Raw genomic sequence first — 57671 nt, 5'->3', positions numbered from 1 at the left:
CGGCGGCGTCCTGTCCTTCGACCTCGCTGGCGGCCGCGAGGCGGCCCGGGCCTTCACCGAGTCCGTGCGCCTGGCCTCGCTCGCACCCTCCTTGGGCGGGGTGCACAGCCTGGTCCTGCACCCGGCGAGCACTTCGCACCGGCAGCTGTCGGACGAGGAGTTGGCGGTGGCCGGGATCGGTGCGGGGCTGGTGCGGATGTCGGTGGGCATCGAGCACCCGGAGGACCTGTGGGCGGACGTGGAGCAGGCGTTGGCTCAGATCTGAACGCCCGGGGGCGGGTGACTGCAACGGCTCGATCCGGGCGGCCGTCGTCAGCGGGGCTTGGCCCGGGCGGCGAGGATGGCGATGTCGTCCTCGGCGGTGGGCGCCGGGGGCGGGGCGAGGGCGTGCAGGACGGCGTCCAGCAGGTCGTCGAGGTCGCCGGTGGCGGGCAGGCGCAGCGCGGCCAGCCGTTCCAGGGAGGTGTCGATGTCCTCGTCGCGGCGCTCCACCAGGCCGTCCGTGTAGAGCAGCAGGGTCTGGCCGGGGGTGAGCGGATGGGCGGTCTGCTCGTAGCCGCCGAGCCCGGTGCCGAGCGGCGGGCCGGTGGGGACACGGAGCAGCTCGGTGGGACGGTCGGGCGCGATCAGGGCGGGCGGCAGGTGGCCCGCGCTGGAGAGCGTCCAGCGGCCGCGGCCCGGGTCGGCGAGGGCCAGCAGGCAGGTCGCCGGGCGGGCGGAGTCGTCGGCGGAGATGACGTTGTCCAGCTGGCGCAGGATCCGGTGCGGGGGCAGGTCCATCCCGGCGATGTCGCGCAGCGCGGAGCGGTAGTGGCTCATGTCGACGGCCGCCTCGACGCCGTGCCCCATGACGTCGCCCATGGCGAGCAGGGTGCGGCCGAACGGCAGCCGGACCGTCTCGTACCAGTCGCCGCCGACCACCGTGCTGCTGCCGGAGGGCAGGTAGCGGGAAGCGAGGGCAAGGTTCTGGTGCGGGCTGCCCGGCTCGCTGAGCAGCGCCCGCTGGAGCTCCAGGGCGATGCCCTGGGAGCGGCTGTAGCGGCGGGCGTTGTCGATGCCGACGGCGGCGCGGGCGGCGAGGTCGCCGAACAGGGCGGCCTCGTCGGCGTCGAAGGGGACGCCGGCGGCGGTACGGCCGAGGGTGAGCAGCCCGACCAGGCGGCCGCGGGCGGCGAGCGGCAGCACGAGCAGCGAGGAGGTGTCGGCGGGGCAGGAGTCCGCGGGGCCGGTCTCGGCGAGTACGGCGATGCCGTCGGCGAGGCTCCGGGCGGCGGCCGAGCCCTCACGGTGGCGGACCGATTCGCCGGGCCGGGGGAGTTCGGCGAGGGCGGCGGCCAGCGCGGGGACGGACCGTGCCGCGGTGCGGTGCAGCCGCACGGGCGTGCCCTGGCCGGGCCGCGGGGCTTCGGCCTCGGGCGGCAGCACGTCGACGGTCGCGAGGTCGGCGAGGTCGGGTACGGCGAAGGCGGCGAGTTCGGCGCAGGTGGTGGCGATGTCGAGGGTGGTGCCGATCCGCTCGGCGGCGGCGTCGAGCAGCGCGAGCCGGGCGCGGGCCTGGTCGAGCTCGCGGAGCTGCGCGCGGGCCGGGTCGGGGCCGTCCAGGACGACGACGATCACGCCGGTGGTCCGGTCGGCGTGCCGCAGCGGCCGGTAGCGCACCCGCAGGCCGGGCGGGACGGGGTGGCCAGGACCCTCGGGCCCGCCGGTGGCGTGCTCGCGGTCGCGCCCGTCGGCGAGCACCCGGCGCAGGGTGGCGGCGGCGCCGGCGAAGGCGGTGGCCTCGGCGGCGCGGCCGAGCAGGTCGGCGCGGCGCAGGCCGGTGGCGGTGAGGAAGGCGGGGTTCAGGTACTGCCAGCGCAGCCGCGCGTCGAGCACGGCGACGCCGACCGGGGCGGCGGCGAGGGCCGCGCGAAGCAGGTCGGGGTCGTCGTCGTCCCCGTCCGTCCCGCCGTTCCCGCCGTCCCGGCGGTTGCTGTCGTCACTGCCGGTGATCGCGCCGAGCCTGGCCGCGAGGGAAGCCGCCGTCGCCGCCAGGGACCGGGTGACCGGTGTGCCGGGCGGTGAGCCCTCTGCTCGGTTGCCGTGCCGGAAGTGCATACGCCCATGATCACGCGCCGGGGCGCGGCACGCCCACAAGTGGGTGAAACCTTGACCGGCCGGAGACGGTGCTGTAGCGGAGCCGGTGCCCGCCGGGCGGGGAGCCGCACGGCGGTCGGTGCGCGGTGGGCGGCGAAGGCCCGTGCGGGGTGCGGCGGGCGTCCGGACGACGCACTGCGAAGCGGTCCGGAACCGGCGGGCGGACGGCGGATGATCACCGGTCATACTTGGGCGGCGGCGCCCGACACCGGACGCCGCAGGCCGTGCCGGCCCCGCGCGGCCCCGTGCCGGACCCACGTCCGCCCCGAGTCCGGCCCGAGCCGGAGACGTCCGTGAGCAGCCAGACCGGAGGAAGACCGATGAGCCCCAACCAGCCGACCAGTCGCCCGGCGGCCGGGGCCCCCGCGGTGCCCTGGAACCGGCAGCGGCTGCGGAGCAACAACGAGTGGCTGCTGCTGGAGCTGCTGCGCACCGGCGGCGGCTCCTCACGCGCCCAGCTGGCCCGGGACACCGGCCTGTCCAAGCCGACCGTCTCGGCCGCGCTGGCCGCCCTGGAACAGGCCGGGCTGGTCCGCGAGGCCGGACGGCTGGCACCCGAGCGCGGCCGTACCGCCGTGCTGTACGAGGTCGACCCGACCGCCGGGCACGTGCTCGGCGTGGACATCGGCCGGGCCAGGCTGCGGGTGGCCGTCGCGGACCTCGCCGGGACGGTCCTCGCCCGCCGGGACGTGGCCAACCGCGGGCGCTCGGCGAACGCCGTCGCGGACGCCGTGGTCGCCGCCGCGCACGAGGCGACGGCCGAAGCGGGCCTGGCCGCCGGCGACGTCGTGCACGCGGTGATCGGCACCCCGGGCGTGTGGGACGAGGAGCGGCGCGGGGTGCGCTACGCCGACAGCCTGCCCGGCTGGGGCCGGCCTGGGCTGTTCGACCGGATCGGGGAGGGGCTGGGGACGGCCGTGTCGGTGGCCAACGACGCCAACCTGGCCGCGCTCGGCGAGTACACCCTGGGGGCCGGGCGGGGCAGCCGGATGTTCGCCTACCTGCTGGTCGGCACCGGCCTCGGGCTGGGGGTGGTGAAGGACGGCGAGCTGCTGCTCGGTGCGCACGGCGCGCTGGGCGAGATCGGCCTGGTGCCGCTGCCCGCCCGCGCCGGTGAGCCGACCGGGACGATCGAGGAGGAGGCCGCCGCGGACGCCGTGGTGCGCTCCGCCCGGGACTTCGGGCTCGGCTCGGAGGGCGCCGCCCGGCAGCTGACGGCGAAACAGGTCTTCGCACGGGCCCGCGCCGGGGAGCCCGCGGCGGTCCGGGCGGTGGAGCGGGAGGCCGGGCAACTCGCCTACGCCGTCGCCGTGCTGTCCGCCGTGCTGGACCCGGACCTGGTGGTGCTGGGCGGCGGGATCGGCGGCAGTGCGGACCTGCTCCTGGAGCCGCTGGAGCAGGCCCTGCACCGGCTCGCCCCGATGCGTCCGACGCTCGCGCCGAGCCTCCTGGGGGAGGACGCCGTACTCCTCGGCGCGGTCTCCACGGCGCTGGAGACCGCCCGCCCCGAGGTGTTCGAGCGCCGGACGGCGGTGCTGCGCTGACGGGTGCCGGGTGCCGGGTGCCGGGTGCCGGACGGGCTCAGGCGTCGAGAGCGCCCAGGGCGTCCCGGATCAGATCCTCGTCGGACTGCCCGGGGACCGGTCGGGCCCCGACCAGCGTCGGCCACCCGATCCGGCGACCCCGGAGTGTCGCTGCCCGGGCGCCGTCGGAGGCCGGGTGACCATCGGCCCGGCGAGCGGCGACGGGCGGCGGCGCCCCGGGGAACAGGAGTGATGCGGATGCGCGGGCTGAGCGTGGCACGGATGGTCCTGGCGGCCGGGCTGGTGGCTTTGAGCACGGTGGTGGCCCTGCCGGGCAGCGCGGCGGCGGCCGGTGACGTCTTCGCGCCGCAGGTGGTCTACCCGGTCGGGCACAGCCCGCGCGACGTCGCGGTGGGCGACTTCACCGGCAGCGGCCGGCTCGGCCTGGCGGTGCCCAACGGCGAGGCGGACACCGTCTCGGTCCTGCTCGGCAACGGCGACGGCACCTTCGCCCCGCAGGCCACCTTCCCGACCGGTCCGGGCCCGACGGCGATCACGGTGGCCGACCTCGACGGCGACGGCCGGGCGGACCTGGTGACCACCAACCAGGGCACCAGCGGCGTCTCCGTGCTCCGCGGCAACGGCGACGGCACCTTCCAGGCCCCGCGCGGCTTCCCCACCGGAACCCATCCGGACGCTGTCGCCGTCGGCGACTTCAACGGCGACGGCCGGCCCGACCTGGCCGTCGGCGTCCTCGGCGAGCAGCGGGTCGACCTGCTGCTCGGCAACGGCGACGGCACCTTCCAGCCCCCGGCCGGCTATCCGACGGGCACCGACTCCAACCCGGCCTCGATCGTCCTGTCCGACTTCGACGGCGACGGGCGGCTCGACCTGGCCGTCGCCGACGACGGCATCAGCTCGGTCTCGGTGTTCCTCGGCAACGGGGACGGCACCCTCGGCCCGCGCACCGACGTCCGAGTCGGCGGCGTGCCGTACGCGCTCGCCGTCGGCGACTTCAACGGCGACGGCCGGCCCGACCTGGTGGCCACCGACGACGAGGACGGGGTCCGGGTCCTGCTCGGCAACGGGGACGGCACCTTCCAGCCGAACGTCTTCTACCCGGCGGGCCGGCTTCCCGGATCGGTCGCCGTCGGCGACTTCACCGGCAGCGGCCGGCTCGACCTGGTCGTGGCCAACGGCGCCAACGCCCTCGCGCTGCTGCGCGGCAACGGCGACGGCACCTTCCAGCCCCCGGACTTCTACCCCACCGGCAACGGCCACTTCTCCAGCCCGGACGCGGTCGCGGTCGGCCGGTTCACCGGCAGCGGCCGGCTCGACGTGGCCGTCAGCCACGGCCTGGACGACACCGTGTCGGTCCTGCTGAACACGCATCGAGCCCTGGTCACCACCACCCTCGCCGCCACGCCGAACCCCTCGGCGTACGGCAGCCCGGTCGCCCTGACCGACACCGTCTGCCCGGCCACCGCCGGGCCGGTGCCCACCGGCACCGTCAGCTTCGCCGACGGCGACCGGGAGCTGGGCACCGCCGCCCTCGCCCCCGGCGGCGGCTCCGGCTGTGCGCAGGCGCGGCTGGGCTGGAACCGGCCGCGGCCCGGCACGCACACCGTCACCGCCCGCTACTCCGGCGACGGCAGCTACCTGCCCGGCCCGCTGGAGACACTGGAGCACCGGGTGACCTGCGAACGGACGATCACCGGCGCCACCGGCCCCGTCCTCGCCGCCGGCCCGAGCACCTGCCTGGTCGGCGCCCGAACCGGAGTGGTCCAGGTAGCACCCGGCGCAGCCCTGTTCGCCGCCGACTCGACGATCGACGGCGGCCTGAACGCGCAGGACGCGTCCGGCGTCGAGCTGTGCGGGAACACGGTCGACGGCGGCCTGCGGATCGCCGGCACCACCGGCCCGGTCCTGGTCGGCGCGCCCGAGCAGGGCTGCACCGCCAACCGGATCGGCGGCCCGACGGTGCTGACCGGCAACCTGGGCGGCACGGAGATCGCGGGCAACACCATCACCGGCGCGCTCCACTGCGTCGGCGACACTCCACCGCCCACCAACGCGGGCACCCCCAACACCGTCACCGGTCCGCGCACCCGCCAGTGCGCGACGCTGTAGCCGCCGAAGGGTCTCCCACCCACCGCCGCAGGGCGGACCGGCCCTGGTGCCCAGTGCGATGCAGGACGGGCGTACCGGTCGGTAGGCGCTGTCACGCCCGCCTCGACGCAGTCGTTCTGCGGTTGTGTCGACGACCCATGTGGAGGTATACGGACTGATGGGGTGCCGTTCGGCGGCCGACCGGATGCCGTGCCGCCGCAGCGGTTGCCCGAGTCGATCGAGGAAGCGCGTCGACGAAGGAGGTGTCGACAGTGATCACGGAACTGGCACTGGAGCGCGTGGAGTTCACCTGCGGCCACTGCTGGCACCAGTGGAGCATGGACTACGACGTCCAGCACTACCGCGATGACGACGGACGGGACTGGGAGTACTTCTCCCGCGACGGCACAGCCGTGGACTCGCCCTACACCCCCCAGGGAGCGCCGCCCTGCCCCGGGTGCGGGCGCCGCTGGGTGGGACGCATTCTCGCCCGCCGGCCGATTCCGACGCCGCCGGGCCCGGTCGGCACACCGCGTCAACCGATTGCCGACGCTACGGGTCACCGGCCGGAGCGGCACGGTGCGCCGCCGCTCGACGCACGGGCCCACACCCAGCCCGCGCAGCTCGAAGCACCCGATGCGGACGGCGACTGGGGGAAGGTCGACGCCGACGCGGGAGAGGGGGTGTGAGGCGATGGCGAGGGTGACGGTCGAAGGTGCGGACCTGGTGGTCCGGCTGCGCTGGTGGGAACGGCTCGTGACGCGGTCGGGGCCGCTGCGGGTGCCGCTGACGGCGGTGGAGAAGGTCACGACCACCAGGCAGCCGTGGAGGGTTGTCCGCGGAGTACGCGAGAGCGGCCTGCTGATCCCCGGCAGGCTGTGCCTGGGGGTGTGGCGGCATCCCGGCGGCCGGGACTTCGTGGCCCTGCACCCGTTCACGGACGTCGTGGTGAGCATCGACCTGCGCCGGCCTTCTCCGTTCGCGCGCATCGCAGTCCACGCGACCGAGGCGCCGCGAACGGTGGCCGACCTGCACACGGCGGTGAGCCGGACCGTCCTCGCGGCAGGAGGGCTCGATGAGGACGTCCCCGGGGCGGTCCCGGAGCCCGAGAATCCGCCGGCCCGGCCCGGCGGCCGATGGGCGGGCGTTCCGGCCCACGCCTGAGTCGCGCGCCTGGACGGCGAGGACCCCTAGGGCCTGTCCGGCGCAGCGCCGCGGCCGCTCCCTGACGGCAGCCTGCCGCAGGCTGGAAAAGCTCCGATCCGGCCGCGCAGCTTCACCTGCACCCGAGCGGGAGGTTGCGGAGGCCGTCGTCCGTCCGGTCGGGGTCGGTCAGGACGCGGGATCGGGGCGGCGGATCGCGTGGATGATCCGGGTTGCCCAGTCGGCGGGGCGTTCGTGGCCGAGGAGGGTGGCGAGGCGGTGCATGCGGGTGCGGCGTTCGGTCGGGGTGAGGGCGAGGGCCTTGGCGAGGACGGCGGTGAGGTCGTCCGGGGAGCGGGGGTCGGTGAGGAGCGCGGCGTCGCCGAGCTCGGCGGCGGCGCCGGCGTGGCGGGAGAGCACCAGCACGCCCGGGCCGGCTGCGTGGCGGGAGGGGAGGGCGGCTTGGGCGGCGACGAACTCCTTGGCCGTCAGGTTCATACCGTCCTGCAGCGAGGTCACCCAGAGCACGTCGGCGGCCAGGTACTCGTCGACGACCTCGGCGAAGGAGAGACTTCGGGGGAGATAGTCCACCGGGCGCCAATCCGGCGTCTGCCACGCGTCGTTGACCTCGTCGATGCGCTGTTCGAGCAGAGCGCGGGTGGTGTCGTAGGCGGTGAGACCGGGCTCGGGCGGCGGGCAGACGAGCCGGAAGGTCAGCCGTTCGCGCAGGTCGGGCCGCTGTGCCAGGAGTCGGGCGATGGCGTCGACCTTCTGCACCGGGGCTTTGGCGTAGTCGAGGCGTTCGACGGACAGCACCAGGCGTCCGGTGCCGGATCGGGGTGGCGGTGTGCGGGTGCGTGCGAGGGCTTCGATGGCGGGGCGGTCGACGCCGAGTGGGCAGACCTCGATCCGTGGCGGGTGGGGCAGGCCGGTGAGGGCGTGGCGGAAGTGGTCGGCGAAGGCGGTGGTGTGGAAGCCGGCCCAGTCCAGACAGGCCAGGGATGCGCGCAGTTCGGCGGCGACCGGCAGGGTGGCGAAGACGTCCGCGGGAGGGAAGGGGGTGTGGTGGAACAGTCCGGTGCGCAGGTCGGGACGGGCCGTGCGCAGGAGGCCGGGGACCAGCCAGAGGTTGTAGTCGTGCAGCCAGACGGTTGCTCCCGGGGCGGCCAAGGTGCCGATGTGGTCGGCGAACCGTGCGTTGACGGTGCGGTACTCGGCCCAGGCGCGGTCGTCGAACACCGAGCGGCCCGGTTCGGACATCAGGACCGGCCAGAGGATTTCCTTGCAAGCGTGGTGGAAGTAGCCGCTCCACTCGGCGGTGGTGAGCGGTACGAGGGACAGCGGCGGGCCAGCGGACTGCTCGCGGGCGGCCTCGGGATGACCGCCGGGCCGGGCGGTGACCCAGATGCCGCCCGGCAGGCCGCCGGTGAAGGCACTGGTCAGGGTGGGCAGGATGCCGTTGGGGCTGGTGGGCGGCTGCCAGCTGTCGCCGGCCCAGCGCAGCGGCGGGCGGTGGTATCCGACCACGAGTGAGGGGCGGGGCTCGGGCTCGGGACGGACCGTGGCGACCCAGCCCAGTGTTCGGAGAGCCGCGAGGATGCCGGCTGCGCCCTGCTGGTGCGGGCGGTGGATCAGGGGATCGTCGGCCACCGCCGCGAGCAGCGCGGGCTCGCCCCCTGCGACGACCACCCCGTGGGTGCCGAGGCGGAACAGTGACAGGTCGTTGAGGGAGTCCCCGGCGACCAGGATCGCCTTGGCCGACCAGTCCAGTTTGTCGGCCAGGGCCCGCAGTGCGCCGCCCTTGGAGGCGGTCGGCGGCAGGACGTCGAAGAAGCGGTCCGCGGAGTAGGTCCAGCCGCAGCCGAGCGCCTCCACCGCCGCGGTGAGCTCACCGGTGAGGTGTTCGGGGGCCAGGTGGAACGAGCAGCGGCCGTCCTGGATGACGCCGTGCTGGTAGGTGAGCCCGGGGAAGCGGCGTAATGCGGCCCGGACGCGCTCCGGACCGGGCCAGCCGGCACGCAACTGTTCCTGCAGCGGCTCGACGGTGGAGAAGTCGGTGCCGTCGAGGACGGTGGCGCCGACGTCCGCGATGATCCACCGGGGCCTCGGGACGAGCGGGTCCCGCAGGACCTTGCGGATCGACGTCAGTCCGCGGCCGGTGGCGAACACCACGGTCACCTCGGGATGACGGTTCAGCGCGTCCCGCAGTCGGCGCCGGTCCTCCGGGGCGCCGCCGAGCAAGGTGCCGTCCAGATCGGTGACCAGAATCCTCGACATCCGACGGACGCTAACACGATCGCTCAGCGTGGTGAAGTGTTCACCTCAGCCGGGAGGTTGTGTGTGTGCGTTGAGGGCGGTGAGGCCGCCGAGCACGGGTGCTGCCCGCGGTCGAGGTTCAGGCGGCTGGATCGGCCGGCCCGGCAGTCCGTGAACACGGCCGGACGGGGGCGGGCACACACCACGGTGTGTGCCCGCCCCCGTCCGGTCCGCCCTGCCTGCACGGCAGGGTCGTTCACCAGCGGTACCAGCGGCCCCGGCTGCCGGAAGCGCCGGTGCTGCGGAGCAGGAATCCGAGCAGCCAGACCACCAGGACCACGACCGCCACCCACCACAGGGCCTTCAGTGCGAAGCCGGCACCGAAGAGAAGCAGAGCCAGCAGAAAAACGAGGAAAAGGGGAACCATCTCGACCTCCGTAGTCAGTGTCAGCACACCGACTGCCCCGTCGCGTCCGACGTATTCAGCGGAATCCTCGACGCCCCGTGCACGCAACTCGCCTGATTGCCGGCGGCGTTCGGGGTTAGACGGCCGCTGTGCTGAGATTCCTGTGGATTGCCGGGCCGGTCGGTGGAGCGGCCGCCGCCACGGCCGCGGCCTTGTTCGGGTCCCCGTGGTGGTGGTGCGCGGCCGTGCCCTTGCTGGTGGTGACGGTGCTGGCGTCGAAGGACCTGCTGCAGACCCGGCATGCGATCCTGCGGAACTACCCGGTCATCGGCCGTCTGCGGTTCGCGCTGGAGGGCATCCGGCCCGAGGTCCAGCAGTACTTCGTCGAACGCAACGTGGACGGGCGCCCCTTCGACCGCGACACCCGCAGCATCGTCTACGAGCGGGCCAAGGGGACGGACGCGGAAGAGCCCTTCGGCACGGAGCTGGACCTGTACGGGAGCGGGCGCGAGTTCCTGGTGCCGTCGATGGCCCCCGTCGCGGTGCCGCACCGCCTGCCCAGGGTGCGGGTGGGCGGTCCCGACTGCTCCCAGCCGTACGCGATGGCGCTGCTCAACGTGTCCGCGATGAGCTTCGGCTCGCTGTCGGCCAACGCGGTGCTGGCTCTGAACACCGGTGCGGCGCTGGGCGGTTTCGCCCACGACACCGGTGAGGGCGGGCTGTCCGAGTACCACCTGCGGCCCGGCGGGGACCTGGTGTGGGAGATCGGCACCGGCTACTTCGGCTGCCGCACCGAGGACGGGGACTTCGACCCCGGCCAGTTCGCCGAGAAGGCGGCGCACCCGCAGGTCAAGTGCGTCTCCCTGAAGCTCAGCCAGGGCGCCAAACCCGGCATCGGCGGCGTGCTGCCCGGTTCCAAGGTCGACGCCCGGATCGCGCGGGTGCGCGGTGTCCCGCAGGGGAGGACCGTGGTCTCCCCGCCCCACCACCGGGTCTTCTCCACCCCGCGCGAACTGGTCCGCTTCATCGGCCGGATGCGAGGGCTGGCGAGCGGCAAGCCGACCGGGTTCAAGCTCTGCGTCGGGTCGCGCCGCCAGTTCCTCGCGGTCTGCAAGGCCATGCTGGAGGAGGGGGTGACACCGGACTTCGTCATCGTCGACGGAGCGGAGGGCGGGACTGGCGCCGCCCCGCTGGAGTTCGCCGACCACGTCGGAATGCCGCTCACCGAGGGGCTGATGACGGTGCACAACGCACTGGTCGGCACCGGTCTGCGGGACCGGATCCGGATCGGCGCCAGCGGCAAGGTGGCCACCGGGAGCGACCTGGTGAAGCGGTTGATCCAGGGAGCCGACTACACCAACGCCGCCCGGGCCATGATGTTCGCCGTCGGCTGCATCCAGGCCCAGCGCTGCCACACCAACACCTGCCCGGTCGGCGTGGCCACCCAGGACCCGCGCCGGGCCCGCGCCCTGCACGTGGGGGACAAGTCCCAGCGGGTGCGGCGCTACCAGGAGGCCACCGTCAGGAGCGCCCTGCAGATCATGGCCGCGATGGGGGTCGACGACCCCTCGCAGCTGCGCCCGCACATGCTCCAGCGCCGCATCGACCCGCAGACCATCCGCTCCTACGCGGACCTCCATCCCTGGCTGGAACCGGGGCAGCTGCTCCATGACCCTCCCGCTCCCTGGGCGCGCGACTGGGAGGCCGCCCACCCCGACCGGTTCACCGTCTGACACTTCGAAGGGAAGCCCCGTGGCACGTACCGTCGCCCGCGTGATCGTCGACGCCCTGCAGGAGCTGGGGGTGCGCCATGTGTTCGGCGTCGTCGGCGACGCCCTGAACCCGCTGACCGAGGCCATCCGCACGACCGAGGACCTGGACTGGATCGGCTGCCGCCACGAGGAGGCCGCGGCCTTCGCGGCCGGCGCCCAGTCCCAGCTGTCCGGCACCCTGGGCGTGTGCATGGGTACCGTCGGCCCCGGATCGGTGCACCTGCTCAACGGACTGTACGACGCGGCCAAGAGCCGGACCCCGCTGCTCGCCATCGCCGGACAGGTCCCTTCCGCGGAGCTGGGCAGCGACTACTTCCAGGAAGTCGACAACGACCTGCTGTTCCGGGACGTCGCGGTCTTCCGGGCGACCGTGACCTCGCCGGACCAACTGCCGAGGATGCTGGAGACCGCCGTCCGCTGCGCGATCAGCGAGCGCGGCGTGGCAGTGCTGACGGTCCCCGGCGACCTCGGCGACCGGGAGCTGACGGAGGACCGCCCTGCCCGCTTCCCGCGGGTCCGCCCGGTCACCCGCGCAGACGACGCCGGCATCCGGGATGCCGCCGACCTCGTCAACGCCGCCGACCGGGTGACCCTCCTGGTCGGCCGGGGCGCCCGGGACGCCCGCGCAGAGGTGCTGGCACTCGCCGAGCGCCTGTCCGCACCGATGGTCCTCACCCTGAAGGCCAAGGAGGGCTTCGAAGCGGACAACCCCTACCAGGTCGGACAGACCGGCCTGATCGGCAACCCCGCCGCCGCCGGAGCGCTGGACGCCTGCGACACCCTGATCATGCTCGGCACGGACTTCCCCTACCGCGACTGGTATCCCACCGGCCGCAAGGTCGTCCAGATCGACCTCCTCGAACGCAACCTGGGCCGCCGGGTACCCGTGGACGTGGGACTGGCAGGCGACACCGCGGCCACCCTCCGGGCGCTCCTGCCGCACCTCAGGCCCAGCACGGACCGCGTCCACCTCGAAGCGGCCCGGGAGCGCTTCGAGGAGTGGACCGCCGGCCAGCGGCGCCTGGCGGACCCCGAGCACGACCACCACCTGCTCGGCCGCCTGCGCAGCGCGCTGGACAACCGGGGCCACGACGTGCGCCCGGAGGCCCTGGCCGCCGCCGTGAATGACCGTGCGAGCGACGACGCCGTCTTCACCTCCGACACCGGCATGGCGACCGTCTGGCTGTCCCGGTTCGTGACCATGCGCGGCCGCCGGCGGCTGCTGGGGTCGTACAACCTCGGCTCGATGGCCAACGCCATGCCCCAAGCCATCGGCGCGCAGCTCTGGGCCCCCGACCGGCAGGTCGTGGCGTTCTGCGGTGACGGCGGCCTGAGCATGCTCCTCGGCGACCTGATGACGATCAGGACCCACCGGCTCCCGGTGAAGCTCGTGGTGTTCGACAACCGCCGCCTCGGCATGGTCAAGCTGGAGCAGGAGCAGGCCGGGCTCCCGGAGTTCGGCACGGAGTTGGACAACCCGGACTTCGCCGCGGTCGCCACCGCGCTCGGCCTGACCGGCATCCGGGTCACCCGCCCCTCCGAAGTGCTCGACGGCGTGCGACGGGCGTTCGAGACGCCGGGCCCGGTGGTGCTCGACGTCCTGACCAACCCCCGGGAACTCGCGGTTCCGGGCAAGCCGACCGTCGAGCAGGGGTGGGGCTTCGCGATCGCCAAGGTCAAGGAGACGCTGCGCAGCCACGACGGCTGACGGTCGGCCCCCGGGGCGGCCCTTCGCCCCGGGGCACGCGGCTGTTCGCCTCCGGGCCAGGGCACGACCGGCCGCCACGGGCGGGGTCAAGACAGCGCGCTGCTCGGCCGGGTCATGATCAGGCGGTCCGCGCCCGAGGCCGGAGGCGCCGACCAGCGCGGACCGCCGTGCAGCGGGCCCGGTCCCTCGTCACCGCGCCACCGGGCTGCGACGTGCAGGAGCCGCCTCCTCCGCTATGCCGCGGTCGCGCGGACGGCTCCGTCGCCGGTGTTCCGCGATGGCCGCGGAGGCGTCGAAGGGCACGATCGTGGCAACGACGTGGGGAAGGCGACTCACGGCGTGGGCGATGGAGTCCCCGCTGCGGGCGTGCAGCAGCCGTCCCACGACGGGACCGTAGGAGCGGCGCGGGATGAGCAGTGTGACCTGGGTGCGCCCGTCGGTGGTGGCCTCGACGGCGTGCCGGGCGATGGCGTGGTGCAGCCGGCGGTCCGGACACTCCACCAGGTCCAGCGGCACGTCCGCGGCCTGGTTGGACGCCCAGGCCCGCCGGAGCTGCTTGGCCCCGGCCGTGTCCAGGGCCACGTGCACGGCGCGCAGTCGCGCGGGACGCAAGGTGTGGGCGTAGCTCAGAGCGGCGAGGACCGCGAGGTCGAGCCGGTCGACCAGGAGCATCACCACGTGGCGTGAGCGGGTCGCGGTGGTCGCGGTGGCGGGTGCCGCTTCCAGAGCGGTTCGCTCGGTGCGGTAGCGCTCGTTGGTGCGGATCAGGCCCCACACGCCGAGGGGGAAGAGAATCACGACGACCCAGGCGCCCTCGGTGAACTTCGTGACGGCGAAGACGACGACCACGGCGGCGGAGGCGGTCGCGGCAGCCGCGTTCACGGCGGTCTTCAGGAGACGGTGCTCCTCCCGGCGCTGCCAGTGGTGCTTGGCCAGACCGGCGGTCGCCATGACGAAACCGGTGAAGACGCCGATCGCGTACAGCGAGACGAGTTCGGTGACGTTGCCGCGGGTCACGAGCAGCAGGGCGAGCGAGACGGCCGTGAGCACCAGGATCCCGTTGGAGAACGCGAGCCTGTGGCCCCTGCGGGTCAGGCTCCGGGGAAGGAAGGAGTCGTCCGCGACGAAACTGGCCAGGAAGGGGAACCCGTTGAAGGAGGTGTTCGCCCCGGTGTAGAGGACGAGCGCGGTGGCCACCTGGACCGCGGCGAACATCGCCTGGCCCAGGACGCTTCGACCGAACACCAGGTGCGCTTCCTGGGCCAGGACGGTCGGGCTCCCGGAGACGTACGGGATCGCGTGCGTCTGCCAGGCGAGTGCCGACACGCCCAGGACGAGCCCACCGAGGATCACGCTCATGATCACCAGCGTTCGGCGGGCGTTGTCTCCCTGCGGCTCGCGGAAGGCGCCGACTCCGTTGGAGATCGCCTCCAGGCCGGTGAGCGACGACCCGCCGTTGGCGAAGGCGCGGAGCAGCACGAACAACGAAGCGCCCATCAGCAGACCGCCGCCCGGTGTGCCCAGGGGTACGGCTCCGTCGGCGTGCAGGTCGCCCTCACCCAGCCTCGGCAGGTCGCCGGCGGCCAGCCGTCCCAGGCCCACCAGGACGGTCAGGCCGGCAGTGAGGACGAACAGATAGGTCGGTACCGAGAAGGCCCTGCCCGCCTCCCGGACGCCCCGCAGGTTCCCGTAGCAGAGCAGGCAGAGGACTCCTACGGTGATCCACAGCTTGTCCGCGCCGATGTCGATGCGGAAGAGCAACCGCAGCATGGAGGAGAGCGCGTCGGTGCCGGCGGCCGTCTGCACGGCCACCGTGACGATGTAGTCGATCAACAGGGCGACCGCGGCGACCTGTGCGGTGCGGGGGCCGAAGTTCTCCCGCGCCACCACGTACGAGCCACCGGCACGGGTGTAGGTCATGACCACGTCGCGGTAGGACAACGTGAGCAGGACCAGCAGCGCGAGGATGACGCCCGTCACCGGCATGACGAGGGTGAACCCCGCCACTCCCACGACCGGAACCAGCTGGGTGAGCATCTGCTCCGTGCCGTACGCGCTGGAGCTGATGCAGTCCGGTGCGAGCACGCCGAGCGCGACCGGTTTGGAGAGCTTCTCGTCCCGTAGGCGCGCCGTGACCAGGGGCGGCCCCAGCAGCAGCCGCTTGATGCGGTAGCCGATGCGTTCCGGTACCTCCGCGGCCGCTGCGGCCTGCCGGTCGCCCGTCCGCGTCCGTCCCTCGACAGTCACCCGATCCTCCTGCGACCGACAGCTGCGACGTCCGGTCGGGCGTCCCCCGGCCGCATGCCCCGGGCAGCGTGGAGCATGCCTGACAGTCGCGGGATCCCGCGCCGACGTGCTTCCGCCGTGGGCCCGGACCTGCGGCGACGGGAGCGCCCCGGGGCCAACAGGCCTGCGGCACCGGTGCGTTCGACGAGCCGGAGCGAAACCTCGGACGAACGAAGCTTCGCCGTGGCCGGCACCTCGGGGCCGGCGCTCCCCCGTACGGGTGGTTGCCGGTCGACGGCCCCGGCGGACGGCGTCACCCGCTCGGGGCGCAGCGTCGTCGTCCTGATCCTGGTCGCCGTCCTGGCGGTGCGCGCATTGAGACGTTGAGGGGTGAGCGGTCCGCGTCTGCGGCCCGTGGAGGGGGAGTTGGCCGGGCCCCGGCCCTACCGGTCGTCGGACCGCGGGCACCGAGCCCCGACGAACAGCGGCCCGCTCACGACGTGGCATGCTCCTCACATGACCGACCACGACCGACCGGCGCCCGGGACGAGCGCTGAGACCAGTTCCACGACGGGCGGCACAGCACGGGAGCCCGCGCTCCAGGACGTTCTGGATGCCTCCTTCGGGTCGATGGTCCTGCTGGAGCCGGTCTTCGACGCGCACGAGGAGGTGGTGGACTTCCGTTTCGCCGCGACGTCGCCGGAGGCGGTCGACATCGCCGGGCGCCGAGGCCGGGAGCTGCTGGGGCGAAGCATCCTGGAGACGTATCCCGGGGTGGCCGGAAGCGATCTCTGGCAGGGATACCGCAGCGCGTACATGACCGGCGTCCGCTACGAAGGTGAGCTGGACTACGAGGAAGTCGCGGCCGGCATCCCGAGGTTGTCCCGCTACACGGTGAGGGCGGTGCCCTGCGGACGCGGGCTGATCGTCTCGTGGTCCCGCCTCGACACCCACGAACGGAGGCAACGCAGGCAGGCACTGATGCAGCGCCTGGCCAGGACCGGCTGGATGGACCACGATCTGCTCCGCGACGAGATCACCTGGTCCCCCGAGGTCTATTCGATCTTCGGCAGGAGCGGGTCACCGGGACCGGTGGCACTGCGGGACCTCGCCGCCCAAGCGGCGGGGACCGACCGCGAGGCCCTGGAGGACGAGGTCCGGCGGTTGATGACGAGCGGCGAGCGGATCGACCGCACCGTCCGCATCCTCCTGTCCGCAGGAGAGGTGCGACACGTCCGGATCGTCGCCGAAGCCGAAACGGACGCGCACGGCGACCCGATCGAGCTCCACGGGTTGTTCCAGGACCTCACGGCCGTCAAGCGCTCCGAGCAGCAGCTGCTGGAGCACCAGCAGGCGGTGCTCGCGCACCAGGGCCTGCTGGCGGCCGAGCGGGACCTCGCCGCCCGGCTCCAGAACACGCTGCTCCCCGTGTCGCAACAGGTGCTCGACCTGGCCGGCCTCGTCGTCGACGTCGCCTACCAACCCGTTCAGGAAGGGCTGAATCTCGGCGGTGACTGGTACAGCGCCGTCGAACTGCCGGACGGCAGCGCCCTGCTGGTGGTCGGAGACGTCGCGGGCCACGGTCTCGACGCGGTGGCCACGATGGCCCTCCTGCGCTTCACGGCGAAGGGCATGGCCATCACCGGCACGCCTCTGCCGGAGATCCTCCACCGCCTCAACACCCTGCTGCTGCACGCCGCGGACCGGCCGTACAGCACCGCCACCATGATCATGGCCTGCTACCAGCCGGAGACCTCCCGGCTCACCTGGGTCCAGGCCGGACACCTCCCGCCGCTGCTCCTGCGCCAGGGTGAGGCCCGCTACCTGCCGACCCCGGCGGGCATCCTGCTCGGAGCCACCGACACTCCTCGCTACGAGGCTTCGACGCTCGACCTGTCGCCCGGCGACGAACTCCTCCTCTACACCGACGGCCTGATCGAGAACCCGGGTGAGCCACTCGACGAAGCCCTGTCACGACTGGCTCGCACGGTAGTGGAGCGCAACGGTGACAAACCGTTCCTGGAGGGGCTCGTCCGGGCACTGGTCAAGCCGGCCGACCGCCGCGATGACATCTGCGCCCTGCACGTTCGCCGCTGACCGCTGGTCGCAGGAGGCCGGACCCGCCGTCTTCCGGGAAGGTTCGTCGCCGCCGGCATCCGATCCCGGATTCGGGGCAGTCGAGGGACAAGCCGACTGACGAGGAGTGAGACAGCATGGGTATCGGTGGCTGCATCGGGTTGTTCGCCCTCGGCGCCGTCATGGCCTTCGCCACGGACTGGCATCTGAAGGGCATCAACGTCCACATGGTCGGCTGGATCCTCATGGCCGCCGGCCTGCTGGGAATGATCACTTACGTCAACGTGTTCCGGCGCCGGCGCATGGGTCGGAGAGTGGACGCCGACGAAGTGGTCGAGGAGCGCCGCTACTACGAATAGGCTGCCGCAGCCGGGCTGACGGTGAGGAGTGGGAAGTCGGCTCGGCCGACTCCCCACTCCTCGTGATGCCAGGGGAGGCTCCCCCGCGGGCGGGCCTGGGCTACGGGACCGCCGCCGGACTCAGCTGTCCGGTCGGCGCACCGCCACGCCGACCAGGCAGGTGTCGTCGTCGGTGTCGGCGCTGCTGTACTGCAGCAGGTGGTCCAGGTGCCCTTCGAGGCCGTTGGCGCCGACGCCCGCGTCGCGGTGGGCCCGTTCGGTGAGCGCCGTCAGGTTGGTCAGTGACGCCTGGAGGGACTCGTCACGGCGTTCGATCAACCCGTCGGTGTACATCACCAGGGTATCGCCGGTCTCCAGGACGAACTCGTCCTCCTCGTAGTCCGCCTGGTCCAGGGCGCCCAGCAGGATGCCGCCCACCTGCGGAAGGGTCCTCGCCCGGCCGTCGCGCAGCAGCACCGGCGGCGGGTGGCCGGCCCGGGCCCAGCGCAGCCGGCGGGTCGCCGGCTCGTACAGCCCGCAGACGGCGGTGGCCGTGACGTTGTCGGTGAGGTGGTGGGTGACGCTGTTCAGCCAGCTGAGCAGCTGGCCCGGCCCGGCGCCGGTGGCGGCCAGGCCGCGCAGGGCGTTGCGCAGGGCGACCATGCCGGTGGCGGCCTCGATGCCGTGCCCGGCGACGTCGCCGACGCACAGCAGGACGTCGCCGGTCGGCAGCGCGAGCGCGTCGTACCAGTCGCCGCCGACGAGGTGGTCCTTCTCGGCGGGGCGGTAGCGGACGGCCACGTGCAGGTCGTGCAGGTCGAGCGGGCCCCGGGCGGGCGGCATGATGGCGTGCTGGAGCTGGAGGGCGAGGCGGCTGCGCTCGGCGGCCTGCTGCTCGCTCTGGGCCAGCTGGTCTCGGGTGGCGGCGAGCGCGACCTCCGTCCAGTGCTGGGCGGAGATGTCCTGGTAGGCGCCGCGTACCAGGCGCAGCCGGCTCTGCGGATCGCGCACCGGCTCCGCCACGACCCGGATGTGCCGGGTGACGCCGTCGGGGCGCTGGAGCCGGAAGGCGGTGGAGGCCGGCCGGCGGTGGTGCAGCAGGGTGCGCAGGAACCGGCCGATGGTGTGCCGGTCGTCCGGGTGGGCGTGCTCGGCCAGTTGGTCGATGGAGATCGGCTGCGCGGTGGGCGGCAGCCCGTGCAGCTCGTACAGGCTGTCGTTCCAGACGATCTGACGCGTGCGCAGGTTCTCCTCGAAGCCGCCGATCCGGCCCAGGCGCTGCGCGTGCTGGAGCAGCCGGGCGACCCGTGGCGTGCCGTCGTCCAGCCGCCAGACGACCACCAGATGGGGGCCGTGCCGGCTGATGCTCACCTGCGCCCGGGTGGTCAGCGGCACCCCGTCGACCAGGGCGGCCAGCCGCATGTCCGGGGTCCGGAACGGCTCTCCGGTGGCGAAGACGTGCTCGACCTTCTCGGCGAGGCCCCCCGGTTCCGCTGCGAGCGGGTACGCCTCCAGCAGCCGGGTGCCCACGATCGCGCTCGTGGGCCGGCCGGCGAAGTCCACGAAGGACGGGTTGACGTGCCGCACCAGGAACCGCGGCGGCACCTCGCCGTCCTCCGGTGCCACCCGGAGGACCAGACAGGGGTCGAAGAGGCCGTCCGTGAGCTGCCGCAACTCGTCGAACCGGGCGTCGGCCAGGTCGGCCGCGGGGAACTCCCGGGGCTCCCAGGACTCCAGCGTGGCGGCCGCCACCTCGGCGAGGGCCTCGAACTGCCGTTGCAGCGGCTGGGACTGCTCGGGCAGGCCCTCGCGCCAGCAGATCTCCAGGACGCCGATCAGCCGGCCGCCGACGCCGGCCGGCACGGCCAGCCGCCCACCGCGGACATCGTGCTGGCCGATGGAGGGCAGCGAGGCGTCGGCGAGCATGTGGTAGCCGATGGCCGTGCGTTCGTCCAGGGCCCGGCGGGCCGGCGTCGGGACGCCGGGCGGGACGTGGCGCCAGCGCCGGGCCTCCTCCGGCTGGAAGCCGGCGCTGCCCGCGAGGGACAGCGAGAGGTCGGGGTGGGCGGCCCAGATCGCCACCGCGGCCACGCCCAGCGGGCGCAGGGCGTGCTCCAGCATGGAGCGGGCCGCCGTCGCGGCGTCGCCGCCCGCGATCGTGTCCGCCTCGGTGCTGCGCAGACGCAACGCGACCGGATCCGCGCTCCTGGCCGCCGCACCGGCGCCCACCCCGGCCCGGACCGGCCGGACCGCGCCGCCGGTCCCGGCCGCCCCGTCCGTTCGGGCGGCCTCGTCCGTTCGGGCCGCCCCGTCGGAGCGGGTCACGGCGCCGGCCACGAACTCGCGGGCGAGCGCCGAGATCTGGTCCGACGCGGCCTGGTTGAGCAGGTCGGCGGCCAGCGCCAGCGTCGTCACCCCTGCCTGCTCGGCGAGGCCCTCCAACTGCCGGGCGGCTTCGGTGGGGCCGCAGTGCAGGCGCTCCACCAGCACGCCGACCGCCATCTCCAGCACGGCCCGCCCCGCCGAGTCGGCCTGCGCCTGGTCCAGCTCCCGGCGCAGGCGCTCCACCGTGCCGGCGAGCCGGCCCACCGCCGTGGCCGTGCGGTCAGGCTCCGGCTCCCGGGTGGCGGGCGCCTCCGGGCCGGTCGAACCGCGCTGGGCCCCGACCCTGGGGGTACCGACGGCCGGTTCCATCGCGGGGCGGCCCTTCGCGAGCTGCTCGTCGGGGTGCTGCACGGTGGTGGCTCCTGGGGTCTGGGCTGCTGCTCCGGTCGGCGGCCGGGGCCTGTCCGGCAAGATCCGCCGGACGGGCCCTACCGCGTGAGGTGGTGCGTGATCCGGCTGATCACCTCGTCGGCGTCGACCGGTTTGGTGATGTAGTCGCTCGCGCCCGCGGCCAGGCTCTTCTCCCGGTCGCCGATCATCGCCTTGGCGGTCACGGCGATGATCGGCAGGCCCTCGTGCTCGGGCATGGCGCGGATCGCCGCAGTGGCCGTGTACCCGTCCATCTCCGGCATCATCACGTCCATCAGGATCACGTCGATGCCGGGGTGGGCGGTGAGCGACTCCAGCGCGGCGCGCCCGTTCTCGGCCTGGAGGACGTGCATGCCGTGCAGCTCCAGGATGCTGGTGATCGCGTAGAGGTTGCGGTCGTCGTCGTCGACCACCAGGGCCGTGCGTCCGGCCAGCGCCGGTTCGGCGCCGGGGCTCCAGGAGGGCATCCGGTCCGTGCCGCGTCCGGGCGGGAGCGCGCCGCCGGGGCGGTCGGCGCTCATGTGGAGGGCGATCCGCTCACGCAACTCGTCGAGGCTGGCGATCAGTTCGAGTGGCTGTCCGCTCGGCCGGGAGACGGAGTCCGCGCGCTCGCCGGTGACGCCGCGGTTGTTGTGCGCCAGCACCGGCACGGTGTGCAGGGCCGGGTCGCCCTCTATGTCGGCCAGCAGCGCGGCGGCCGCGCCGTCCGGCAGGTCGAGTTCCAGGACGACGCAATGGCACGGCGCGGTGGCCAGTGCGGTGGCGGCCTCCTGGGCGCCGACGGCGGTGACGACCTCGACCTGCCGGTGCCCGGCGGAGTAGCGGGCGAGGTCGGCCACGGCGTTCTCCGCGACGAGGGTCAGCAGGCCGCTGGGCCGACCCTCCACGACGAGGAGTCGCCGCGGCCGTTCGGAGGAGGCGTCGTCGGCGGGATCGACGGGCTGGTCCGGGGAGGGCCCCGCGGCGGTGCCACCCGGCGTTCCGGGGGGCGACGCCGGTTCGCCGGCGGTGACCTCGGAGTGCTCGGCGGGGAGGTAGAGGGTGAAGACGGTGCCCTGGCCGAGGGTGCTCTCGACGGTGATGGCGCCGCCGAGCAGGAAGGCGATCTCGCGGCTGATGGACAGTCCGAGGCCAGTGCCGCCGTACTTGCGGCTGGTGGTGCCGTCGGCCTGTTGGAAGGCGCCGAAGACGGTCTCCAGGTGCTGGGGCGCGATCCCGATGCCGGTGTCGGTCACCCGGAAGGCGAGCACCGGGCCGCCGCGCCGGACACCGTCCGGGAGTTCGGCTTCGAGGGCGGGTTCGATGCGCAGCTCGACCTTGCCGTGCTCGGTGAACTTGACGGCGTTGGACAGCAGGTTGCGCAGCACCTGGCGCAGCCGGTAGTCGTCGGTGAGGAGCTCGCCGGGGACGCCGGACGCCGTGTGGACGGCGAAGGCGAGGTTCTTCTGCCCGGTCATCGGGCGGAAGGTGGCCTCGACGTAGTCCAGCAGCGCGCGCAGCGGCACCGCGTCGACGTTCAGATCCATCTTGCCGGCCTCGACCTTGGACAGGTCGAGGATGTCGTTGATGAGCTGGAGCAGATCGGAGCCGGCGGAGTGGATGATGCCGGCGTACTCGACCTGCTTGGCGGTCAGGTTCCTGGTGGGGTTCTGGGCGAGCAACTGGGCCAGGATGAGCAGGCTGTTGAGCGGCGTGCGCAGTTCGTGGCTCATGTTGGCCAGGAACTCCGACTTGTACTTGGAGGCCAGGGAGAGCTGGTGCGCGCGGTCCTCCAGCTCCTGGCGGGCCTGCTCGATCTCCAGGTTCTTCGTCTCGATATCGCGGTTCTGGGCGGCGAGGAGTTCCGCCTTGTCCTCCAACTCGGCGTTGGAGAACTGGAGTTCCTCCTGTCGGGCCTGGAGTTCCTCGGAACGGGCCTGGAGTTCGGCGGTGAGTCGCTGGGATTCGCCGAGCAGCTCGTCGGTACGGGCGTTGGCGATGATGGTGTTGACGTTGACGCCGATGGTCTCCATCAGCTGTTCCAGGAAGTCCCGGTGGACCTGGGTGAACGGCTTGACGGAGGCCAGCTCGATGACGCCGAGGACCTGGTCCTCGACCACGATCGGCAGCACCATCAGGGACAGCAAGTCGGTGCGGCCGAGGCCGGAGGAGGCGGGGAGGTAACCGGCCGGCAGCGCGTCGACGCTGATGGTGCGCCGGCTGCGGGCGGCCTGGCCGACGAAGGACTCGCCGAGGCGGAAGCGGGTGGGGCGCTCGCCGTCGGGGAACGCGTAGGAGCCGACCAGCTGGAGGATCGTCCCGTCCGGGCTGTCCTCGGCGAGGTAGAAGGCACCGCACTGCGCGCCCACCAGCGGGGCGAGTTCGTCCATCACGGACTCGGCGACGACGCCGAGGTCGCGCCGGCCCTGCATCAGGGCGGAGAAGCGGGCGAGGTTGGTCTTCAGCCAGTCCTGTTCCTCGTTGGCGCGGGTGGTCTCGCGCAGGGACTCCACCATGAAGTTGACGTTGTCCTTGAGGTCGGCGACCTCCCCGGAGGCGTCCACGGTGATCGAGCGGGTGAGGTCTCCGGCCGCGACGGCGCTGGTGACCTCGGCGATCGCCCGGACCTGCCGGGTCAGGTTGCCGGCCAGCTCGTTGACGTTCTCGGTCAGCCGCTTCCAGGTGCCGGAGACGCCCTCGACCTTGGCCTGGCCGCCGAGCCGCCCCTCCGTGCCGACCTCGCGGGCGACCCGGGTGACCTCGTCGGCGAACGAGGAGAGCTGGTCGACCATCGTGTTGATGGTCTCCTTCAGCTCCAGGATCTCGCCCCGGGCGGTGACGGTGATCTTCTGCGACAGGTCGCCCTCGGCGACCGCGGTGGCCACCTGGGCGATCGCCCGGACCTGGCCCGTGAGGTTTCCCGCCATGGAGTTCACCGAGTCGGTCAGGTCGCGCCAGGTCCCCGAGACGCCGACGACCCGGGCCTGGCCGCCGAGGATGCCCTCGGTGCCGACCTCCCGGGCGACCCGGGTGACCTCCCCGGCGAACGAGGAGAGCTGGTCGACCATCGTGTTGACGGTGTTCTTGAGCTCCAGGATCTCGCCCCGGGCGTCGACTTCGATCTTCTGGGTGAGGTCGCCGCGCGCCACCGCCGTGGTGACCTGGGCGATTCCGCGCACCTGCCAGGTCAGGTTGCCGGCCATCGCGTTGACCGAGTCGGTGAGGTCCGCCCAGGTGCCGGAAACCCCGGGAACCTGCGCCTGGCCGCCGAGGCGGCCCTCGGTGCCGACCTCCCGCGCGACGCGCGTCACCTCGGAGGTGAAGTGCGACAGCTGGTCGACCATGCCGTTGAACACCGAGGCGATCTCGCCCAGCAGCCCGTGCGCGTCGTCGGGGAGCTTGGTGCTGAAGTCGCCGTCCCGGACGGCCGTCAGGCCGGCCAGCAGTTGCCGCAGTTCGGGCTCGTTGCCCAGCGCGGCCTCCGGCCCGTGCGCCGGGCGGTGCTGCGAGCCGTTGATCGTGGTCGGGCCAGCCATCGAAGGTCGCCTCCGTAGAACGCCGGGCCGTGGCCCGCATCCGGTCGTGGGCATAGCCGAACCCGGGCGGATGGATCCGGTCGTGGGTCGGGTGCGGTGCGTACCGTCACGGAGGCTACCCCAGCGCCGACGCCGCCGGAAACGTCTGCGACCAGGGAGGGAGGTGCTCCGGACGGCGGATCCGGTGCGACGCGGTCTTCATGAAACCTTCACGACGCGCGGCTGCATCGATCTCGCGCTCCGGGGTAGCAGGGCCCCGTCGTACCGTCGCGGGAAAGGACTCGGATGCTCACGCCCACCGGTGAACTGCTCGCCCCCACAACCGTCCCGGCCGGGAGGACACGGGAGCTGCTCCCGGCCGACCTGCCCCAGGGGGAGGACCTGCGCGAGATGGCGCCGGCCGACGCGCGGGAACTCACCCGCGTCCTGCTGCGCCGCCTCGCCACGCTGGAGGAGGGGACGAGGGAGTACTCGTACGTCCGCAACACCCTGGTGGAGATGAACCTCTCCCTGGTGAAGTTCGCGATCCGCCGCTTCACCTCACACCGCGAGCCCAGGGAGGACCTCCTCCAGGTGGGCGCAGTCGGCCTGGTGAAGGCCATCGACCGGTTCGACCCGGACCTCGGTGTGGAGTTCACCACGTTCGCGATGCCGACCGTCCTCGGTGAGCTGCGGCGCCACTTCCGCGACACCACCTGGGCCGTGCACGTGCCCCGGCGGCTCCAGGAACTGCGCATCGTCCTTGCCAGGGCCCAGGAGAAGCTGTCGCAGGAACTCGACCGCGCCCCCACGCCCGCCGAACTCGCCGAGCACCTGTCGCTCCCGGTCGAGGAGGTCGTCGAGGGGCTGACCGCGGCCAACGGCCACACCGCGGGCTCGCTGGACCTCGGCGGCGCGGAGGACGAGGACGGCCCCGGCGCGCTGGGCGAACGCCTCGGCGAGGAGGACCGGCGCCTGTCCCGGGTCGAGGACCTGGTGGCGCTCAAGCCGCTGGTGGCCGCACTGCCGGAGCGGGAGCGGCTCATCCTCTCCATGCGCTTCTGCGAGGACCTGACGCAGACCCAGATCGGGGCCCGCCTCGGGCTCTCCCAGATGCACGTCTCCCGGCTGCTGAGCCGCACCCTGCGGAAGCTGCGGGAAGGGCTGGTCGGCGACTGACGGTCGCCGAGGGCCGTGTTTGGCGCAGTGGCCCGGCCTACGTATGGTCGGAAGGCACGGACATGGAGGGGACGACGATGATGCCATCCGACAACGGCCAGGGCGAAGCGGCCCTGGCGGCCGCACCCAGGCCCGGCCTGGTCCTGCGCAGCCGCACCACGGAGACCGGGGCGGCGGTGTGCGCGCTCGCGGGCGACCTCGATATCGAGACGCTGGCCTCGGCCGCCGAGGAGCTCGCCGAGCTGGTCGCGCGGCGCCCGTCCGCACTGGTCATCGACCTGAGGGAGGTCGCCTTCTGCGACTCCTCCGGGCTGAACCTGCTGCTCCGGACGCGCATCGCGGCCGAGAAGGAGGGGTTGCACCTGCGGCTCGCGGCGGTGGCGCCGACGGTGCTGCGGGTGCTGGAACTGACCGGCGCGCGAACGGTGTTCACGATCCACGAGACGGTCGAGGAGGCCCTGCGTGCCGACCGGGTGAGCGTGTGACCGGGTGAGCGCGTGTGACCGGGTGAGCGCGGGCCTGCCCGAGCGCGGGCCCGCGCGAGCGTCCGGTCGCCTGACCGCCCGAGCGCCGGGCTGTCCGAGCGGCGGGCTGTCCGAGTGCCGGGCCGGCGCGCCCGGCTACCGGGCGGCGCACGGGGAGAGGCATAATCCCGGAGCTGCCGGGAAACCGAGCTGCGAGAGTCGTCGATCCGGAAGGGTGCCCTTAGATGTCGATGAGCCGGGGAACCCTGGACGGTGACCCGCTCGCGGGCGGGCTCGTGCTGCCCTCCGGCGGGCAGCGCAGACGGTTGCCCCTCGCCGGCCTCCCCAAGCCGGTCGCCCGCGCCAGGGCCCACACCGTCCGTGCGCTGAGCGACTGGTTCGCGTCCGTCCCCGGCCCCGGGGCCGGCGGGGAGACCGTCGAGGACGTCGTCCTGGTGGTCGCCGAGCTCGTCGGCAACGCCATGCTGCACGGCGACGGCCCGCTGGAACTGGTCCTCGACCTCACCCCGGACCGGCTGCGGATCGAGATCAGCGACCGCAGCACCGACATGCCCGCCCCCCGGGAACCGCACCACCCCGCACAGCCCGGCGGCCACGGCCTGTTCATCGTGCAGCGGATCGCCGACCGCTGGGGCGCCGAGCCACACGCCCAGGGCAAGACCATCTGGGCCGAGTTCGAGGCGTCCCGCCTCCTGGGTGCGTGACCGGGAGCCCTGCGGCCTCCCGAATCCGAGCAGTACGTCCTGACGGCAGTGGCGCCGGCTCTGCCGGCCCCGCCGCTTCGCCCGTCTACCCCGCCCGGCCGGGCGCATGCACCCGCCGGGCCGCAGCCGGGCACCGGCGGGACGGGTGGTTTCCGTGCCCCCAGCGGGGGAAGCCGCTGGAACAGCCGCTGTCCGGCCGGTCGTCGGCGCCCGTCCCGGACGCCTCGGGGGCTTCCCCTTCGCGTGCGGGCACGGTGGCTTCCACCGAGACCGGAGCACCGGGCGGCGAACCGCCATCACCGTACGGAGGCCGGACGACGGCTCCCCGACCTTGGAAGGAATTCAGCGATGGGCATCGTCATCAGCAGCCCCCTGCCGGACGACGAACGCAAGACGACCGGGGAAGCGCTGCAGGGCGCCCTGGTCGACCTGGTGGACCTCTCCCTGGTGGCCAAGCAGGCGCACTGGAACCTCTACGGGCCCCGGTTCCGTTCCGTCCACCTGCAACTCGACGAAGTGGTCACCACCGCACGCAACTTCGCCGACGAGGTGGCCGAGCGCGCCGCGGCGATCGGGGTCAGCCCCGACGGACGGGCCGTGACGATCGCCGCCTCCAGCGGCCTGCCCGGGTTCCCCGAGGGCTGGATCGCCGACGAGGTGGTGATCGAGCACCTGGTGAAGGCGTTCGGGGCCGTGATCGAGCGGATGCGGACGCGGATCGACGAGACGGAGAAGGCGGACCCCGTCAGCCAGGACCTGCTGATCGGACTCACGGCTGCGTTGGAGAAGCACAGTTGGATGTTCCAGGCGGAAAGCCGGGGCTGACGCGTGCGGGCCCTGCGCGGCTGAGCGACGGGCCGAGGACTGCGACTGCTCCCCGGCGGAACCACTGACTGCCGGGCCACTGTCGCCCTGACCACTTACGCCCTGACCACTGACGCCTGACCACTGACGCCCGCCCGGTGCTTGCCGCCGGGCGGGCGTCGGCGCGTGGCGCCGGGTGCCGGTGGGCGTCAGCCGGCGCCCGCCACGGCTCGTGGCACTCGGGTCAGGCCGGGTGGCCGGCCTCGATGTCCGCCACCTCGCGGAACGAGAGCACGGGCGTGGCCGGTCCCGGCGCGTGGACGTGGCGCGGCTCCAGGAGGAAGCCGGTGTGGTCGCCCCAGTCGGCCCGGTCCAGCACCGCGCCGACGAACCAGGCCGGTGCCCGGTCCAGGACCGGGACACCCTCCGGCCCGCGGTGCCAGGCCGTCTCGGCGAACTTGTCGCAGTCGTCGCCGGTCCGGCCGCCGAACAACTCCGCCAGCCGGTGGTCGGGCGGCAGCAGGTGGACGCCGAGCGCCCGCGCTCCCAGGGCGACGGCGTGGGTGCGGTTCGCTTTCGACAGCCACACCGTGAACCGCGCCGGATCGATCGAGCACTGCCCGGCGAACCCCACCAGGCAGCCGGCCGGCTCCGGCCCGGCCGCCGTCACGACGTACATCGGGTAGTCCAGTAGCCCGGTGAACGCGTCGAAACCGGTCATCTCCCGTACCTCCGCCAACCTCGGGGCGGCCCCGCCACCGGGGCGCTCTTCAACCCGTCCGTGTGCCCGCCGACAGCCCGGGCACACCACCGGGCGCGGCCACCGCCGAGGCCGCAGGCACCCACTGCGGTTCCCCGGCGCTTTCGGCGCAGCCGTCGGCATCATCGGACCCGTCGCGGTGCACGCCCGCGCCAAAACGGCGGGTGCGGAGATCATCGCCGAGCTGCACGAGACCGGCTACGGACGGCACGGCTTCGCCGACCGTGCGCCAGAGGGCAACCCGCCGGCTTTCGGGACCTCCCCGGCCGGCCAGGGCGACCGGCACCCCCGCAGCGAGCCCGGCAGCTCCTGCCGGCAGCGCGTGCGAACGGGAGGGACCGGGAACACGCCGCGCATGGGATGGTTCCGAAGAACACACGGTGAGTACGACGGCGGGCCCGTCCGCGATCCGCAGGAGGCAGCGGAGCGGGGCCCGGACGAGCCGACGCAGGTACCGGGATCGGGTGGTTCGCCGGTGCCTCCGGGGTGCGGTTCGGTCGGTCCGGTGCCGTTCCTATCGTCTGGCGGCGGCGGGGCGGTGGCGACAGGCCGGGCGTCATCCCGGCCCGGTCGGTGCCGGGCCGGGATCGGGTGGATCGGGGGGTGGTCGGGTGTACGGGTGGGGGTTCGGGTCAGGAGTCGGCGCAGGCTGCCGTGAGGCCGCCGGCGGCGCTGGTGATCGCCCCGATGTCGGGCTGTTTGCCGTTGGAGACCTTGTCGATCGCATCGTTCACGGCCTTGGCGAGCTTGTCGGCGGCCGGATCGAGCTTGCTCCCACCTTCCTGGCGGATCTTCTTGGCATCCTCGACGATCTTCTTCAAGGCGTCGACGGTGTGTTTGCGGCGTTCCTTGTCGGTGATCTGACCGACGTTGACTGCGGAGTCGGCGAGGTCCTGGACATCGCCGGTGAGACTGATCGCCTTCTTTCCGCAGTCCAGGGCCTGATCGGCGTTCTTGCACGCGGTGAACAACGGGGCTGCGATGAGCACCGCGAGTGCGGTGGCGGCCAGGCGGTACGGCTTCCTTGTCATGTCACTATCCCTCCCGTCATCGACAACGCCACTTCGGCGTACGACGGTTCCGATCGGACGGATGAACGTCCGGCGAATTCGGTGGTGGTGGCTGAATATGATGTGTCGTCAGTTGTGGCGCGGTCGATCGGTGGCGTCCGGTCCGAGGAGATCGATGCAGGCCTGCCATGCGGTGGGCGGCAGCAGGTCGTCGACCCGGGCGAACAGGCCGTACAGCGCGGGCCCGTGGCGGGTGGCCAGTTCGGCGTTGTGGGCGAGGACGTCGAGCTCGTTGGCGGCGGTGACGGCGAGGAAGGCGCGCAGGTCCTCGTCCGTCGGGGTGTGGTCGTCGCCGGTGAACCGGTCTCGGAACAGCGGCCGTTCGTCCGTGCCCAGGCGGGGGTAGGTGGCGGCCCGGTCGCAGCTCGCGTAGAGGTGGACGAGTGCTTCGGCGGGCAGGCCGACGAGTTCGGCCAGGTCCGACCGCCGGTCGAGCGCCAGCAGGGTGCGGTCGAAGCCGTCGGTCCCGTAGGCGGCATGGCAGAGCCCGGCCGCCTGGACCGCGGGGGCGCAGCCCCAGGTGGCCAACAGGGCTGCCACTCGCCGTAGATGGACCAGGAGCGTGCCGCCCGGGTGCGGGATCCGGTCGGCGCCGTGGGTGTGGAGGAAGTCCTCGATGCGGTCACGGTCGGGAATGCCTCGGTGGTCGGAAGGCGTCACCCCGCGAGTCCTACCCCCGAGGTGACGCCCGACAATCGCCGTCGGATCCCTGGCTGGAACCGTGGCTGGATTCGTGACTGGATCCGTGGCCGGGAACCGTCAGCGGTCGACCGTCAGTGGTCGGCTGAATCCGATGCCGGGTTCGAGAGCTCACTCACCAGACGGGTGAGGGTCGGGACGGCCACCCCGTGCGCGTGGGCGGCCCGCAGGACGGCGCCGCCGATCGCGTCGAGCTCGGTCGGGCGGCCGGCCTCCACGTCGCGCTGCATCGAGGACTTCGTCGTTGCGGGGATGAAGTCGAAGGAGGCGAGCAGGTCCTGCGCGTCGGCCGGTGCGCCGACCGCCCGGGTGACGGCGGTGATCTCCTCCAGGGCGGCCAGGAGTTCGGGCCGGTGCTCGGTGCGCACGGTGCCGATCTCGCTGGCGTGGCGGGTGGTGAGCAGTGCGAACGGCGCGAGGAAGGAGAGCTTGCCCCACAGCATTGCGGTCTCGTCCTCGTTCAGCGCGACGTCCAGTCCGGTGTGCCGTAGCTGTTCGGCGAACTCCTCGACCGGGCCGGCGAGTTCGATGGCCGCGAACGGGCTGCTGTGCTCGATCCGCCCGGGCGCCGTCCGGGTGGCCTCGACCCGGATCGTGCCGGCCGTGACCCGGGCGGCCGGGTAGCGCTCGCGCAGCAGCGCCATGTGGTCCAGGCCGTTGAGCAGCGGCACCACGATCGCGGGGCCGAGGGTCCGGGCGGGCAGCCGGTCGAGCGAGGCGGCCAGCGCGGTCTCCTTGACGGTCACGAACACGGCGTCCACCGGCTCGCGCAGCTCGGTGGCGGCCTCGACCCGGGCGGTGAACTCGCCGAACTGCCCACTCCGGACGTGCAGTCCGTCCCGGGCGATCACGGCGGCGGTCTCCTCGCCGGCCAGACAGATCACGCGGTGGCCGTCGCGGGCGAGCAGCCCGGCGATCAGGCCGCCGACACCGCCCGGCCCGAGAACGGCGACGGTCAGCTGGGCAGTGGTCATGGTGACTCCCTTGGAAATGACGAGGGTTGTGGATGGGTGGGTCATGGGACTGCCGGCCGTGCGGTCGCTGCAGGCTACGGGACTTCCCCGTGGAAACGGACCTCGGAGAGGAGGCGGGGTCGTTCGGCGGCCTCGGAGGGATCCGAAGGTTCGGCGTGCTCGGCCGGTGCGTCGGCCGGTGCGGCCGGTGCGGAGAGGAACGCGGCATCGAAGGTGAACGGCTCCCCGTGGCGCGGCTTCCGCCCCGGGCCCGGCCGCCGGCGCGGGGCCGGGTGGCGGTAGAGGTGGAGCGAGTCGTAGCGGAGGGTGCCGTGGGCAGGATCGGGCACCGACAGGCCCGCGGCGCGCAGGGCCTCGACCAGTTCGTGCGCCGGCCAGCCGAGCACGTCGACCCCGTGGTAGCCCACCGGGCAGGCGGGCCGGTCGTCGCTCGGGTTCCGGCCGACGCCGACGCCCCGGAAGCGGTCGCGGCCGTCCGCGCAGAGGGTGACGCTCACCCCGGGCAGTTGGAAGGCCAGCGCCCAACGGCAGCCGCAGACGAAGGTGTTGCGCACGCCGCCGGGCAGCAGGTCGCCGTGCGGGGCCAGCAGCCCGCGCACCGCGGCCTCGGTCAGACCGAAGCGCAGTTCGGGCAGCGGGGCCGGCAGGCGGACCCCGTGGCCGGGCAACAGGTCGATGGTCACCCGATCATGATTCCTCGTGAGCTCCGCGGACGGGAGGCCGGGGGCGGAAAAACGACGGGCTCGCCCGGGCTGCGCCGGGTTAGGGTGCGCCGGGCCCGGCAGCGTCCGGGCGCAGCCGGGAGACCTGGTCCGCACTGATGGCGCACCACCGGCACCCGGACCCGGCCCACCGCCGCTTCGTCGCCTCCCACCTCTCCATCGCCGACGTCCCCTGGCAGGACGGGTACCCCTGCTACCTGGACGAGGAGGCCGGCCTGCTCGCCGCCTGGGCGCTGGTCGAGCCGGACGGCGAGGTGCCGGCGGAGGTGCTCGTCGGCCTCGGCAATCGCGAACATCCCGCGGGGGAGGCCATAGGGCTGCGCCATGCCGACCATCCGGACCCGCGGGTGCGCCGCGAGGTGCCGCGCTGCCTCGGTGCGGACCACGGCGACCCGCTGTCCGCCGCTGCCACCGCCTGCGTGCGGCGGCCGGCGCTGGACCCGGACGAAAAGGTCCGGGCCGGCGTCGGCTGGGCACTTCAGGGCTGCCCGGTCACCTCCGGCACCAGGGCCGCGCTGCTCACCCTGGCCCGTGACGAGGCGCCCGCCGTGCGGCTCGCCGCCGGATCCGCCCTGGCCGCCTCCGCGGACCGTACGCGCGAGGTCGCCGACGCCCTGGCAGCGCTGCTGGACGAGGACGAGCAGCGGGTGCGCCTGGAGGGCACGTACGGCCTCCTCCTGCGGGACGACCCGCGCACGGCGGCGGGGGTCGAGCGCCTGGGACCGCTGGCCTGGCCCGAGTACCGGTACGACAACCGGGGGGAGCCGGTGCGGCAGTGGCGGCGCCGCAGGGACCGCCGCGGAGAGCGGGAGGAGCACGAGGGGGCGTAGCCCCGGTGCTACCACCACCTGCGGGGTTCGGTTTTCCGAACCTTCGATTCGGGTGCCAGCACAATCGATCCCGCGGCTCCGGATGCCCAGGATGGAGGGCATGAACGGGAAGACGACAGCCGCGGCCCCCGGGGCCCCGGCGACGCAGGACGCGGTGTCGACTACGGCCCTGAGCGGGGATGGGCTGCACCGCGAATACGGGCGCGGCACGGCGGTGGTCCGGGCACTGCGCGGGGTGTCCGTGGCCTTCGCGCCGGGGACGTTCACGGCGGTGATGGGGCCCTCGGGTTCGGGCAAGACCACCCTGCTGCACTGCCTCGCCGGGATGGACCGGCCCACCCGGGGCACCGTCCGGTGGGGCGGCACGGAGGTGTCCGGGCTGCCCGAGCGGCGGCTGGCGGAGCTGCGGCGGACCCGGATGGGGTTCGTGTTCCAGGCCTTCAACCTGATGCCGGCGATGACCGTCGCACAGAACGTCGAGCTGCCGGGCCGGCTGGCCGGGCAGCCACCGGGCCGGGCCCGGGTACGGGAGGCGCTGTCGCGGGTGGGGCTGGCCGGGCGCGAGCGGCACCGGCCCGGGCAGCTCTCGGGCGGCCAGCAGCAGCGGGTGGCGATCGCCCGGGCGCTGGTGGCCCGGCCGGAGGTGCTGTTCGCCGACGAGCCGACCGGCGCGCTCGATCGCGCCACCGGGCACGACATCCTCGGCCTGCTGCGCGAGGGCGTCGACGTCGACGGGCAGACCTGCGTGATGGTCACCCACGACCCGGTGGCCGCCGGCTACGCGGACCGGGTGCTGCTGCTCGCGGACGGTCTGTTGGTGGACGAGCTGGTCAGTCCGACCGCCGATCAGGTCGGTGCCCGGCTGAGTCGGATGGGCGGGTGAGCGCGGTGAGTCCGGCGGGTTCGAGGGGGTCGGTAAGTCCGGTGGGTTCGAGGAGTTCGGTGAGTCCGGTGGGCAGTCCTGTGCTGGCCCTGTCCGTGGGGCAGATCCGGCGCCGCCCGGCGGCCTTCGCTGGACTGGCCGCGGCGCTGCTCCTCGCGATGGCGACGGTGACGCTGTTCGGCTCGCTGGTCGCCGCACAGGTGACGGCACCCGGGGCGGTGGCGCGGGCGCCGGTGGCCGGGCCGGGCGTGCTGGTGATCGCGGCGGCGTTCGGTGAGATCGCCGTCCTGGTCGCACTGTTCGTGGTGGTCAACGCGCTCGGCTTCACCCTCCGTCAGCAGCACCGCGACCTCGCCCTGCTGCGCACCGTCGCGGCGACGCCCCGTCAGGTGCGGCGGGTGGTGCGCGCCCAGGTCGTGGCGACCGTCCTGCTGGCGGCCGTCCCCGGCTGTGCGGCAGGCCTGCTGGCCGCCCGGGTCTTCCTCACCGCCCTGCAGCGGCGCGGGATGGCCGCGCCGGGCCTGCACATACCCGGGACGCCGGTGCCGATGGCGGTCGCGGTCGGGGTGGCGCTGCTGGTCGGCCTGGCGGCGTCCGCCGCCTCGGCCTGGCGGGTCACCCGGCCCGCCCCGGCCGTCGCCCTGGCCGAGGGAACGGCCGAGGGCGCGGGTACGGGCACGGGTACGGGAACGGGCGGGCTGCGGGGTGCGGCCGTGCTGCAGTCGGTGGTCGGGGTCGCGGTGCTGGCGGGCGGCGTGCTGCTGCTGCGGCTGGCCGCGACCCGGCCAGCCGGGGAGCTCGACAAGGCGGGCCAGGCCGCCCTGCTCGGCTCGCTGGTGCTGCTGGTCGCGCTCGCACTGCTCGGGCCCTTGGCGGCCCGGGCGCTGTCCGCCGTCCTCGGCGCCCCGGTCCGGGCGCTCGTCCCGCGGGCCGGCTGGCTCGCGGACGCCAACCTGCGCGGCTACGCGGCCCGGCTCTCCTCGGCCGTGGTGCCGGTCGCGCTGCTGGTCGGACTCTCCGGCACGATGCTCATCATGACCAGCACCGCCGAGCGGGTGGTCCGGGCGACCGGAGCCGCGACCAGCGTGACCAAGGCGAGCGACATCTGGCTGCGACAGGCGGAACTCGGGCTGCTGGTCTGCTTCGCGGCGGTCTCCACCGTCAACACCCTGGTCGCGCTGACCGCCGACCGCCGCCGGGAGTTCGCCCTGCTGCGGCTGGTCGGGTCGACGCGACGGCAGCTGCTGCGGATGCTCTCCGTGGAAGCGGCCCTGACCACGGCGATCGGCGTGCTGCTGGGGGCTGCGGTGGCGGCCGCCGCCTCGGGAGCGTTCAGCTGGGCGGTGCGCGGGTCGGCGGTGCCGGTGATACCCGGCGCGCAGTGTGCCTGGGTGGTGCTGGGGGCGGCGCTCCTGACGGTGCCGGGGATCGTGGGCACGGGGGTGTGGGCGAGCGGCGGTTCGGCGGTGGCGTCGGTGAGCGGCGAGCGGGGGGTGAGGCGACGGCGGTGAGAGCGTCGGGCCGTCGGGCGGGGCCGGGCGGGGCTGGGTCGGGCTGGGCCGGGTCGGGTTGGGTCGGGCGGGGCCGGGTCGGGTTGGGTCGGGCGGGGCCGGGTCGGGTTGGGTCGGGTCGGGTCGGGCTGGGGGGGCGGTCGGAGATCGGAGGTGGTGGTTCCGGCGGCCACTGGTGGATGCTGGGGCCGCTCGGGGGGATGGGGAGCGCAGCGCGTGGACGGTGAGTGGACGGTGGTCGAGCAGTGAGATGGACGGCGGTCGGGCGGCGACGGCTCCTGGCGGTGCGCGGGGGCGAGACGGCGTTCGCCGTCCTCGGATTGCCGCTGGGGGTGCTCGGAGGGGTCTATGCCCTGGCCGTCCTCTACGCGGGGGTGCTGCTCTCGCTCACCGTGCTGGGCCTGCCGTTCCTGGTCGCCGCGCTGCTCGGAGCACGGCGGATCGGCGGGCTGCACCGCCGACTGGTCGCTCGGCTGCTCGCTGAGGCGGTGCCCGCGCCGCCGCCGCTGCCCCGCCCGTCCGGGGTTCTCGCCCGCGGCCGGGCGGTGCTGACCGACCCGGTGGCCTGGCGGGTCCTGCTCTACCTCGTCGTACGGCTGCCCCTGGGGGTGGTCGGCTTCCTGGCCGCGGTCGGGCTGCCGCTCGGCGCGCTCTGGCTGGTGGGCTTCCCCTTCTGGGTGCGGCTGATGGAGCCGGGCCCGCGACCGTTCGGCTGGCTGGACCTGGGCGCGGTCCCGGTCGGCCTCCTGGTGCTGGCAGCCGTCCCCGCCGGGCTGCGGGCGCTGAGCCGGGCGAACCGGGCGCTCGCCCGGACCCTGCTCGGCCCGGTGCGCTCGCAGCAGCGGGTGCGCGAACTGGAGAGCGCCCGGGCCACCCTGCTCGCCGAGAACACCGACCGGCTGCGGCGTCTGGAACGTGACCTGCACGACGGCACCCAGGCGCAGCTGGTCGCGCTCGCCATCACCCTTTCGCTGGCCGACGACGCCCTCCTCGACCCGGGCGCTCCCGACCTCGGGCGGCTGCGCACCCTGGTCGACCGGGCCAGGGGACAGACCGACGACACCATCGCGGGCCTGCGCCGGCTGACCCGGGGCATCCACCCGGTGGCGCTGGACGGAGGGTTGGCGGAGGCGCTGCCCGGGCTCACCGCCACCTCGCCGGTACCGGTCGCCGTCCGGCTGGACCTGAGGGAGCGTCCGGAGGAGGTGATCGAGCGAGCCGTCTACTTCTGCGCGGCCGAGCTGCTGACCAATGTCGCCAAGCACAGCGACGCGCGGTCGGCGGAGCTGACCGCGAGCGCGGGCGACGGAAAGGTCCGGTTGACGGTGCGCGACGACGGGCGCGGCGGCGCCGCGATCGGGGCGGGCACCGGACTGGCGGGCCTGGCCGAACGCCTGGCGGCCGTGGACGGGGTGTTGAGGGTGGACAGCCCGCCGGGCGGGCCGACGGTGGTCAGCGCCGAGGTGCCGAGCAGGCTGTGAGGGGCGTTCATGACTGGTCATGAGCGTTGCTCATGGGGCTGGGTCATGAAGAAAGCTCATGGCGCTGGGTCATGAGGCAGGCTCATGGGAGCGGCGCATGAGGAAAACTCATGGGGCCAGGGCATGAGGAAAGCTCATGGGTCCGGTCATGAGCAACGCTCATGGGCCAGCCTCCTGAGCAACTCTCATGAGCGTTGCTCAGGAAGCGCCGTTCTCGGCGAGGTAGGTGAGTACGGCCTTGACCCGGCGGTTGTCGGCGTCGGTCGGGGGCAGGTCGAACTTGGTGAACACGGCGGCCACGTGCTTCTCCACCGCGCGCTCCGACACCACGAGCAGGGTGGCGATCGAGCGGTTGGAATGACCCTGCGCCATCAGCTCCAGCACCTCGCGCTCTCGCGGGGTGAGGGCGTCCACCCGGCTGCGCCGGCGGCCCTGCAGCAGTCCGGTGACGATCTCCGGATCGAGCGCCGTACCGCCTGCGGCCACCCGGTGCAGGGCGTCGACGAACACGGAGGTGCGGGCGACCCGCTCCTTCAGCAGGTAGCCGATGCCGGCGGCGCCGCCGGCCAGCAGCCGGGCGGCCCAGACGGTCTCCACGTGCTGGGAGAACACCAGGATCCCGGTCTCGGGCTGTGCGGCCCGGATCTCGACCGCTGCCCGGATCCCCTCGTCGGTGTGGGTGGGCGGCATCCGGATGTCCACCACGGCCACGTCGGGCCGGTGCTCGGTGACGGCGGCGATGAGCTCGGGCGCCGTACCGGCGGTGGCGACCACCGCACAGCCGCGCGCGGTGAGGAGCTCGACCATTCCGTCCCGGAGGATCACCGAGTCCTCGGCCAGGACGACGCGGAGCTGCTTGTCGATCATGCCGTCATTATTCCGGGGGCGCAGCGGTGCCCTCGTCCGCCCTCCCCTCGGGAAAACCTTCAGTTCAGACTGGACAGTTCAGACTGATGAAATTACCGTGGAATCGTGACCGAGAACCGAACCACCCCCGACTCCGCGGTCCTCGCCGCCCGCGAGCTGCGCGCCGTCTTCAGCCGGCTGCGCCGCACCCTGCGGGAAGCGAGCGGGACCAGCGACCTCACGCCCTCCCAGGCCGCCGTGCTCAGCCGGCTGATCAACGACGGCCCGGCCTCCGCCAGCACGCTGGCCGCGGCCGAGCGAGTCCGTCCGCAGTCCATGGCCGCTACCCTCGCCGCCCTCGAACAGGGCGGCCTGGTGGGACGCCGACCCGATCCCGAGGACGGGCGCCGCCAGCTGGTCAGCCTCACCGAGGTCGGGCTGGCCCGGATCGCGGACAGCCGTCAGGCGCGGGAGGAGTGGCTGACCCGGGCCCTGGCGGAACACTTCACCGAGTCCGAACGCACCACCATGCTGGCCGGGCTGGCCCTGATGGACCGGCTGAGCCGGCTATGAGCGGCCCGGAAGCCCGGCCGGCCCGGCTGGGGTCGGGCCGGAGGGCCACCCGCCGACGGCCCGCCCCCGACGACGGGTTCAACCGTCGGCTGATCGCCCCGATGGTGCTCGGCTCGGTGCTCAACCCGATCAACTCGTCGATGATCGCGGTGGCGCTGGTGCCCGTGGGCGCGGCCTTCGGTGCGCCGCCCGCCGAGACCGCCTGGCTGGTCACCGCGCTCTACCTGGCCACCGCCGTCGGCCAGCCGGTGATCGGGCGGCTGGTGGACACCTACGGGCCGCGCCGGCTCTACCTCGCCGGGACGGCCCTGGTCGGCATCGCCGGCCTGCTCGGCGCGCTCGCCCCCTCGCTCGGGCTGCTGATCGCCGCCCGGGTGCTGCTCGGGCTGGGCACCTCGGCGGCCTACCCGGCCGCGATGCACCTGACCCGCAGCGAGGCCGAGCGGACCGGGAGGTCCAGCCCCACCGGGGTGCTGACCGTACTGGCCGTCGCCAACCAGACCGTCGCCGTGGTCGGCCCTACCCTCGGCGGCCTGCTGATCGGCGCGGGCGGTTGGCGGACCGTCTTCGCCGTCAACGTTCCGCTCGCGCTGGCCTGCCTGGCGCTCGGCGCCGCCCGCCTGCCCACCGCCGCGCCGAGCCCCGACGGGTCGGCCGACCCCGACCCCGACCCCGACCGCCCCGACCGCCTCGACCGCCCTGAACACCGCGACCGGCCCGATCGCCTCGACCACGTCGGGATCGCCCTGTTCGCCGTGCTGCTGTTGGCGTTGATGCTGTTCCTGATGAAGCCGAGTCCGACGCTCTGGTACCTGCCGGCCCTGGCCGTGTCGGCTGCCATCGGCTTCGCCGTCCGCGAGTTGCGAGCCCCCACCCCCTTCATCGACCTGCGGGCGCTCACCCGGAACCGCCCGCTGGTCGCCACCTATCTGCGCCAACTCCTCGGCTACACGGCGATCTACGCCTTCCTCTACGGCTACACCCAGTGGCTGGAGGAGGGGCGCGGCCTGTCGGCCGTCTCCGCCGGGCTGGTCCTGCTGCCGCTCTCGCTCACCGCCCTCGCGGTGTCCGGCCTCACCGGCCGCAGTGCGGCCGTGCGCGCCAAGCTGCTGGTCGGGTCCGCCGTGCAGATCGCGGCCTGTGCGGCGCTGCTGCTGGTGGACGCCGGCAGCCCGTTGGTGCTGCTGATCGTGGTCGCCGTACCGGCCGGAGTCTCCCAGGGGCTGATCGGCCTCGGCACCCAGACCTCCCTGTACCACCAGGCGGATCCGGTCTCGATCGCCTCCGCGGCCGGGTTGTTGCGCACGTTCATGTACCTCGGCGCGATGGCGGCCTCCGCCGCGAACGCCGCGTTCTTCCCGCACGGTGCCACCACGATCGGGCTGCACCACCTCGCACTGTTCATGCTCGGCGGTGCGGGGCTGCTGTTCCTCCTCACCCTGCCGGACCGCTCGCTCGGACGGATGAAGGGCCCGGACCGCAAGGACAGTTGACGCTGCGTCCGGCATCGTCGCCACCGGCGTGCCGCGACAGCCGCGGACGCCGCGGACGCCGTGGGAAACGGCCTCGCAAAAAGGCGGCGAGTACGATACGGGGTGTTTGGTTTGTTTGCCGGGCGCGGGGGTGGGGTGGTGGGGGTGGCGCGGCAGGAGCGGGCGGTCCGGACACGTCGGCTGATCCTGGAGGCGGCGGCGACGGTCTTCGACGAGCGCGGGTACGAGGGCGCGACGATCGGTGAGGTGGTGGCCCGGGCGGGAGTGACCCGCGGCGCGGTGTACTTCCACTTCGCATCGAAGCGCGAGCTCGCCCGCGGGGTCGTGGCGGAACGGTTCGGCCGGGACGAGATCCCCGAACGGCAGTGCAAGCTCCAGGAGTTCGTGGACCTCGGGATGGTCGTCGCCCATCTCCTGCCGCGTGACCCGCTGTTGAGCGCGGGCGCGCGGCTCGCCCTCGGTCAGGACGCGCTCGGTGGCTTCGGCGGCGGCGCCGCGTCCGGGTGGATCCAGCGGGCCGAGAGCCTGCTGGTCGCGGCCCGCCGACGCGGTGAACTGCTGCCCCAGGTGGTGCCCGCCGAGACGGCCTGGCTGGCGACCGCGGCCTGGACGGGCGTGCAGGTCCAGTCCCACCGGTTGTCCGGCCGGGCGGACCTGGAGCGCCGAATCGCCGTGCTGTACCGGCATCTGATGCCGAGCATCGCCGTGCCCGGCGTACTGGTCACGCTCGACCTCGGAGCGGACCGGGGCAGCCGGGTGGCCGCCGAGCTGGCGGCCGTCCGGGACGCGGAGGCCGCCGGGGGCGGGGTCGGGGTCGGAGTCGGGGGCGGTGTCGCTTCGCGCCGACGGTGACAGAAACCGTCCGTCCTGTTTTCGAGGAGGCGCCGGATTCGCGCTCAGCGGGCTTCCGGTCGGCGCAGGGCGAGGTAGTCGCCGAGGCGGGCGGCGGCGGTGAGCATGGCGAGGCCCCGGTCGGTGAGGCGTTGGTGCCAGCCGTCCAGGGCGGCGGCGAGCTCGCCCGTGCCGCCGGCCGTGCGGATCTGTCGGATGACGGTGGCGATGTGCTCCAGCAGGTAGCCGCCCCGCCGGAGCAGGTGGGCGAGTTCGGCGTCGCGGACGTCGACCGGGTGGTAGACGCGGTGGCCGGTGGCACCGTCGCGAACGGGGTCGAGGATGCCTGCGGCCTCCCAGGCGCGCAGGGTTGCGGGGGTGACGTCGAGCCGGTGTGCGAGTTCGCCGATGCTGAGCGGGGCTGGCGGGGCTGGCAGGGCGGGCAGGGCAGGCGGGGCGGTGGCCCCGGAGAGCGGTGTGGCGGTGAGGTGGTCGACGGCTTCGCGGACGGAGGCCAAGGTCTCCCGGTCGCGCAGCAGTCGGGCGTGGCCGCGGTCGAGGGCGGTCAGTGCCTCGTCGAGTCGTCCGGCGTGGACGCTGGTCATCACCGCGCCGGCGGTCGCGTGCCCGTACGCCGGGACGAGGGCGAGGAAGGCGCGCAGCGCGGCTGCGTGCAGCTCGGTGTAGATCCGGTAGCCGGTCGGGGTGCGTGCGGCGGGCGGGAGGCAGCCGTCGCGTTCGTAGTTGCGGACCGCCTGGGTCGAGATGCCGTGTTCGCGCGCGAGATCGGAGGGGCGCATGGTCGTCTTCCGTTCGGGCCCGTTTGAGGCTTCTGGCGCTGGTGGCCAGGCTGGCAGGGAGAAGGCCGGGAAAAGTCTCAACCGTTCTTTCAAGGATACGCTTGAGGTCCATGAGCCAGGACCTTCATGACTTCATCACCCCCTCGTGCGAGCTGCTGGGGCTCGGCGAGCCGACCCACCAGGAGCCGGCCTTCGGGCTGGTGCGCAACCGACTGTTCGCCCGGCTGGTCGACCGGGGCTTCCGGTCGATCGCACTCGAAACGGACCGCGTGGCCGCGCTCGCCGTGGACGCCTACGTCCGGGAGGGCGTGGGCACGCTGGAGGCGGCGATGGGCGAGGGCTTCTCGCACGGCTTCGGGGAGCACCAGGCCAATCGCGAACTCGTCGCCTGGATGCGCGAGTTCAACCGCGGCCGCCCGTCCGGGGAGCGGCTGGCCTTCCACGGCTTCGACATTCCGACCGAGACCTACAGTGCCCCGAGCCCGCGCCGCTACCTCGAACACGCCCGCGACTTCCTGCAGCTCGACGTCGGTCTCGACCTCAGCCTCGGCCTCGGTCTCGACCTCGACGTCGCGGGCCCGGCGGGCGAGGACGAGCGCTGGAGCCGGGCGGAGGCGGTGCTGGACCCGGCACAGTCGCCCGGCGCCACCGCGGAGGCGGTGAGGCTGCGCTGCCTCGCCGACGACCTGCTGCTCCGACTCCACGCGGGCGCGGCGGAGGCGATCGAGGCGACTTCGCTCGCCGCGTGGCAGGAGGCACGGACCCGGCTGACCGCCGGCATCGGCCTGCTGCGCTACCACGCGCAGGCGGCGATCCGGGGGCTGGATCCGAGCACCAGGTTGAGCGGTCTGCTCGGCGTGCGGGACGCGCTCATGGCGCAGAACCTGCTCGACATCCGCGACGTCGAGGCCCGGCGCGGGCCGACCCTGGTCTTCTCGCACAACCAGCACCTGCGGCTGACTCCGAGCGCCTGGGCGCAGGGGAAGTTGGACTGCGGGTGGAGCAGCGCGGGTCGGATCGTCGGCGCCCTGCTGGGCGAGCGGTACGCCTTCGTCGTAGGGAGCCTCGGGCGCAGCGCGGCGATCGGGCTGGCCGAACCCGCGCCGGACACCTACGAGGCGGCCCTGCAACGGCTCGGCTCCCTCTGGGAGTTGACCGCTCCGGCGCTGCCGACCGACGGTCGTACCAGCACCCGTACCGACACCACGCCGCAGCAGGGCTACTTCCCGCTCGACCGGGAGGTCGTCGACGGCGCGGCCGCGCTGCTGCACATCGCCGACGGCGTGGCCGCGGCGGCCGAACTGGCCACGTCGGCGGCCTGAGGCCCTGCCGGCCCCGGGTAGGCCGTCCGCAGGTGGGAGAGCAGGGCGGCGGTCGGCGGCGAGGCGGGCCGTCCGTCCGGCCAGGCCAGTGCGATCCGTACCGTCGGAACGGGGTCCGTCAGCGGGCGGATCCGGAGTCCGGGGACGGCGCCCGGGTCCGGCAGGACGGCCACGCCCATTCCGTGCGCGGCGAGTTCGGCCAGCTGCGGTGGCGCGGCCGCCTCGACGCCGATGGCCGGGTGCGCCCCGGCCTCGGCGAGGGCGCGTTCCAGTGCGGTGCGCATGCCGGTGCCGCGCGGGGTGCTCACCAGGTCGTGCCCGTCCAGCGCCGCGACCGGGAGGGCATCCACCGGCAGGGCATCGACCGGGAGCGCGGCACCCGGGTGTGCATCGGTGGCGACGGCCGCGAGCGGGTGCTGCTCGGGGCAGGCCGCGAACAGCGGGACTTCCAGCACGGTGTGCAGGGCGAGCCCGGCCAGCGTCGTCCAGCCGTCGTCGTCCTCGCGCCCGCTCGCGGCCGTGGGCAGGCCGATCACCGCGAGGTCCAGGTGCCCGTCGCGCAGCGCGGCGAGCATCCGGGCGGTGGTGTCCTCGGTCAGCGCGAAGTCGATGCCGGGGTGCTCCTGCCGGAATGCGGCGAGGGTGGTGGCGAGTCCGGGGAAGGTGCCCAGTTCGGACGGTGGGGTGAGCGCGGCACCGGCGACCATGCCCAGCCGTACGTGCCCGCGCTGCAGCCCGCCGAACTCCTGGGCCGTCCTGCGGGCCGCCTCGGCGGCGGCGAGTGCGGCCTGCGCGTGCGGCAGGACGGCCTCTCCGGCCGGGGTCAGCCGTACGGTTCGGCTGGAGCGGTCGAGCAGCCGGTGCCCCAGCTCCCGTTCCAGCTGCCGGATCTGGGCGCTCACCCCGGGTTGGCTCAGGTGCAGCAGCTGCGCGGCCCGGGTGAAGCTGCCGTGCTGGGCGACGGTGACGAAGTACTGGAGCTGCCGCAGTTCCATAACTGTCGATTATAGACGGCAGAAATTCCCGGTCTTGGACGGGTGTACGGCTCCGGCCGCAGGCTGGAGGCATGGAAATCGCACCACAGGAACCCGCACCACAGGAATCCACGGCACAGGAAACCGCGCCGCAGAACCAGGACACCGGGAGCCAGGACACCGGGAGCCAGGAAACCGGGAGCCAGGAAACCGGGCGGATCGGCTGGATCCGCGAACAGATCGCAGCCGAGCGCCGCGAACTGGCAGAGGTTTTCGCCGACTTCACCCCCGAGCAGTGGAACTCGCCGACGCTGTGCGGGGGTTGGCGCGTGCGGGAGGTGGCGGCCCACATGGGCAGCGGGTTCCGGCGTTCCACGGCGGCCATGGTGCTCGAACTCGCCCGCTCGGGCGGCCACGTCCACCGGATGGCCGACCGGCTCGCCCGCCGCGACGCCGCCGTCTTCACCGAGCGTGAACTCGCTGCGGCCCTCGCCGAGCACGCCGACCACCCGTGGCGCCCGCCGGTGGGCGGCCGGATCGCCGCCCTCGCCCATGACGCGGTCCACGGCCTCGACATCACCGTCCCGCTCGGGCTGCCGCCGCGGCTGCCGACCGCCCGGACCGCCGCCCTGCTGGCCGAGGTCTCCGCCCGCACGCTGCGGTTCTTCGGGGTGCGCCTGGACGGCGTCCGCCTGCGGGCGAGCGACACCGAGTGGTCGTACGGGAAGGGGCCGCTGCTCGTCGAGGGCCGGGCGGAGCACCTGCTGCTGGTCGCCTACGGCCGCCGGGTGCCAGCCGGACTGCTGGCGGGCTCGGGCGCAGCGCGGTTCACGCGGGGCTGAGGGAGGATCCGGGCGGGGGAACGGCATGGGGCGGTGCTCCGTACGGAACACCGCCCCTGCTTCACGTGCCCGGGTGGGTCACTTCGACTCGTAGTAGCCGAGCAGGTCGACCATCAGGTCGATGTCCTGCCAGCCCTGGTTCCACAGGTCGACGATGCCGCCCTTGCCGCCGGAGGTCTGCGCGACGTTCGGGACGGTCGCGCCGGCCGTCCAGTTCAGCGTCGAGGAGACCGGGCGCTGCGGAATGTCCGCGGTGCCGTTCTTGTAGGCGGACCAGAGGTTCGGGTCGGGGTCGACCGACAGGAAGCCCGGCCCGCTGGTGTTGGTGACGGTGGTGTTCAGCACCCAGCCGTCGACCTCGGGGGTGGTGACGTCGCCTTCGAGGCTCAGCGCGAGGAAGCCGCGGGCCGGGATCGGGCCGGCCGTGCGGCCCCAGCTGTCCTTGCGGCTGTCGATGATCCGGAACGGCACCCGGGCCGACACGAGGGCGGAGCGGCTGTCCGGGGTGTAGTAGCCGACGACGTCGACCACCACGTCCGTCGGGCGCCAACTGCCGTTGCGCACCGTGATCCTGCCGTCCGGGCCGACCGGCACGATCACCGCGTTGGCGACCGTCTGGTCGGCGGTGAAGTTCAGGTTGGACGTGGTCGGCGCGGCCTGCCCGCTGGGGTAGGCGGTCAGGTGGCCGTCCTGCTGCGGGTTGGTGGCCGTCAGGTTGAGCGCCACGGCGGTGATGCCCTGCGGCACGCGGTTGGTGCCGGCGATCTGGACGTCGAGGCTCGACTGCCCGTCGAGCTGGCCCTGGGAGACCCCGATGCCCGCGCGGGTGTCGACGGCGCGCACCTGGGGCACCGACTGGTAGCCGCTGGCGGTCGACGGCGCGAAGTAGCCGGTGACGTCCGCGATCAGGTCGACCGGCTGCCAGCCCGCGTTGAACAGGTACACGTACCCGTCGGCGCTGACGGCCGCGACCACCAGGTTCGGGACGGTCTGGCCGGCCACGTAGTTGAGGTTCGAGGTCTCGGCGGTCTCGGCGAGGTCCTTCGCGGGCTGCACCGAGACGTGGCCGGGGCCGGTGGTGTTGGTGACGGTGACGTTGAGGACCACCGCGGAGACCCCGGCGGGGACCTTGCCGGCGCCCGCGACCTTCAGGGCCACCGTGCCGCGGGCGGCCACCTGGCCCTGGGCGGTGCCGATGCCCGCGCGGCTGTCCAGCAGCCGGGTGGGCGTGTGCGGGGTGAACTCGGCGCCCGCGGTGACGAACTGGACCTGGTTCACGGCCTCGACGGCGTTCGCGGCGTCCTTCGCCGTGACCTTGATGTCGTACGAGCCGACCGCGGCGTAGGTGTGCCTGGTGTTGCGCAGGTCGGAGGCGAAGCCGTTGAGGGTGGCGGAGAAGGTGTCCGAGGTGCCGTCGCCCCAGGAGATGGTGACGTCGAGGGTGGAGTTGATGCTCGGGATGACGATGGTCTGCAGATCCACGCCGTGCGCGTTGACGGTCGTGGCGTACAGGCCGATCGTGATGCTGTTGGCCGCGCTCTGCGCCCCCTGGGCACCCTGGGTGCCCTGCGCCTCCCGGGAACCCTGTACACCCTGGGCACTCTTGGCACCCGGTGCCGGAGCCGCCACCCCGGCGCGCTCGCCGGACTTCGGCGCGAGCACCGTACGGTCGGCGGGGCTGCTGAAGGTCTTGCCCGGAAGCTTCCGGGCCGCGTCCGTCCCGGCGACGGTGCCGCCCGCGGCCGCACCCTGGCCGGTGGGGGCCGCGGGCGCCGGGCCGGAAGCCTGGGCCACCCCGGGCGTGAGCACAACACCGGCCGCCACGAGGGCAGCAGGAATCACAAGTCGGCGATTGCGCACCGATCCCCCCACATTTCTGTCAAACGTCGAACAGGTTCCCCATAGTTCGAATGCGCGAGCAGCGTACATGATCGGTTAGGGAGGGGTTGTGGATTATTCGTGGGACCCGCCTGGCGAGCAGGTGTGCCTGGTGTGCCCGGTGCTCCGGTTCGCCCGGTGCTCCGGTGTGGCGGTATCCGCCGACGGCCCCGGGGCGGCCGCCATGCGGGTCGCGGGCGCCCGTGGCTACGATCGGAGGGATCGGAACAAGCCCTTCCGGATGGTCGGGAGACGGAAGCCAGGTCGCCGATGGCCCCGAGGTCCGTGCAGTGGCCGCCGTACGTGCGGGTCGCGCCGTGGTTGCTGATCGTCGGCGGGCTGGTGTGGAACGCGCTGGATCCGGCCGACTACTGGGGTGATCCGCTGCTGGCGGCCGCCGTGGTGCTGGCCGGGGCGCTGCTGCGGTTGCGGGACACCGTCGCGGTGGGCGTGGCCAATGTGACCGGGATCCTGCTGCTGTCCACCCAGGACGCGTCGATCGGGACCGGCGACGGCTACCTGGAGCTGGTGAACACGGCCTTCACGGCGCTGATCGGGGTCGGGGTGAACCAGGTGGTGGCCCGGCACGGGCGGCACCTGGAACGGGTGCGGTCGGTGGCCGAGGCGGCGCAGCGCGCGGTGCTCCCGGAGCCGCCGGGGCGGGTGGGGCGGCTGTCGGTCGCGGCCTGCTACCGGGCCGCCCAGGACGAGGCGCTGATCGGCGGTGACGCGTACGCGCTGCAGGTCACCCCGTACGGCGTGCGCGGGCTGATCGCGGACGTGCGGGGCAAGGGGCTGCAGGCGGTGGGGGCGGTCTCGGTGCTGCTCGGGGCCTTCCGGGAGATCTCCTCCCGGGCCGCGGACCTGGCCGCGCTCGCGGACGGGCTGGAGGCCTCGCTGCTGCGGGAGGTCGACCGGCTGAGCGAGGAGCTGCGGTTGGAGGGGTTCATCACGGCGCTGCTGGTGGAGTTCCCGCCGGGGGAGGAGACGGTGCGCACGCTGGACTGCGGGCACCCCGGCCCGTACCTGCTGGGCGGCCCCGGAGTGAAGGTGCGGCGGCTGGATGCGGCGGATCCGGGGCTGCCGCTGATGATGGGCGTGCTGGGAGTGGCACGGCCCGAGCCGGAGAGCCGGCCGTTCCCGCCCGGGTGCACGCTGCTGCTGGTGACCGACGGGGTGACCGAGGCCCGGGACGCCGCGGGGGAGTTCTACGACCCGGTGCCGGGGCTGGGCCCGCAGGGGCCGTTCGGCGGCCCGCAGCAGGTGCTGGATGCGTTGGTGGCCGATGTCGAGCGGTGGACCGGCGGGCCGCGGGACGACGATATGGCGGTGCTCGCGATCACCCGCCGGTCGGCTGATTGAAGGTGGGGGAGCTCGGCGGCGAGCGATTGAAGGGGTGAAGCGGGCGGTCGGGGTTCCATTCGACGGTCGCCATCCATCGTGCCGATATCACGATGGGGTGACGGCGCCGTGGCGCCTCGTGCGATCCGGCCAAGTTGACCGCCGTCGTCCGGTGGCCGGAAAGCACCTGTCCGAATAGCGGACGGCGAGATGGACGGACCACCCCGGCGGCGCCCGAGGTGCCGTGGACGGCCGTCCGACGGGTCGCCGCCTCGGTCGATGGGCTTCGCGGGCGGTGCGAGTGGTCCATAAGGGGCCGTGAAGGAGGCAGAAGAGCCGGTCGGCCAAGGGGCGGGATCCGGCCGAGCTGCGGCTCGTCCGGAAACGGACCCGGTGTTTGCTCTGTGTAGAAGAGGTGACCGAGAGTCGCACCAATGAACGATTTGCCTCGCCCCCGCCAGGCCCGTCTGCTCGGCCACCGCGACTTCCGGCTCCTGCTGACCGGTGCCGCCACCGCCCAGACGGGCAGTCAGGTCACCCTCGTCGCGTTGCCGTTGGCGGCGGTGGTGGTGCTGGACGCCACCCCGTTCGAGGTCGGACTGCTGACCGCCGCCGAGACCGCCGCCTTCCTGCTGGTCGGCCTGCCGGCCGGCGCCTGGCTGGACCGGATGCGCAAGCTGCCGGTGCTGATCCGGGCCGACCTGGTGCGCTGCCTCGCCGTGGGATCGATCCCGCCGGCGGCGGCGCTCGGCGTGCTGACCATGCCGCAGCTCTACCTGGTGGCGCTGGTCACCGGAGTGGCGACGGTGTTCTTCGACGTCGCCCACCAGTCCTTCCTGCCCGCCGTCCTGCCGCGCGAGCAACTGGTCGGCGGCAACGGGGCGCTGGAGACGGTCCGCTCCTCCGCCCAGATCGCCGGGCCGGGCCTCGGCGGCGGGCTGGTCCAGCTGCTCGGCGCGCCGCTCGCCATCGTGGCCGACGCCTGCGGGTACCTGGCCTCCGCACTGCTGCTCGCCCGGATCCGGGTTGACGAGCCGCGGCCGGAACCGGAGCCCGGGCGCTCGCTGCGCGCCGAGGTGGCGGCGGGCGTGCGCTTCGTCCTGGGCCACCCGCTGCTGCGGGCGATCGCCACTGCCACCGCCGTCTCCAACCTGTTCGCCGCCGTCCTGATGGCCGTGCAGACGGTGTTCTGGGTCCGGGTCCTCGACCTGGAGCCGGGCACCATCGGCGTGCTGCTCTCGGCCTCCGCCCTCGGCGGGCTGGCCGGCGCGCTGTGCGCCGGGCACCTGGCGCGGTGGGTCGGGCAGGCCCGGCTGATCTGGCTGTCCACGGTGGTGACGGCGCCGTTCGCGGTGCTGTGGCCGCTGTCCGGCGGCGGCGCGGGCGTGGTGCTGTTCGGCCTCGCCTCCGGGGTGGTGCTGTTCGGCGCGGTGGCCTACAACGTCGCCCAGGTGAGCTTCCGGCAGAGCGTCTGCCCGCCGGAGCTGCTCGGCCGGATGAACGCCACCATGCGCTTCCTGGTGTGGGGCACCATGCCGATCGGCGCCCTGGGCGGCGGGCTCGTCGCCGACGCGGCCGGACCGCGCGCCGCGCTCTGGCTCTGCGCGGCCGGGTTCCTGCTCGTACCGGTGCCGCTGCTGCTGTCCCCGCTGCGCCGGATGCGCGACCTGCCGCTCGACGGCGGGTCGGGCGGCAGGGCGCCGGGCGGTGGCGCACCGGACGCCGGGGGCGCGGCCGCCGCTGCCGGGGAGGGCGTCGCCACCACCGAGGAGCCTGCTGCGCGTCCCACCGCCTCCTGACCGAACCGCCTCCTGACCGAAGCACCGCCTGACCGAAGCACCGCCTGACCGAAGCACCGCCTGACCGGCCCAGGCCGGGACCGAGCCACCGCCTCGGCGAGCCACCGCCTCGCCGACCCAGACCTGCCGAGCCGCGACCGGAAACCGGAGACCGTTCCCGTGCACGCCAGCATCACCGCCGCCTACCTCGCCCGGTACCGCGCCGCCGCCGCCGACTCCCCGGTGGAGCTGCTGCCGCTGACCGGCGCCCAGCGGCGCTTCCTGATCACCCGCAGGCTCACCCCGCAGAGCCGGTCCGACATCGTTCCGCTGCTGTTCGCCTACCCGCGCGGCACCCTCGACCAGGACCGGCTGGCCCGCGCCGCCGCCACCGTCGCTGCCCGCCACCCGGCGCTGTGCGGGGGCTTCGCGACCGTACGCGGCACACCGGTCCTACGGGTCGGCGGCCCCTCGGTCGAGGTCGCCCGGATCGACGCTGCCCGGATCGGAACCGCACCCGGCGGCTCGGCCCGCGAGGCCCTGCGCCGGGCCCTGCTCGACTGGCCCCTCGACGGGCCCGCACTGCGCCTGCTGGTGGCCCAGGATCCGGACGGTGACGAGGAGTTGCTGGCCGTCGCGCTGGACCACGCGGCCGGTGACGAGCAGTCGTTCGGGGTGCTCACGGCCGAACTGAGCGAGGCGTACCGCCAGGACGGGACGCCACCGCCCGCGGCCGGGCCCGACCCGCAGGCGCTGGCCGACTACCGGCAGGCCGTCGAACTCCAGCTCGCCGCCGAGGACGCCGCCGGGGGACCCGCCGCGCAGGCCCACTGGGGGCGCCGGCTCGCCGGACTGGCCGGTGCGGGCGGCGGTGCGGCCACGTCCACCGGAATGCTCACCGAGCGGCTGCCCGCCGTCGGGGCCGCCGCCCGCGGCGCCGTCTTCCCGGCCCTGCTGGACGCCGTCGGGGCCGTCGCGCACCGGCTGTACCGGGCATCCGGCTCGCGCCCGCCAGAGGCCGGGGGAGGGGCGCTCGCGCTCGGCTACCCGTGGGGCGGCCGACCGCCCGGGGCGCCCGCCGCACTCGGCTGCTTCCTCAACACCCTGGTCCACCCGGCCGTTTCGGCCACCGCGACCGACCTGGACGCCCTCGCCGACGCCTGGTGGGACGACCTCGACCATGCCGGCACGCCGTTCGACGAGGTGGTCCGTGCCGCCCGCACCGCGGGCGCGCCGTGGACGGGTTCGCTGGACGCCATGCTCTCCCTGGAGGACCTGCAGCGCCGCCCGCCGCTGGTGCTCGGCGGCGTCCCCGGCCGGGAGACCCACCTGGCCGGGCGCCCGCTCGCCGCGCCGCTCGCCGTCTCCGCCGAACACGGCGACGACCTGCTGATCCGGCTCGCCTGGGACAGCGACCGCTTCCCCGAGGACGACGCCCACGCGGCCTTCGGCGAGCTCCTCGTCCTGCTGCGGCACCACCTGCACGGCGCGGAACGGCTGCCGGCCGACGCCTGAACCGGCCTGCCCTGAACGGGACGTGGGAGCCACGGCAGCCGAGCCCTGATGCCTCACCCGCCACGCCCGAGCCCGCAGGCCAGAACTCCCCCACCGGATCCGCCCTTCCGGATCCAGCACCTTCCCGGCCGCACCCGCACCCCGGGTGCCGGTCCGGCCCCACCGGACGGAGCGGGACCACCCCACGCCCGCCACCGGCCACCGCGGTGCCGACAAGCCCACCACACAAGGGAGCCGTCCATGTTCGCACTCTCTCCGTCACAGGAGATCGTCTGGCTGCACGAACAGATGCTGCCGGGCAGCCGCGCCTACAACTTCACCGCCGTCCTCGACCTGTGGGGCACCCTCGACCGCGAGGCGCTGCACACCGGACTGGCCGCCGTCCTGGCCCACCACCCGGGCCTGCGGCTGGAGTTGGTACCCAGCGCGGAGGGCCTGCCCGGCCAGCGGGTCGCCGAGAACTGCCAACCGGAGCTGCGCCACAGCGACTTCGGCGCCGAGGCCGACCCGGAGGCCGCCTTCCGCCGACTGCTCGCCGCCGAGGCCGCGGAGCCGCTGGACACCGAACGGGCGCCACTGCTGCGCTGGCACCTGGTCCGGATCGCCGAGGACCACCACCGGCTGATCCACGTCGAGCACCACCTCGTCCACGACGGCCACTCCTTCGCGATCCTGCTGCGCGACCTGTTCACCGTCTACCGCGCCCAGGTCCTCGGCGAGTCGTACGAGCTGCCCGTCGCCCCTTCGTACGAGGAGCACGCGCGCGCCGCCGCCGACCTCCCGCGGGACCGCGGACTCGACTTCTGGACCCGGGAGTTGGCCGACGCGCCGCGCGAGGTCACGCTGCCCGGGCTGGCCCGGCCCGGCACCGAGCGCCGCCACCACGGCGGGCAGCTGCGCCAGGCGATCGGCGCCGACCTGGCCACGCGGCTGCGCGAGCGCAGCACCGCGGACGGCCACACCCCGTTCAGCACCCTGCTCGCCCTGTTCGCCGAGCTGCTGCGCCGGCACGGCGGGCACCGCGAGCTGGTGATCGGCACCGCCGTCGGCAACCGGCCCGAGGGCTACGAGGGCACCGTCGGCATGTTCGTGAACACCGTGCCGCTGCGCCTGCGGCTCGACCCGGCGGTCTCCGGGACCGAGGCCGTGGACGAGGCGACCGACGTCCTGCTTCGCGCGCTGCCCCACCAGGACCTGCCGGTACAGGAGTTGACCCGCCGCCTCGGCCTGCACACCGGCGGCGCCGACAACCCGCTGTTCAACGTCATGTTCAGCGCACACGACGCGGCACTGCCGGACGTCCAGGCGCCCGGGCTGGAGGTCTCGCTGTACGAGGGCTTCAACACCGGCACCACCCGCTTCGACCTCGACCTGGTGCTGCTGCCCGACGACCGCCGGGTGGTCGGCCGGAAGCACGGCGCCGCCGGGATGACCCTGGTCTGGGACTACGACGCCGACCTGTTCGGCGAGTCCGAGGCGGTGCTGCTGTCCGAGCGGCTGCTGGAGCTGCTGCGCTGCTACCTGGACCGCCCGCAGGCGCCGATCGCCGCGCTGGCCCCCGCGGGCGACGCCGTACCGCCCGCCGACGCCCCCGCCACCGAAACGCCCGCCCCCGCCCTGCTCGACCCGGCCGCCGCCCACGACCCGACCGCGCTCGCCCTGCTGGCCGGCACCGAACGGATCAGCTACGGCGAACTCGACCGCCGCGTCACCGAGTTGGTCGAACGGCTGCGCGCCGCCGGGGTCGCGCCCGGCCAGCCGGTGGCCACCGTGCTGCCGCGCGGCGCGGACAGCGTGGTCGCATTGCTCGCCTGCCTGCGCCACGGCGCCGTCTACGCGCCGCTGTCCGGCGAGGACCCGGCCGCCCGGCTCGCACTGCTGCTGGAGCGCCTGCGCCCCGCCCTGGTACTGGCCACCCGGCAGAGCGCGCTCGCGCTGCCCGCCGGGGCCGTCACCCCGGCCCTGCTGGACGGCCCCGCCTTCCCGCAGGCCGAGCCCGCCGCCACCCTGGACGGCGCCGCCTACCTGATCCACACCTCCGGCTCCACCGGCGTGCCCAAGCCCGTCCTGGTCGGCCGCTCGGCCCTCGCCGGATACGTCGCCGCGATCGCCGCCCGCTACGCACTCACCCCCGCCGACCGGGTGCTGCTGTTCGCCCGGCCGTCCTTCGACGTGGCGCTGGAGGAGGTGCTGCCCGCGCTCGCCGCCGGGGCCGCCCTGGTCGTGCCGCAGCGCGAAGTGCCCACCGGTCCCGAGCTGGTGGCCGTCCTGGCCGCCCGCGGCGTCACCGTCGCCAACCTGCCGACCAGCTACCTGCTCGCCGTCCGCGAGGACCTGCGCGAGGCGCTGCGCGACGGCCGCTGGACACCCCGGCTGCTCGTCCTCGGCGGCGAGCGCCTGCCCGCCCGGGCGCTCGCCGGGCTCACCGGGGCCACCACCGTGCTGAACGCCTACGGCGTCACCGAGGCCACCGTCACCTCCACCGTCCACGAGGTGACCGCCGCCGATGTCGCCGAGGACGGCGAGATCCCGCTCGGCACCGAACTCGACGGCGTGCGCACGTACGTCCTGGACGAGACGCTGCACCCGCTGCCGGCCGGCTGCGTCGGCGAACTCGCCGTCGGCGGAGCCATGGTGGCCGAGGGCTACCTGGGCCTGCCGGACCCGACCGCCTCCCGCTTCGTCACCGTCCCCGCACTCGGCGGCGCCCGCGTCTACCGCACCGGCGACCGCGGCTACCGCGACCTGAACGGGCGGCTGCGCTTCCTCGGCCGCGCCGACAACCAGGTCAAACTCCGCGGCCACCGGATCGAGTTGGAGGAGATCGAGGCCGCGGCCTCCGCCGAACTCGGCGGCCGCTCCTGCGCCGTGGTGCTGCACACCGACCCGCGGACCGGCCCCCGCCTGGTCGGCTTCCTGGAAGGAGCCGAGCGCCCCGACCAGGCCGCCCTGCACGACGCGCTCGCCCGCCGACTGCCCGGCGGACTCGTCCCGGCGAGCTGGACGGCCGTCCCGGCGATGCCCACCCTGCCCGGCGGCAAGCCCGACCGTGCCGCGCTCACCCGGCTGGCGGACGCGAGCGCCGAGACGGCCGCGGGCGAGGAGACCGCCGAGGAGCGGAGCGCCTTCGCCGACCCCGGCCAGGAGCTGATCGCCGCCGCCTGGCGCCAGGTCCTCGGCCACGACCGCTTCACCGCCGACTCCCACTTCTTCGAGGTCGGCGGCCACTCCCTGCTCGCCGCCCAGCTCGCCGCCCACCTGGAACCGCACCTCGGCAGCCGCCCGCCGCTGCGCACCCTGTTCCGGCACGCCGTCCTGGCCGACCAGGCCCGCGCCCTCACCGGCCGGAAGTGAACCCGGTGACGGGAACCGGCGGACCTGACGGAACACCACGAACCCTGGAGACCACGATGGAAGCCCTCAGCATCGGGTACGGCCGTCCGCACCGGGACGGCGCAGTCCTCGACCTCTTCACCACCTGGGTGCACCGCACCCCGGACGCCCCCGCCCTGATCGACGGCGAGCACGTCCACAGCTACGCCGAACTCGACCGCCTCGCCGACAGCGTCGCCCGGACCCTGCGCGGCAAGGTCGGCCCCGGCGACCTGCTCGGCGTCTGCCTCGGCCACTCGGTGTCACTGGTGGCCGTCACCCTGGCCGCCGCCAAGCTCGGCGCCGTCCACCTGCCACTCGGCCCGCGCCCCGGCGAGCGCCGGCTGCGGGCCGTCGCCGAGCAGCTCCGCCCGGTCTGCCTGGTCGGCGCACCCGACCTGCTGCCGCCGGGCGGCGAGCGCCTGCCGCTGGACCTGCCCACCGGGGGCGTGGTCGCCGCCCTCACCCCCGGCGAGCAGGTGCGCGTCCCGGCCGGCACCCACTACGCGGTGCTCACCTCCGGCTCCACCGGCACCCCGAAGGCCGTCGCCGTCACCGAACCCGCGCTCGGCGCCCTGCTGCACTGGTACCGCGAACTGACCGGCCTCGGCCCCGGCTCGCGGCACAGCCTGCTGATCGGGGTCGCCTTCGACCCGCACCTGCAGGACCTGTGGGCCCCCCTCACCGCCGGCGCCGCCCTGGTCGTCGCCCCCGAGGCCGTCCGCTGGGACACCGGCGCGCTCACCGACTGGTGGCGCGAGGCCGGCATCACCGTGTCCGTGCTGCCCACCCCGCTCGCCGAGCCCGTCCTCGGAAAGCCCTGGCCCACCGGGCTGGCACTGCGCCACCTCATGATCGGCGGCGACCGGCTGCGCCGCGCCCCCGGGCCCGACGTCACCGCGACCGTCCACAACGCCTACGGCCCGGCCGAGGCCACCGTCGTCACCACCGTGCACACCATGGCCCCCGGCGGCGACCACGGGGCCGGCGCCCCGCCGATCGGACGGCCCATCCCCGGCGCGATCGTGCTGGTCACCGACCAGGACGGCCGACCGGTGCCGCGCGGCGTCCCCGGCGAGCTGCGGATCGGCGGCCGGGGCCTGGCCGCCGGGTACCTCGACCCGGAGCTGACCGCCCGCCGCTTCGTCGGCGCGCCCGAGGGCGTCGACGGCACCGACCGGGTCTACCGCACCGGCGACCGGGTCCTCATGCGCGCCGACGGGCTGCTGGAGTTCCAGGGCCGGCTGGACGACCAGGTCAAGATCAGCGGCGTACGGATCGAACCCGGCGAGGTCGAGGCCGCGTTCGAGCGCGACCCGCGGGTGCGCCGGGCGGTGGTCGCCGCCGAGCAGGCGCCGGCCGGCGGCGTCCGGCTGCTCGCCTTCGTCCAGCTCGACGGCTCGGACGAGGGCGGCGTCTCGGGCGAGGGCGGCGGCGAGGGCGGCGGCGTCGACGCAGGCGCCGACCCGGCGCGACTGCTCGACGCCGTCCGGCCCTGGCTGCCCGAGCAGGCGGTGCCCTCGGCCGTCCGGCTGGTGGACCGCTACCCGCTGGACGCCAACGGCAAGGTGGACCGCGCCGCGCTGCTCGCCGCCGCGCCGCCGCAGCCCGCGGGGGAGGACGGCGACACCCCGGTCGAGCGCACCGTACTCAAGCTCTGCCGCGAGCTGATCGGCCGCGCCGACCTCGGGCCCACGGACAACTTCCTGGCCTCGGGCGGCAATTCGCTCGCCGCCGCCCGGCTGCTGGAAGCGCTGCAGAGCGAGTACGGGATCCGGCTGCGCGCGCCCCTCGTACTGCGCCAGCCGGACCTGCGGGCCCTCGCCCGACTGGTCGAGGAGCGGGTCGACGCCCTGACCACGACCGCCTGACGTGGGGCGTGTCCTGCCCCAGCCCGCACCTCCTCAGCACGGCGCCCCGGCCCACACCGCCGGGGCGCCCGGAAGGGAACGAACGCCATGACCACCGCGACCCGGCTCACCGCGACCCAGCCCGGTGCCGCCCCGCCCGGCACGACGCAGCCCGCTGCAGCCGTGCCCACCGCGAGCCTGCCCACTGCAGCCGCGCCCACCGCAGCCATGCCCCCGGCAACCCTGCCCGCGCTGATCGCCCGGCAGGCCGAACAGCAGCCCGACGCGCTCGCCGTGACCGACGGCGCCACCGTCCTCACCTACCGCGAACTCCTCGACGCCGCCGGGCGGTTGGCCGCCGTCCTGACCGCCCGGGGGATCGGCCCCGGCAGCGCCGTCGGCCTGCTCTGCGCCCGCTCCACCCGCCTGGTCGTCGCCCAGCTCGCGATCTGGCGGGCCGGCGGCCACGTCCTCCCGCTGGACCCGGCCTACCCGCGACCGCGGATCGCCGAGATGACCTCGGACGCCGGCGCCCGGCTCGTCCTCGGCGACAAGGCCCTGCTCGCCGAGGCCGGACTGACCGAGGAGCAGACCCTCGTCCTGACCGAGCAGGGCACCGACGAGACCGGGCCGGTGGCACCCGACGCCGCCGACCCGGCCGCGCCCGCCCTGGTCTTCTACACCTCCGGCTCCACCGGCCGGGCCAAGGGCGTGCTCGTTCCGCACGGCGCCGTGACCGACCTGGTCACCGCCCCGGACGCCATCGCGGTCGGCCCGCGCGACCGGGTGCTCTTCCACTCCGCCGTCACCTTCGACGCCTCCACCTTCGAGCTGTGGGCCCCGCTGGCCCGCGGCGCCGCCGTCGCCATCTCCCCGGCCGACCGGCCCACCGCCGAGGAGCTCGTCCGCGACGTCGAACGGTTCGGCGTCACCACCCTGATGCTCACCAGCGCCCTCTTCCACCACCTGGCCGCCCGTCAGTCGCGGATCTTCGGGGTGCTGCGCACCCTGGCCGTCGGCGGCGAGGTGCTGGCGCCCGAGCACGCGGGCGCGGTCCTGCGGGCCTTCCCCTGGCTCGAACTGGTCAACGTCTACGGGCCGACCGAGGCCACCACCTTCACCACCCTGCACCGGGTCACCCAGGCCGACTGCACCGGCCCGATCCCGATCGGCCGGCCGTTCGGCGGAGCCCGCGTGCTGGTCCTGGACGAGCAGCTCGCTCCGGTGCCGGCGGGCACGGTCGGCGAACTGTGGATCGCGGGGGAGCGCCTGGCCCTCGGCTACCTCAACCGGCCCGAACTGACCGCCGAACGCTTCCGCGAGCTGCCGGGCACCGGCCGGGCCTACCGCAGCGGCGACCTGGTCCGCCAACTGCCGGACGGCACGCTGGAGTTCCACGGCCGGACGGACGATCAGGTCAAGGTGCGCGGCTTCCGGATCGAACCCGGCGAGATCGAGCACGCGCTGCTGCAACTCCCCGAGGTCGCCGAGGCCGTGGTCGTGGTCCGCCGGGCCGGACAGGCCGACGCCGTCCTCACCGCCTGCCTCGTCCTCGCCGAAGGCGCCACCCCGGCCGTCGAGACCCTGCGCGACCGGCTCGCCGAGCGGCTGCCCGCCCACCTGGTGCCCACCGCCTGGACCGTCCTCGACGCACTGCCGCTGACCACCAGCGGCAAGGCGGACCGACGGGCACTGGCCGCCGCCGGCGCGACCCTCGACGGTGCAGTCGCCGACGCGATCGCCCCGCACCCCGCCACGGCCGGCACGCTCAGCCCGATCCAGCAGGTCGTCGCCGAGGCCTGGAGCCGCGCCCTGGAACGCCCGATCACCGACCCCGCCGCCGACTTCCTCGCCGAGGGCGGGCACTCACTGCTCGCCATGTGGGTCGTCGACGACCTGTGCCAGGACCTCGGGGTCGACCTGTCGCTCGCCGACTTCCTCGCCCACCCCACCGTCGCCCGGCAGGCAGAACTGCTGGAACAGGCCCTGCGTGACGCCGACGACCCGGGCGGGCGCGGGGAACCGGACGGACCTGTGGGTCCGGGTGGCCACGACCGCCCGGAGGGCGCCCGATGACCGCCGTCGACCAGGCCGACCTGCTGCGCCGCGCCCGCAGCCGCCGGGGCGCCGCCGTCGCCGCGCCGCCCGAGCACCCGGCCGCGCCCGACGGCCCGGCCCCGCTCTCCCACGCCCAGCAGCGGATGTGGCTGATG

At 74.1% G+C, this 57671-nt stretch carries 44 protein-coding genes (2 of these 44 cut by a window edge); 29 read left to right on the top strand and 15 right to left on the bottom strand.

The window, feature by feature from the left end:
* Positions 1 to 265, top strand: the 3' end of a protein-coding gene (locus BX285_RS35580; protein ID WP_121179649.1) for a PLP-dependent aspartate aminotransferase family protein. Its footprint begins 950 nt before the window's first position; the window shows 265 of its 1215 coding nt (coding positions 951-1215); the start codon falls outside the window, past its left edge; the stop codon is at positions 263 to 265.
* Between the two features lie 47 nt (positions 266 to 312).
* Here BX285_RS35580 and BX285_RS35575 read toward each other — a convergent pair whose 3' ends face one another.
* A complete protein-coding gene (locus BX285_RS35575) occupies positions 313 to 2097 on the bottom strand; it encodes a SpoIIE family protein phosphatase (RefSeq protein ID WP_183107362.1) in 1785 nt (594 codons plus the stop codon).
* 359 nt (positions 2098 to 2456) lie between these two features.
* Here BX285_RS35575 and BX285_RS35570 point away from each other — a divergent pair, with 359 nt between their 5' ends.
* From BX285_RS35570 to BX285_RS35555, 4 genes are all read left to right on the top strand, one after another.
* Positions 2457 to 3680, top strand: a complete 1224-nt coding sequence (locus BX285_RS35570) for an ROK family transcriptional regulator (RefSeq protein ID WP_097234604.1) — start codon at positions 2457 to 2459, stop codon at positions 3678 to 3680.
* Positions 3681 to 3917: 237 nt separating this feature from the next.
* Entirely contained in the window at positions 3918 to 5789 is a 1872-nt protein-coding gene (locus tag BX285_RS35565) for an FG-GAP-like repeat-containing protein (RefSeq protein WP_183107361.1), read from the top strand.
* Positions 5790 to 6040: 251 nt separating this feature from the next.
* Positions 6041 to 6457 carry a hypothetical protein gene (locus tag BX285_RS35560; RefSeq protein ID WP_097234602.1) on the top strand — a complete coding sequence of 139 codons (417 nt, stop codon included), beginning with the start codon at positions 6041 to 6043 and terminating at the stop codon, positions 6455 to 6457.
* Positions 6458 to 6461: 4 nt separating this feature from the next.
* On the top strand, positions 6462 to 6932 hold the full coding sequence (locus BX285_RS35555) for a hypothetical protein (RefSeq protein ID WP_097234601.1): 471 nt from the start codon (positions 6462 to 6464) through the stop codon (positions 6930 to 6932).
* A gap of 168 nt (positions 6933 to 7100) precedes the next feature.
* Here the strand turns inward: BX285_RS35555 and BX285_RS35550 are convergent, their stop codons facing one another.
* Together BX285_RS35550 and BX285_RS35545 are read right to left on the bottom strand one after the other, a co-directional pair.
* A complete protein-coding gene (locus tag BX285_RS35550; RefSeq protein WP_121179646.1) occupies positions 7101 to 9188 on the bottom strand; it encodes a trehalose-6-phosphate synthase in 2088 nt (695 codons plus the stop codon).
* 235 nt (positions 9189 to 9423) lie between these two features.
* Entirely contained in the window at positions 9424 to 9594 is a 171-nt protein-coding gene (locus BX285_RS35545; RefSeq protein WP_097234598.1) for a hydrophobic protein, read from the bottom strand.
* A gap of 140 nt (positions 9595 to 9734) precedes the next feature.
* On the opposite strand from BX285_RS35545, the gene BX285_RS35540 reads away from it, so the two are divergent.
* Together BX285_RS35540 and BX285_RS35535 are read left to right on the top strand one after the other, a co-directional pair.
* Complete coding sequence (locus BX285_RS35540; protein ID WP_259471034.1) at positions 9735 to 11306, top strand: FMN-binding glutamate synthase family protein; 1572 nt, start codon at positions 9735 to 9737, stop codon at positions 11304 to 11306.
* Positions 11307 to 11325: 19 nt separating this feature from the next.
* A complete protein-coding gene (locus BX285_RS35535; RefSeq protein WP_121179645.1) occupies positions 11326 to 13053 on the top strand; it encodes a thiamine pyrophosphate-dependent enzyme in 1728 nt (575 codons plus the stop codon).
* A 189-nt stretch (positions 13054 to 13242) separates the two neighbouring features.
* Here BX285_RS35535 and BX285_RS35530 read toward each other — a convergent pair whose 3' ends face one another.
* Positions 13243 to 15231, bottom strand: coding sequence for an APC family permease (locus BX285_RS35530; protein ID WP_259471033.1), 1989 nt, complete (start codon positions 15229 to 15231; stop codon positions 13243 to 13245).
* A 564-nt stretch (positions 15232 to 15795) separates the two neighbouring features.
* Here BX285_RS35530 and BX285_RS35525 point away from each other — a divergent pair.
* The gene (locus tag BX285_RS35525) at positions 15796 to 17376 is read left to right on the top strand and encodes a PP2C family protein-serine/threonine phosphatase (RefSeq protein ID WP_121179643.1); all 1581 of its coding nucleotides are present in this window, start codon (positions 15796 to 15798) and stop codon (positions 17374 to 17376) included.
* Between the two features lie 116 nt (positions 17377 to 17492).
* A complete protein-coding gene (locus BX285_RS35520) occupies positions 17493 to 17714 on the top strand; it encodes a DUF6458 family protein (protein WP_097234595.1) in 222 nt (73 codons plus the stop codon).
* Positions 17715 to 17834: 120 nt separating this feature from the next.
* Here BX285_RS35520 and BX285_RS35515 read toward each other — a convergent pair whose 3' ends face one another.
* Together BX285_RS35515 and BX285_RS35510 are read right to left on the bottom strand one after the other, a co-directional pair.
* On the bottom strand, positions 17835 to 20387 hold the full coding sequence (locus BX285_RS35515; protein WP_121179782.1) for a SpoIIE family protein phosphatase: 2553 nt from the start codon (positions 20385 to 20387) through the stop codon (positions 17835 to 17837).
* Positions 20388 to 20506: 119 nt separating this feature from the next.
* Positions 20507 to 23962, bottom strand: a complete 3456-nt coding sequence (locus BX285_RS35510; protein ID WP_218893047.1) for a HAMP domain-containing protein — start codon at positions 23960 to 23962, stop codon at positions 20507 to 20509.
* A 285-nt stretch (positions 23963 to 24247) separates the two neighbouring features.
* Here BX285_RS35510 and BX285_RS35505 point away from each other — a divergent pair, with 285 nt between their 5' ends.
* The 4 genes from BX285_RS35505 (at position 24248) to BX285_RS35490 (ending at position 27134) form a co-directional block, all read left to right on the top strand.
* Positions 24248 to 25120 carry a SigB/SigF/SigG family RNA polymerase sigma factor gene (locus tag BX285_RS35505; protein WP_121179642.1) on the top strand — a complete coding sequence of 291 codons (873 nt, stop codon included), beginning with the start codon at positions 24248 to 24250 and terminating at the stop codon, positions 25118 to 25120.
* A 77-nt stretch (positions 25121 to 25197) separates the two neighbouring features.
* A complete protein-coding gene (locus tag BX285_RS35500) occupies positions 25198 to 25605 on the top strand; it encodes an STAS domain-containing protein (protein WP_259470996.1) in 408 nt (135 codons plus the stop codon).
* A 224-nt stretch (positions 25606 to 25829) separates the two neighbouring features.
* Positions 25830 to 26309, top strand: a complete 480-nt coding sequence (locus BX285_RS35495; protein WP_097234591.1) for an ATP-binding protein — start codon at positions 25830 to 25832, stop codon at positions 26307 to 26309.
* A gap of 348 nt (positions 26310 to 26657) precedes the next feature.
* Positions 26658 to 27134, top strand: coding sequence for a Dps family protein (locus tag BX285_RS35490; RefSeq protein WP_121179641.1), 477 nt, complete (start codon positions 26658 to 26660; stop codon positions 27132 to 27134).
* 223 nt (positions 27135 to 27357) lie between these two features.
* Here BX285_RS35490 and BX285_RS35485 read toward each other — a convergent pair whose 3' ends face one another.
* The 5 genes from BX285_RS35485 to BX285_RS35465 form a co-directional block, all read right to left on the bottom strand.
* Complete coding sequence (locus tag BX285_RS35485) at positions 27358 to 27834, bottom strand: flavin reductase family protein (RefSeq protein ID WP_121179640.1); 477 nt, start codon at positions 27832 to 27834, stop codon at positions 27358 to 27360.
* Positions 27835 to 28505: 671 nt separating this feature from the next.
* The gene (locus tag BX285_RS35480) at positions 28506 to 28904 is read right to left on the bottom strand and encodes a hypothetical protein (RefSeq protein ID WP_097234587.1); all 399 of its coding nucleotides are present in this window, start codon (positions 28902 to 28904) and stop codon (positions 28506 to 28508) included.
* 108 nt (positions 28905 to 29012) lie between these two features.
* Positions 29013 to 29603, bottom strand: coding sequence for a DUF6817 domain-containing protein (locus BX285_RS35475; RefSeq protein ID WP_259470995.1), 591 nt, complete (start codon positions 29601 to 29603; stop codon positions 29013 to 29015).
* A 113-nt stretch (positions 29604 to 29716) separates the two neighbouring features.
* Entirely contained in the window at positions 29717 to 30616 is a 900-nt protein-coding gene (locus BX285_RS35470; protein ID WP_121179639.1) for a ketopantoate reductase family protein, read from the bottom strand.
* Between the two features lie 74 nt (positions 30617 to 30690).
* A complete protein-coding gene (locus BX285_RS35465) occupies positions 30691 to 31299 on the bottom strand; it encodes a hypothetical protein (protein ID WP_121179638.1) in 609 nt (202 codons plus the stop codon).
* A 137-nt stretch (positions 31300 to 31436) separates the two neighbouring features.
* Between BX285_RS35465 and BX285_RS35460 the strand changes: the two genes are divergently transcribed.
* The 4 genes from BX285_RS35460 (at position 31437) to BX285_RS35445 (ending at position 36043) form a co-directional block, all read left to right on the top strand.
* Positions 31437 to 32168, top strand: coding sequence for a HEAT repeat domain-containing protein (locus tag BX285_RS35460; RefSeq protein ID WP_121179637.1), 732 nt, complete (start codon positions 31437 to 31439; stop codon positions 32166 to 32168).
* Between the two features lie 100 nt (positions 32169 to 32268).
* Positions 32269 to 33051 carry an ABC transporter ATP-binding protein gene (locus BX285_RS35455; protein WP_121179636.1) on the top strand — a complete coding sequence of 261 codons (783 nt, stop codon included), beginning with the start codon at positions 32269 to 32271 and terminating at the stop codon, positions 33049 to 33051.
* Positions 33052 to 33131: 80 nt separating this feature from the next.
* Positions 33132 to 34562 (top strand): FtsX-like permease family protein, encoded by a 1431-nt coding sequence (locus BX285_RS35450; protein ID WP_121179635.1) that lies wholly within the window; start codon positions 33132 to 33134, stop codon positions 34560 to 34562.
* 245 nt (positions 34563 to 34807) lie between these two features.
* Positions 34808 to 36043, top strand: coding sequence for a sensor domain-containing protein (locus tag BX285_RS35445; RefSeq protein ID WP_121179634.1), 1236 nt, complete (start codon positions 34808 to 34810; stop codon positions 36041 to 36043).
* A 198-nt stretch (positions 36044 to 36241) separates the two neighbouring features.
* Here BX285_RS35445 and BX285_RS35440 read toward each other — a convergent pair whose 3' ends face one another.
* Complete coding sequence (locus BX285_RS35440) at positions 36242 to 36910, bottom strand: response regulator transcription factor (RefSeq protein ID WP_121179633.1); 669 nt, start codon at positions 36908 to 36910, stop codon at positions 36242 to 36244.
* A 105-nt stretch (positions 36911 to 37015) separates the two neighbouring features.
* Here BX285_RS35440 and BX285_RS35435 point away from each other — a divergent pair, with 105 nt between their 5' ends.
* The 3 genes from BX285_RS35435 to BX285_RS35425 all read left to right on the top strand — a co-directional run bounded on the left by BX285_RS35435 (position 37016) and on the right by BX285_RS35425 (position 39807).
* Positions 37016 to 37462: a MarR family winged helix-turn-helix transcriptional regulator gene (locus BX285_RS35435; protein ID WP_097234578.1), complete on the top strand. Its 447-nt coding sequence runs from the start codon at positions 37016 to 37018 to the stop codon at positions 37460 to 37462.
* Complete coding sequence (locus BX285_RS35430; protein WP_121179632.1) at positions 37459 to 38955, top strand: MFS transporter; 1497 nt, start codon at positions 37459 to 37461, stop codon at positions 38953 to 38955. Before BX285_RS35435 ends, BX285_RS35430 begins: the two co-directional genes overlap by 4 nt.
* 144 nt (positions 38956 to 39099) lie before the next feature.
* A complete protein-coding gene (locus tag BX285_RS35425) occupies positions 39100 to 39807 on the top strand; it encodes a ScbR family autoregulator-binding transcription factor (protein WP_121179631.1) in 708 nt (235 codons plus the stop codon).
* Positions 39808 to 39851: 44 nt separating this feature from the next.
* Here the strand turns inward: BX285_RS35425 and BX285_RS35420 are convergent, their stop codons facing one another.
* The gene (locus BX285_RS35420; protein ID WP_121179630.1) at positions 39852 to 40586 is read right to left on the bottom strand and encodes a TioE family transcriptional regulator; all 735 of its coding nucleotides are present in this window, start codon (positions 40584 to 40586) and stop codon (positions 39852 to 39854) included.
* Positions 40587 to 40696: 110 nt separating this feature from the next.
* Here BX285_RS35420 and BX285_RS35415 point away from each other — a divergent pair, with 110 nt between their 5' ends.
* The gene (locus BX285_RS35415) at positions 40697 to 41908 is read left to right on the top strand and encodes an erythromycin esterase family protein (RefSeq protein ID WP_121179629.1); all 1212 of its coding nucleotides are present in this window, start codon (positions 40697 to 40699) and stop codon (positions 41906 to 41908) included.
* Here the strand turns inward: BX285_RS35415 and BX285_RS35410 are convergent.
* Positions 41806 to 42903 carry a LysR family transcriptional regulator gene (locus BX285_RS35410; protein ID WP_121179628.1) on the bottom strand — a complete coding sequence of 366 codons (1098 nt, stop codon included), beginning with the start codon at positions 42901 to 42903 and terminating at the stop codon, positions 41806 to 41808. The two genes, BX285_RS35415 and BX285_RS35410, sit on opposite strands and share 103 nt — an antisense overlap.
* Before the next feature lie 71 nt (positions 42904 to 42974).
* Here BX285_RS35410 and BX285_RS35405 point away from each other — a divergent pair, with 71 nt between their 5' ends.
* Complete coding sequence (locus tag BX285_RS35405; protein ID WP_121179627.1) at positions 42975 to 43724, top strand: maleylpyruvate isomerase family mycothiol-dependent enzyme; 750 nt, start codon at positions 42975 to 42977, stop codon at positions 43722 to 43724.
* A gap of 78 nt (positions 43725 to 43802) precedes the next feature.
* On the opposite strand, the gene BX285_RS35400 is transcribed toward BX285_RS35405, so the two are convergent.
* Complete coding sequence (locus tag BX285_RS35400) at positions 43803 to 45548, bottom strand: PKD domain-containing protein (protein ID WP_147465300.1); 1746 nt, start codon at positions 45546 to 45548, stop codon at positions 43803 to 43805.
* Positions 45549 to 45872: 324 nt separating this feature from the next.
* On the opposite strand from BX285_RS35400, the gene BX285_RS35395 reads away from it, so the two are divergent.
* The 7 genes from BX285_RS35395 to BX285_RS39420 form a co-directional block, all read left to right on the top strand.
* Positions 45873 to 46964: a PP2C family protein-serine/threonine phosphatase gene (locus tag BX285_RS35395; protein WP_097234570.1), complete on the top strand. Its 1092-nt coding sequence runs from the start codon at positions 45873 to 45875 to the stop codon at positions 46962 to 46964.
* Between the two features lie 413 nt (positions 46965 to 47377).
* On the top strand, positions 47378 to 48742 hold the full coding sequence (locus BX285_RS35390; protein WP_097234569.1) for an MFS transporter: 1365 nt from the start codon (positions 47378 to 47380) through the stop codon (positions 48740 to 48742).
* Between the two features lie 159 nt (positions 48743 to 48901).
* On the top strand, positions 48902 to 50236 hold the full coding sequence (locus BX285_RS35385) for a non-ribosomal peptide synthetase (protein WP_097234568.1): 1335 nt from the start codon (positions 48902 to 48904) through the stop codon (positions 50234 to 50236).
* 240 nt (positions 50237 to 50476) lie between these two features.
* Positions 50477 to 53590: a non-ribosomal peptide synthetase gene (locus tag BX285_RS35380; protein WP_121179625.1), complete on the top strand. Its 3114-nt coding sequence runs from the start codon at positions 50477 to 50479 to the stop codon at positions 53588 to 53590.
* A gap of 56 nt (positions 53591 to 53646) precedes the next feature.
* Positions 53647 to 55479: an amino acid adenylation domain-containing protein gene (locus BX285_RS35375; RefSeq protein ID WP_121179624.1), complete on the top strand. Its 1833-nt coding sequence runs from the start codon at positions 53647 to 53649 to the stop codon at positions 55477 to 55479.
* An 87-nt stretch (positions 55480 to 55566) separates the two neighbouring features.
* Complete coding sequence (locus BX285_RS35370) at positions 55567 to 57534, top strand: non-ribosomal peptide synthetase (RefSeq protein ID WP_121179623.1); 1968 nt, start codon at positions 55567 to 55569, stop codon at positions 57532 to 57534.
* Positions 57531 to 57671: the start of a condensation domain-containing protein gene (locus BX285_RS39420; protein WP_121179622.1), read on the top strand. Its footprint extends 2703 nt past the window's final position; only the first 141 of its 2844 coding nucleotides appear in the window; its start codon is at positions 57531 to 57533; the stop codon falls past the right edge of the window. Before BX285_RS35370 ends, BX285_RS39420 begins: the two co-directional genes overlap by 4 nt.

The sequence above is a fragment of the Streptomyces sp. 1114.5 genome (genome assembly GCF_003635085.1).
Taxonomy (GTDB): Bacteria; Actinomycetota; Actinomycetes; order Streptomycetales; family Streptomycetaceae; genus Kitasatospora.
The sequence above is the reverse complement of the archived record's forward strand: the minus strand, read 5'-3'. Positions and strand labels throughout refer to the sequence as shown.

Excerpts from the sequence above, each read along its gene's own strand:
- BX285_RS35460 (WP_121179637.1), top strand. The coding sequence starts at position 31,437 with ATGGCGCACCACCGGCACCCGGACCCGGCCCACCGCCGCTTCGTCGCC.
- BX285_RS35420 (WP_121179630.1), bottom strand. The coding sequence starts at position 40,586 with ATGCGCCCCTCCGATCTCGCGCGCGAACACGGCATCTCGACCCAGGCG.
- BX285_RS35380 (WP_121179625.1), top strand. The coding sequence starts at position 50,477 with ATGTTCGCACTCTCTCCGTCACAGGAGATCGTCTGGCTGCACGAACAG.
- BX285_RS35565 (WP_183107361.1), top strand. The coding sequence starts at position 3,918 with ATGCGCGGGCTGAGCGTGGCACGGATGGTCCTGGCGGCCGGGCTGGTG.
- BX285_RS35570 (WP_097234604.1), top strand. The coding sequence starts at position 2,457 with ATGAGCCCCAACCAGCCGACCAGTCGCCCGGCGGCCGGGGCCCCCGCG.
- BX285_RS35405 (WP_121179627.1), top strand. The coding sequence starts at position 42,975 with ATGGAAATCGCACCACAGGAACCCGCACCACAGGAATCCACGGCACAG.
- BX285_RS35485 (WP_121179640.1), bottom strand. The coding sequence starts at position 27,834 with ATGACCGGTTTCGACGCGTTCACCGGGCTACTGGACTACCCGATGTAC.
- BX285_RS35575 (WP_183107362.1), bottom strand. The coding sequence starts at position 2,097 with ATGCACTTCCGGCACGGCAACCGAGCAGAGGGCTCACCGCCCGGCACA.
- BX285_RS35505 (WP_121179642.1), top strand. The coding sequence starts at position 24,248 with ATGCTCACGCCCACCGGTGAACTGCTCGCCCCCACAACCGTCCCGGCC.
- BX285_RS35395 (WP_097234570.1), top strand. The coding sequence starts at position 45,873 with ATGGCCCCGAGGTCCGTGCAGTGGCCGCCGTACGTGCGGGTCGCGCCG.
- BX285_RS35470 (WP_121179639.1), bottom strand. The coding sequence starts at position 30,616 with ATGACCACTGCCCAGCTGACCGTCGCCGTTCTCGGGCCGGGCGGTGTC.
- BX285_RS35440 (WP_121179633.1), bottom strand. The coding sequence starts at position 36,910 with ATGATCGACAAGCAGCTCCGCGTCGTCCTGGCCGAGGACTCGGTGATC.
- BX285_RS35520 (WP_097234595.1), top strand. The coding sequence starts at position 17,493 with ATGGGTATCGGTGGCTGCATCGGGTTGTTCGCCCTCGGCGCCGTCATG.
- BX285_RS35430 (WP_121179632.1), top strand. The coding sequence starts at position 37,459 with ATGAGCGGCCCGGAAGCCCGGCCGGCCCGGCTGGGGTCGGGCCGGAGG.
- BX285_RS35515 (WP_121179782.1), bottom strand. The coding sequence starts at position 20,387 with ATGGAACCGGCCGTCGGTACCCCCAGGGTCGGGGCCCAGCGCGGTTCG.
- BX285_RS35480 (WP_097234587.1), bottom strand. The coding sequence starts at position 28,904 with ATGACAAGGAAGCCGTACCGCCTGGCCGCCACCGCACTCGCGGTGCTC.
- BX285_RS35510 (WP_218893047.1), bottom strand. The coding sequence starts at position 23,962 with ATGGCTGGCCCGACCACGATCAACGGCTCGCAGCACCGCCCGGCGCAC.
- BX285_RS35525 (WP_121179643.1), top strand. The coding sequence starts at position 15,796 with ATGACCGACCACGACCGACCGGCGCCCGGGACGAGCGCTGAGACCAGT.
- BX285_RS35390 (WP_097234569.1), top strand. The coding sequence starts at position 47,378 with ATGAACGATTTGCCTCGCCCCCGCCAGGCCCGTCTGCTCGGCCACCGC.
- BX285_RS35415 (WP_121179629.1), top strand. The coding sequence starts at position 40,697 with ATGAGCCAGGACCTTCATGACTTCATCACCCCCTCGTGCGAGCTGCTG.
- BX285_RS35370 (WP_121179623.1), top strand. The coding sequence starts at position 55,567 with ATGACCACCGCGACCCGGCTCACCGCGACCCAGCCCGGTGCCGCCCCG.
- BX285_RS35500 (WP_259470996.1), top strand. The coding sequence starts at position 25,198 with ATGATGCCATCCGACAACGGCCAGGGCGAAGCGGCCCTGGCGGCCGCA.
- BX285_RS35490 (WP_121179641.1), top strand. The coding sequence starts at position 26,658 with ATGGGCATCGTCATCAGCAGCCCCCTGCCGGACGACGAACGCAAGACG.
- BX285_RS35495 (WP_097234591.1), top strand. The coding sequence starts at position 25,830 with ATGTCGATGAGCCGGGGAACCCTGGACGGTGACCCGCTCGCGGGCGGG.
- BX285_RS35545 (WP_097234598.1), bottom strand. The coding sequence starts at position 9,594 with ATGGTTCCCCTTTTCCTCGTTTTTCTGCTGGCTCTGCTTCTCTTCGGT.
- BX285_RS35375 (WP_121179624.1), top strand. The coding sequence starts at position 53,647 with ATGGAAGCCCTCAGCATCGGGTACGGCCGTCCGCACCGGGACGGCGCA.
- BX285_RS35410 (WP_121179628.1), bottom strand. The coding sequence starts at position 42,903 with ATGGAACTGCGGCAGCTCCAGTACTTCGTCACCGTCGCCCAGCACGGC.
- BX285_RS35455 (WP_121179636.1), top strand. The coding sequence starts at position 32,269 with ATGAACGGGAAGACGACAGCCGCGGCCCCCGGGGCCCCGGCGACGCAG.
- BX285_RS35555 (WP_097234601.1), top strand. The coding sequence starts at position 6,462 with ATGGCGAGGGTGACGGTCGAAGGTGCGGACCTGGTGGTCCGGCTGCGC.
- BX285_RS35550 (WP_121179646.1), bottom strand. The coding sequence starts at position 9,188 with ATGTCGAGGATTCTGGTCACCGATCTGGACGGCACCTTGCTCGGCGGC.